Genomic DNA, 54000 nt, shown 5'->3' on the forward strand with positions numbered 1-54000 from the left:
TTTAGAGTCTGTCTCAAAATGCGCGAAGGCGCGCATTTCGGTTGCCGCACCGGCGCACACTCTTAGACAGCGATCAGGCGACGCCGTCAGTGTCCAGCGCGTAGCCCGCCGACCGCACGGTGCGGATGATGTCCATATATTGGCCGTCGGCATTGATTGCCTTGCGCAGCCGGCGAATATGCACGTCGACGGTGCGCAGTTCGATGTCGCTGTCCTGCCCCCATACGCTGTCGAGCAGGCGTTCGCGCGAAAAGACCCAGCCGGGATGCTCCAGAAAATGGCGCAGCAGGCGAAACTCTGTCGGACCAAGCGGGATCACCTGACCCGCGCGGCGCACCTTATGCCCCACTGTGTCCATCTCGACGTCCACGAATGTCAGCGTTTCCCCTGCCAGTGCCGGGCGCACGCGGCGCAGCACCGCGCCGACACGGGCGACCAGCTCGCGGGGTGAAAAGGGTTTGGTGACATAATCGTCCGCCCCGGTTTCCAGCCCACGAACGCGATCTTCCTCCTCACCGCGCGCGGTCAGCATGATGATCGGCACGTTGGCGGTGCCGCTGGCACGGCGCAGGCGGCGGCACACTTCGATGCCCGACAGGCTTTCCACCATCCAGTCGAGCAGGACGATGTCCGGCACATTTTCCTGCGCCATCAGCAACGCTTCCTCGCCATCGACCGTATGGGCGACGTCGAAATCCTCGCGCTTGAAATGCCAGATCAGCAGTTCGGCGAGCGCTGCGTCATCTTCGACCAGCAGCATTTTTGCGCGAGCCATGGTTCAGTCCTCCGCCGTTGCCGTGCTGCCACGGTCGCGTTCGGGCAGGGTTTCGCCGGTCGCGGCATAATAGACCATTTCGGCGATGTTGGTCGCCTGATCGCCGATCCGCTCGATATTCTTGGCGATGAACAGCAGGTGCGCGCATTCGCTGATCGTCTTGGGGTTTTCGACCATGAAGGTGACGAGCGTGCGGAACACGCTGTTGTAGAAATCGTCGACCACCGTGTCGCGTTCCACCACGGCGATGGCCAGATTCGGATCGCGCGCGGCAAAGGCGTTGAGCGCGTCATGCACCATTTCGCTGGCGACCTGACCCATCGATGGCAGCATGGACACAGGTTCCAGCGTGCGCTGGTTCACCATGATGAGCGGGACGCGCTTGGCGATATTCTTGGCATAATCGCCGATGCGTTCGACCACGCTGACGATCTTCAATGCCGCGATCACGTCGCGCAGGTCATTGGCCATCGGCGCGCGCAGGGCGATCACCTGCACCACCAGCTTCTCGACTTCTGCCTCAATCGCGTCGATGCGTTTGTCGTCGGCAACGACCTGCGCGGCCAGAACCTTGTCCTGCCGTTGCAACGCCACCATTGCGTTTTCGATTGCCGCTTCGGCGCGACCGCCCATTTCGGCGATCAGGCCACGCAGCCTGTCGATATCCTCATCGAACGCCTTGATCGTATGTTCTGCCATGTCCGTCTCTCCCGCGATCAGCCGTACCGACCGGTGATATAGTCTTTGGTCCGCTCCTGACGCGGATTGGTGAAGATGTCCGACGTCACGCCATATTCGACCAGGTCGCCCAGATGGAAGAAGGCGGTGCGTTGCGAAACGCGCGCGGCCTGCTGCATATTATGGGTGACGATGACGATGGCGTAACGGCCGCGCAGTTCGTGGATCAGTTCCTCGATCTTGGCGGTGGCGATGGGGTCCAGCGCTGAACAGGGTTCGTCCATCAGGATGACTTCGGGTTCGACCGCAATCGCGCGACCGATGCACAGCCGCTGCTGCTGCCCACCCGATAATGCAGTGCCGCTGTCGTGCAGCCGGTCCTTCACTTCGTCCCACAGGCCCGCGCGGCGCAGCGATTTTTCGACCACCACGTCCAGGTCCGCCTTGGCATGGGCCAGGCCATGGATGCGCGGGCCATAGGCGATATTTTCGTAGATCGACTTGGGGAAGGGATTGGGCTTCTGAAACACCATGCCGACCCGCGCGCGCAATTGCACCACGTCCATCGACGGGGCGTAGATGTCGTCGCCGTCCAGCGTGATAAGACCTTCGACCCGCGCCGACGCGACCGTGTCGTTCATGCGGTTGAGCGTGCGCAGGAAGGTCGATTTGCCGCAGCCCGACGGGCCGATGAAGGCGGTGACATTGTCCATGTCGACGTCTATCGACACGCCCTTGATCGCCTGTTTTTCCCCGTAGAAAACCTTCACGTCGCGCGCGGTGATCTTGGGGTTGGCGGGCATCAGATTTTTCTGTTCTTCGGTCATGGCGATTACCACCGTGTTTCAAACTTGTTGCGCAGGTAAATGGCGAGGCCGTTCATCGCGAGCAGGAAGGCCAGCAGCACGATGATCGCGGCGGAAGTCTTTTCGACAAAGCCCCTGGAGACTTCGTCCGACCACAGGAAGATTTGCACCGGCAGGACCGTCGCGGGATCGACGATGCCGCTGGGCGGCGTGGCGATGAAAGCGCGCATACCGATCATCAGCAGCGGCGCAGTTTCGCCCAGCGCGCGGGCCATGCCGATTATCGTCCCGGTAAGGATGCCGGGCAGGGCGAGCGGCAGGACATGGTGGAACACCACCTGCACCGGCGACGCGCCGATGCCGAGCGCGGCGTCACGGATGGACGGCGGGACCGACTTGATCGCGTTGCGCCCGGCGATGACGATGACGGGCATGGTCATCAGAGCCAGCGTCAACCCGCCGACCAGCGCGGCGGAGCGCGGCAGGTGCAGGAAGTTGAGGAAGATCGACAGGCCCAGCAGGCCGAAGATGATGGAGGGAACGGCCGCCAGATTGTTGATCGACACTTCGATGATGTCGGTGATCCAGTTCTTGGCGGCATATTCCTCCAGATAAAGGGCAGTCGCCACGCCGATCGGGAAGCTCAATGCCAGCGTCACCAGCATGGTCAGCAACGACCCCTTGAACGCGCCCCAGATGCCGACCTGCGTCGGGTCCGTGCCGTCGCTGGCGGTCAGAAAGTTCCAGTTGAAGCCGGTGGTCAGCAACCCGGCCTTGCGCAGCCGGTCGACCGCCGCTTCGGCTTCGGGAGTCGCGTCGCTCTTGGCGGCCAGGTCGATGGTGGTGGATGCAGGCACCGCGATCGTTTCGGTCCGGCTCAATATCGTCGGATCGGCCTTGATCGCGTCGCGCACGGCAATCCAGGCGGTGGGCGACAGCAGGGCGTCGGCGTCCGCGCCCAGCGCCTTTTTCGCGACTTCGCCCGTCACCATCGGCAGGTTGGCGTTGGCCAGCGCTTCGTCCGTGATCGCGGCAGGATCGAGCAGCAGCGGCGAGGCCGGAAAGTCGATCTTGAGCGCGATTTCGGTGCGGGTAAAGCCGCGCAGGCCATTGCCCATCATCGTGAACAGCAGGAAGGCGAGGAACGCAGCGGAAAGGGCTACGGCAAACAGGCCCGCAAATTTGAAGCGGCGTTCGGACGCATAGCGCGCGGCGATCCGCTTGCGCATCGCGTCCGAATTCCAGTCTGTAGGCAGCCTTTTTGGGGCAGTTTGCGTCGCGGTCATTCGTAAGCCTCGCGATATTTCTTCACGACCCGCAGGGCCACGATGTTGAGCAGCAGAGTGACGATGAACAGGACGAGGCCCAGCGCGAATGCGGCCAGCGTCTTGGCGCTGTCGAACTCCTGATCGCCGGTCAGCAACTGGACGATCTGGGTCGTCACGGTCGTCACGCTGGCAAAGGGATTGAGCGTCAAATTGGCGGACAGGCCAGCGGCCATGACCACGATCATCGTCTCACCGATCGCCCGGCTGACCGCCAGCAACACGCCGCCGACCACGCCGGGAAGCGCCGCAGGGATCAGTACGCGCTTGATCGTTTCGCTGGTGGTCGCACCCATTGCCAGGCTGCCGTCGCGCATCGACTGCGGCACGGCGGCGATGCTGTCGTCGGCCATGGACGAAACGAAGGGAATGATCATCACGCCCATGACAAGGCCAGCGGCCAGTGCGCTTTCGGAGGATGCCCCCGAAATGCCGATGAACACCGCGAAATCGCGCAGGGCAGGAGCAATGGTCAGCGCCGCGAAATAGCCATAGACGACCGTCGGCACGCCCGCGAGCATCTCCAGCGTCGGTTTCATCCATTTGCGCACGGTGGGCCGGGCATATTGGGTAAGGTAGATGGCGCTCATCAGGCCCAGCGGAATGGCGACCACCATGGCGATGATCGCGCCGATGAAGATGGTGCCCCAGAATAAAGGCACAGCACCGAACGCATCTTCATTGCCATAGCCCATGGCCGCCGATTGCGGCGACCATTTGGTGCCGAACAGGAAGTCGATGGGGTTGACCATCGAAAAGAAGCGGAAACTTTCCCACAATAGCGAGGAGACGATGCCCACCGTGGTCACGATGGCGAGCAGCGATGCGCCGAGCAACGTCCCCATCACCAACCGTTCGACCCGCGTGCGCGCCCGAAAGTCGGGACGGACGCGGGTGAAGGCATAAGCGCCGCCGGCAAAAGCCAGCACCAGCGCCAGCACGGCACCCGCCACGCCATATTTGCCGATGGCGGCGCGATAGGGTTCGACAAGTCCCTGCGACAACGGGTTGAATGCGCCTGACTGCGCCCCGCTGGCAATCGCGCGGGCTTCGCCCAGCACGGCCGACCGGGAAAAATCATCCATCGGCAGGCTCTGTGCCGCCGGATCGGCCAGCACGGATTGCGTCACCAGACCGGGCGACACCTGCGCCCAGACGACCAGGAAGATCGCAGCGGGCAGCACCGTCCACAACGCCACATACCAGCCATGATAGCCGGGCAGCGAGTGGACGGCATCGCGCCGCCCGGTTTCCCGCGCCACGCTCTGCAAACGCATCGCGCGGGCGCGGGCGCTGACCCAGGCGATCGCGCCCAGGCCCGCCAGCAGCAGGAGAATTGCGGGACCAGTCATGTCAGCCTTACTTCAGCTGCGAACCGTCGAGGACGCTGAGCGCCTTGACCGTTTCCGCGCTCGCCTTGCGCACGGCGTCGGGTGCCGCGACCATGCCGCGCTTCGTCAGCGCGCCATCGGGGTTCCAGTTGGCGGCAAAGGCGTTCAGGAAACCCTGAAGGCCGGGGATCGCCGTCATATGCGCTTTCTTGGCGTAGATGTAGAGTGGCCGCGCGCCGGGATATTGGCCGGTCGATACGGTTTCATAGGTCGCCTGAATGCCATTGATCGGCACGTCCTTCAGGCTGTCCTTATTCTCTTCAAGGAAGCTGTAGCCGAAAATGCCGACCGCGTTGGGATTGGCACCCAGCTTCTGCACGATCAGATTGTCGTTTTCACCGGAGTCGACATATTTGCCGTCTTCGCGGACGCGGGTGCAGGTCGCCTTATATTCGTCCTCATTCTTTTCCTTGAGCGCCTTCATCGCTTCGTCCGACTGGCATCCCTTTTCCAGGATCAGTTCAGCGAGCGAATCGCGCGTGCCGCTGGTGGAGGGCGGACCGAACACGGAAATGGCGATGGCGGGCAGGCTGGGGTCCACATCCTTCCAGGTCTGGGTCTTGTTCGGACCCTTGCCATAGGGATTGGCGGCCAGCGCTTCATAGACGATCTTGGGGGTCAGCTTGTAACCGGGGCCGTTCTTGGCTTCGGCAAAGGCCAGGCCATCGACGCCGATCTGCACTTCGATGATGTCCTTGACGCCATTCTTGGCGCAATCCTCAAATTCGGACTTCTTCATGCGGCGCGACGCATTGGCGATGTCGGGATGTTGCGCACCGACGCCCGCGCAGAACAGCTTCATGCCGCCGCCGGTGCCGGTGGATTCGACGATCGGCGATTTCATGCCGGCATTGCCCTGCACGAACAGTTCGGCGACCGCCGTGGCGAAGGGATATACGGTGGAGGAGCCGACCGCGCGGATCTGGTCACGGGTCTGGCCCGCGCCGCCGCCGGATTGTTCGCCGCAACCGGCGAGTGCAAGCGCGGCGATGGCCGACGCTGTAAACAGGGCGAAATGCTTCACGGGAACCTCCAGAACAATATGGCTGCGATTCGCAGGTCGCCGCCCCCCTTGTGAGGATGCGCCCTAACTACGCTTCGTCGCGCATTTGTGACAGTAAGGTTTCATTTTGATGACAGTGGCTATGAAAGGCGGAAAAGCGCGGAAATTCATTGCAGACCGTCGATGGTTCAGGCGCGTGCCTTGCCCGTCGCTTCTTCCGGCTCGGCGGGCGGCAACAGGACGGTGATGGTCGTGCCCTTGCCCAGCGTGCTGGCAATGTCGAACCGCCCGCGATGCCGCTCGACAATATGTTTGACGATGGCAAGGCCCAGGCCCGTGCCACCCATCGCCCGGCTACGTCCCGAATCGACGCGGTAGAAGCGTTCGGTCAGGCGGGGCAGATGGTCCGGGCCTATCCCTTCGCCCTCATCCGCGACCGCCAGCCGCGCCATGGCGCTTGGCCCTTCGTTCAGCGTGACGCGAATCGGCGTGCCGGGGCGGCCATATTTGACTGCATTGCCGATCAGGTTGTGCAGCAGCTGCGACAATTGCGCCCGGTCGCCCTGCACATTGGCGAGCGAGGGGGCTATGTCCATCTCGACGTCGCGACCGCGATCCCCATGGCTGGAGCGGAATATGCCGACGACTTCGGCAACCAGTTCGGACAGGTTCACCGCGCTGTCGGGCGCGCGATATTTCTCCGCCTCGATCCGGCTCAGGGATATGAGATCGTCGATCAACCGCTGCATCCGCCGCGCTTCGCCATCCATGATTTTCAGGAAGCGCTGGCGGGTTTCATCGTCCTTGCCCAATTCGGGGTCGGCCAGCGTTTCGATGAAGCCCAATATCCCGGCCAGCGGCGTGCGCAGTTCGTGGCTGGCATTGGCGACGAAATCGACCCGCATCCGTTCGGCGGCATAAGCGCCGCTGCGGTCGACCAGATGAACCAGCCGCCGCGCCTGCGCCGCATCGCCAAAGGGCGCGATCCGCATCTGCCAGCGCTGGTCGCGGGTGCCAAGGCCGACCAGTTCGATCATCGCCTGGTCCGCCATCGGCCCGACATGCGACAGGCGTTCGGCAGCGGCCGGGTGGCGAATGGCGATGCGCGCATCCTCTCCCTCTATATGCGCGCCTAACAGTCGCTGCGCCGCGCGGTTCGCGCGCAGGATGCGACCCCGGTCGACCAGCATCAGCGGATCGGAAATGGCTTCCAGCAGGTCGGGGAAATCGGGCAGGTCAACCAGATCGGGCTGTTCCAAGGTAACAGGCTGCGGGTTTGCCGCCGGGACATAACCCTGCGCGCAGATCAGCAGCACGGCGATTCCCGCCAGCACCGGCAGGGCGATGGCCAGCGCCGAAGCGCCCAGCAACAGCGCGGCGCCGGTGCCGAGCAACAGCATCGCAAGCGAAGCGGTGATTTGGGAAGTGGTCAGTCGATTCATGGTTACCGCGCTGGATTTGTCAGGCATTTGCTGCAATGACCTTGCCCAATAGCCTGCAATCTTTACGCTTTGGCAAGCGCGATAACGGATCAGGACGAATATGATCGAGCCTATCGGCGAACAGAACGGCGCGGAGCAGCGCGAAACGGGAATAGCGGCCGATGCGCCGAAGTCCGGTGTCGCGTCGCGTCGGCAATTGTTGATGGGCGGCGCTGCTGCCGCCTCCGCGATCGTGTCGATCCGCCCGGCGCTGGCGAATACGGCGGCGTCGGTGCTGAACTGCACCATCCCCGTGCCGGATCAGGGACGGGCGGGCAATATGATCGCGCCCAATGGTCAGGTGGTGCCTGCTGGAACGCCGGGTGCCTTTGCCGGCACAGGACGCCCCTTCACGGGCGAACAGGTGAAACAGGCGCTGCGCGGTCGTCCGCTGCCCGGCACCAGCTATGACCAGAATCAGGCCTATCTGAATTACATCCGCCGCCTGCAATCGGGGACGAGTGGCTTCACCTGCTTCGCTTCGCTGCAAATGCCGCGCTGAGGCGCTGGTTTTTCACGACGACTGGCCGGGTGTCACACCCGTAACGACTTGAACAGATACGGAATGTCCGCGTTGATGCCGTCGAACCCGCAAAGGTTCGATTATCACGCAAGGGCATCGCATGTTCCAGTCACGCCGACCCGCGACCCGCGCATTTTCGGTCGCGGTCTATCTGTACGAGCCGGGCGATGGCGGGCTGGACCGGGTCGCAATTCTGCTGGCCAACCATCTGTTGCGGCGCGGCGTGCCAGTGGAATTGTGGATGGCGCGCACGGACGGCCCGACCGCGCATCTGATCGACCCGGCGCTGACGGTGCGCCGGGTGCCTGCGCCACAGGGTAAGCGACGCCTGGCAATGATCGCCCAGTTTCCTGCGCTGGCCGCCATGGTGCGCCGCTATCGGCCTGATATTCTCTATTCGGCGGGCAATCAGAGCAATATGCTGGTCGCGCTCGCCGCACTGGGTAGTGCGACGCAGGCGGTGGCGCGGATTTCCAATCCGATCATACGCCCCGGACAGGCAGGAATCGGCGCATGGGCGCGATTGCGGCGGTTCCGCGCCATTGCCCGACTGTGCGCCATGACCATCGTGATGGGCGATCATGATCGCATGTTGCTGGCGAATAGTGGTGCGATCCGGCTGTTGCCCCGGCCCACGGTAACCGTTGCGATGGAGCAGGCGCGGGCCGACCGGATGCCGCGCGATCCCGCTGCGCCGTTCCAACTGCTGATGGTCGGGCGGCTGGCGCCGCAGAAGGATCAGGCATTGGCGCTCGATGCGCTGGCACGATTGCCGCACATGAACTGGCGGCTGACGATTGCGGGGCAGGGACCGTTGCTGGCCGATTTGCAGGCGCGGTGCCGGTCGTTGGGGCTGACCGACCGGGTGACTTTTGCCGGCTATGTCGGCGATCCCGACGATCTGGCGGCGCTGATGGGGCAGTCGGACCTGCTGCTTCAACCTTCGCGGTGGGAGGGGTTGTGCGCGACCCTGATCGAGGCGCTGGCCTGCGGGGCTGGCGTGGTCGCGACCGACAGCACGCCCAATATCCGCCCACTGCTGGCCGATGCCGGGCAGCATCCCGTAGTGCCGGTCGGTGATGTCGATGCCTTTGCCCGCGCGATCGATCGGGCGCTGTCCCACCCTGCGTCGCCCGCGCTGATGGCCAGCGCCGTCCGCGACCACTGCGTCGATCGCGCGCTCGACCTCTATTGCCGCAGTTTCGCCGCGCTGGCAGGACGATCGGAAATTCATCCAACGGCATCGCCAGCCTTTCGCTGATGCGTTAGGCACTTGGCTACGCCTGCGCCCTAGAGGGCGGGGTGCAACAGGGTGCCGACCATATGGAAGCAACGCAATATTATCGGGTGGATACGGGGGATGCCGTCCTGTCCTGCCCGCTCGACGACATCGTCCTGCTCTACCATATTCGGTCCGGCCAGACCCATATGGTGATCAGTCCGGTGCCGGAGATCTTGGGTCGCATGGCCGATGGCGCACCCGTTTGCGCGCGCGATATGTGCGATCGGCTGGCGCAGGATTATGATCTGGGTCCGGCGCAGGACGCACTGGCGCAGATTGGCGATCATCTCGATGCGCTGGTGGCGCTGGGGCTGGTGCGCGCGGCATGAGGCATGAACTGACCCTGCGCATCGGCCCTGCGACCTTTCGCATCGGGTCTGCATGGCGCGGGCCGATCGACCAGCTTTCGCGGCTATATGCGGTCTATCCCGACGCGGCGGGCGCCATCGCCGACTTCACCGTGCGGTTGCAGCCGACCAGTGCGATCCGCCAATGGGTCAGGCCATCCATTTTCATCACCGGCGACCATGGGTTGGCCGACGCGGCACCCATGCGCCTGTCGCACGGCCTGCTGGCAGCGGAAATGGGTATGAACCTGCAAATGGCGCTGGGCTGGCGGCGGCACCTGCTGCTCCATGCGTCGAGCGTGGAGAAGGACGGGCGGGTGCTGGTGATGACCGGCGAATCGGGTTCGGGCAAATCCACGCTGGCAGCGCTGCTGGGCGAGCGCGGCTGGCGATTGATGGGCGATGAATTTGCGCTGCTGGACATGGCAACAGGCGCGATCATGCCGTTTCCGCGCCTCGTCAGCTTGAAGAACCGGGCTATCGACGTGGTGTCGGGGCAGGTGGGCGAAGGGCGGATGGGACCGTTGCTGGCCGCCACCGCCAAGGGCGATATTCGCCACATGGTGCCGCGCGCCGACGCGGTCGCACGAATGGACGAAGGCGGGATGCCCGCCTTGTTGCTGTTCCCGCGTTTTGGCCATGATCGTGATGTGCGGCCAGTGGGGCAGGCGGAAATCTTCATGCGGTTGACGCAGGCATCGACCAACTATGTCGCGCTGGGGGAGGCCGGCTTTACCGCGCTGACCCGATTTGTGCGTGGCGTCCCCGCGCGCGCGATCGACTTTCCGACCGGGGACGATGCCATCGCCATGGTAGAGCGGCTTTGGGAGGAAATGGCGTGAGCGCGGCGCTGCTGGTGCGCGCGCTGCGCGATCCTGCGTCGGTTGCGGGGCTGGATGCGGCGGGCTGGAACGGCCTGATCGCAGCGGCGCGGGCCGAGCGGCTGATCGCCACGCTGGCCGTGCAGATTGAGGGTTTGCCGGTGCCGGATGCGGTCGAACCAATGCTGGCCGACGCCCGGCTGGACGCTGCGCGGGAAGCGCGGCAGGCCTTGTGGGAAGCGGACCGGGCGGCGCAGGCGTTACGCGCGCTCGACGTGCGGGTCGTGCTGCTCAAGGGGACGGCCTATGCCGCGGCGGGGCTGAAGGCGGGCGCAGGGCGCTTCATTGGCGACCTCGACATATTGGTGCCGCGCGACCGGCTGGACGCAGTCGAACAGGCCTTGTTCGCGGCGGGATGGGAATGGGCCAAGCCCGATCCCTATGACGACGCCTATTATCGCCAATGGATGCACGAACTCCCCCCGATGATCCACGCGACGCGCGACCGGATGATCGATGTGCATCACACGATATTGCCGCTGACCGCGCGCCCAAGGCCCGATGCAGCGACGCTGATCGCAGCGGCGGAACCCGCAGGCAACGGCTTATATATGCTGTCGGCGGAGGATCGCGTCTGCCACGCAGTCGCGCATATGCTGGCCGACGGGGATTTGCAGGGCGGATTGCGCAACCTCTGGGACATATATGGCTTGCTGGCGGAGGCGGACCCGGCAGCGCTGGATCGTCGCGTGGCGATCCATGGGCTTGCCGCGCATGTGCGGCAGGCGCGCAGACTGGCGGCGTCGCTGTATGGCGCGGGCGCGCGGTTGACGCTTTGGGATCGCGCGGTGCGGGCGCGGTTGCTGGCGCGCGATGGCTGGGGCCGCGAAACGCGCAAGGCACTGGTGTTCGCCTTCTTCGTCCGCTCGCACTGGCTGCGGATGCCGCCGCTGATGCTGGCGCGGCATTTATGGACCAAATGGCGCAAGGGGCATCGACCACAATAGACTGTGGCCGATGCCAACACCCTCACTCCTTCTTCAAAATATCCAGCGCCAGCACCGTCGTCGCTTCGCTGGCCGTGGCGATCAGCGTGTCGGCCTGTGGCGCCCAGAAGGGGCTGTGGAGCGAGGGGAGGGATGCCTGACCGGCGGCGGCCTGCGCGATTCTGTCCGCTGGAACGCCGCCGACCCAGAATATGAAGCTGTTGATCGTCTTGTCCGCGCGGTAGAAACGGCTGAAATCCTCGCCGCCCATTACGGCCGGGGTCTTGACCACCTTGCCCTGCGGGAAATGGCCCTTCAGTACGTCCGCCATTTTTTCGGCAAATTCGGGCGGGTTGAAGGTGGAGGGGGTAAATTCATCCTTCACCGTCACCACCGGCATCCGGTCGTCCGGCACGCCTGCCGCGATCGCTTCGCCGCGCGCGATGCGCTTGATCCCCTCGATCAGTTTTGCGCGGGTTTCGTCGGAATAGCTGCGGATGGTGAGCAGCAACTTGGCTTCGTCGGGAATGATATTATGCTTGGCCCCGCCCTGAAAGCTGCCGACGGTAACGACGGCGGGATCCTGCGGTTCCTGCTCGCGGCTCACCAAAGTCTGGAGCGAGGTGACGATGCGCGCGCCCAGCACGATCGGGTCTTTGGTCGTATGCGGGTAAGCACCATGGCCGCCCACGCCACGCACCAGCACATCGACGCTGTCGACATTGGCCAGCGCATAGCCGGGCGTATAGCCGATGACTCCCGCCTCCAGATTGGCCGCATCATGGAAGGCGATGGCATGGGTCGGGCGCGGGAAGCGGGTGTAAAGTCCATCCTCCAGCATCAACCGCGCGCCGCGCCCCACTTCCTCGGCGGGCTGGAGAATCATGACCAGCGTGCCTTTCCAGTCGTCCTTGCGCGCGGCCAGCAGCCTGGCGGTTTCGATGAAGGCCGTCATATGCGTGTCATGGCCGCAGGCGTGCATGACGCCGGTTTCCACGCCTTCGGGCGTCTTGGTGCGGACTTTCGATGCGAAGGGCAGGCCGGTCTGTTCCACCACGGGCAATCCGTCCATGTCTGCCCGGATCAGCAGCACAGGGCCGGACCCGTTCTTCATCACCGCAACGACGCCGGTGCCGCCGACCTTTTCGGTCACGTCGAATTTCATGGCTTTCAGGCGCTTGGCCAGTTTGGCGGCGGTATTCACTTCCTGCTCCGACAATTCGGGATTGGCGTGCAGGTCGCGATAGAGCGCCATCAATCCGTCCATATCCTTGGCGATCGCCGCGCCGATTGCGCTTTGCGCAGGCGCAGCGGCGGGCGGCGTTTCGGGCGCAGTCTGGGCCAGGGCTGTGGACGTGAAGCTGGCAGCGGCCAGCAGGACGGAAAGCGCATGGCGCATGTCAAAAAACTCCCTTGTTGGGCCGGAGCATAAGGGGATTTTGCGCGGGTTAAAGGGGGCTGTGCGCGGTTGACGGGATCGTTGGCCAAAATAATGGCCGTTTCGGCGCTCTCCTGCGCGGCCCTTGAAATTTCACCTGTTTGATCCTATATCGGGAGTGAAAGGAACGATCCGTCGCGCAACGCGACCGCATGATCGTCCGAACCCCCTGCGACATGGCCGTTTCCGGTGTTCCCTGGTGGCACCGCACACCCCCATGCCATCCTGATTCCCTATCGAAGGAGGCAACCCATGGCCCAGACATCCGAATTCTGCCTAGCACAGCAATCCATCCACAATGCCCGCGCCGAATCGTCGGTCCTGCCCAATGTCCGGCGGATCGCGCAGACGGCGGCCAATGCCTGGGGCCGCGAAGCCAGTCTGGCCGCCGGTGCGGAGCGTCGCCGCGCGACCCGTAGCGTAGAGACGGAAGACATGGCCATCGCCGCTGAATTCCGTGCCGAGGATGAAGCCGAAGCCGCTGCATTGCTCGCCGCGCATTAAGCGGTCGGGCCACCACTTAAAGGGATAATGTCATGGCCAAAAGCCAGAAGAAATCGAGCCGCGAAACGCGCAAGCCCAAGGCGGAAAAACCGCCCAAGGCCAATGCGTCCAACCCATCCACAAAGCCTGCTCCGGTCGGCATCGTGACGCTGAAAAGTTGAGCATGGACAAGGAAGATCAGGCGGCCCCCGCCGCAAACAACGGGCCGCGTCGCCGCTTCGTGCCGCATAATGCGGTGCGCCTGTCCCCTGCGGAAGCAGAGCGGCAGGGGCGCGTCACGCGCATCGCGATAGAGGCGCTGGGCGCGCAGGCGGCCATTCTGTTCCTCAACAGCACGCATGACGGCCTGCCCGATCGCCCGCTGCCGCTGGCGACGGCGAGCGAGGATGGATTGCGGTCGGTGCTGGCGTTGTTGACACCCGCTACCGCCTGAAACGGGTGGGGGCGGCGCTTATTGCGCCGTCCACCCTCCGTCGATGCTCATGTTGGCGCCCGTGATGCTGGCGGCGGCATCGCTGCACAGATATAGCGCCATGGAAGCGACCTGATCCACCGTGACGAACTGCTTGGTAGGTTGTCCGGCCAGCAGCACGTCGTTGATCACTTGCTCCCGCGTCAGGCCGCGCGCCTTCATTGTGTCGGGAATCTGGTTTTCGACCAACGGTGTCCAGACATAGCCGGGCGATATGCAGTTGGCAGTGATGCCATAAGTTGCCACTTCCAGCGCAACTGTCTTGGTAAACCCGGCCAGACCGTGTTTGGCGGTCACATAGGCGCTTTTGAACGGCGAAGCGGCCAGCGAATGGGCGCTGGCGGTCTGGATGATGCGGCCCCATTTCTTCGATTTCATATAGGGTATGGCCAGCCGCGTGGTGTGGAACGCGCTGGTCAGGTTCAGCGCGATGATCAGGTTCCACTTGTCGACCGGAAACTCCTCCACCGGGGCGACATGCTGGGTGCCGGCATTGTTGATGAGGATGTCGACGCCACCAAAGGCATCGGCGGCTTCCTTCATCATCGCTTCGATCTGGTCCGCCTTGGTCAGGTCATGGCCGCAATAGAGCGCTTTTCCGCCACTCGTTTCCTCCAGCGCGAGCCGTTCCTTCTCGATCGCGTCCGCGTCGCCAAAGCCGTTGATGACGACATTGGCGCCTTCCCCGGCCAGAATCTTGGCATAGGCCAGGCCGATGCCGGAAGTGGAACCGGTAATGAGCGCCGTCTTGCCAGCCAGAAACTTGCTCATGCCTTTTTCTCCTTGAGATGATCGGGTGCGTCGAGGTCGAACGTCGCGCTCTTGCCGTCGAGGATGTTGCGGGCGATCAGGTCGCCCTTGTGCATCACTTCCTCCACAGCGTCGCGGCCCTGCGCCCAGTGGTCCAGGATGGTCGGGCGCGAAAATTCAAAGTCCCGCGCGCCGCTTTCCCATGCGCGGCTGCGGTAGATCAGGTGGACGATGTTGACCGATCCACCGTCCAGCATGGCGCGCAATTGCTGCGCTTCTGCGTCGTCGCTCAGTTCGGGCGGCAGCTTGTCGAGCAGCGCCTTGATCGCACCATGTTCGCGGCGCAGGCGCAGATACTGGTCGGTCACCTGCCGGGTGCGGCTGCTGAACTGAATGTCTTTCTGGCGCGAATAGACGTCGGTCATCTGCCGCGGCATTGGCCCTTCGGCGGGGAAAAGGTCCACCTGAAACACCAGCATATCGTCGGTCTGGTGGTCCAGCACATGGGCGAGCGGCGTGTTGGACACGATGCCGCCGTCCCAATACCAGCGCCCGTCGATTTCGACCGGGGGCAGGCCGGGCGGCAACGCGCCGGACGCCATGATATGACGCGCGTCGATCCGCGTATTGCCGCCGGGGCCGCGCGTGTCCCAATAGGCGAAATTGCCGCTTTCGACATCGACTGCGCCGACCGACAGGCGCACCGGCCCGTCATTCAGCAAATCCCAGTCGACGCAGGCGTTCAACGTGTCGACCAGCGGCGCGCTGTCATAGAAGCTGATTGCGCCGGGCGATCCTTCGGGCATCAACGTGGCGGGCCACAGGCGCGGACGGAACATGCCCGGCACGCCGAACGTCGCGACCGTCCCGGCAGCGGCCAGATGGGCCAGCTCGCGGATATGGTCGATTTCGGGCAGCACGATATTGGGCATACCGCCCGACACGGTGTACCAGAATTTCTTGAGCCGGCTGATCCGGCGATGGGGCGGATTGCCCGCGATGATGGCCGCATTGACCGCGCCGATGGAAATGCCCGCGACCCAGCTGACATCCACCCCCAATTCGTCCAGCCGTTCGTAAACGCCCGATTGAAAGGAGCCGAGCGCGCCGCCACCCTGAAGCAGCAAGGCGACTTCGCGGGGCAGGGGAAGCGGCGTGCGCGCGCGGCGCGGGGGCTTGGCTTCTGCGGAAGGGGGAGGGGTGTTGGCCATGTCGCAGTGCAATATAGGGTTTGATGATCGCAATCCAACGCAATATCGGTGGATAAATATCGCTGCTATCGCAACCATATGGCGGCCGGGACGGTTCCATGCGGCAATCGAATCGCGTAGGCACGGGTTCAGCAGAGGGAGGACGCGATGCGGCTCGACGACGAACAGGAAAGCAGCCATTTCGAGGTTCAGGATGGCCGGGGTGGCGGCGGAGGCGGCGGCCTTGGCGGTGGCCTTGGCATGTTGTTGCCGCTGATCGGCAGCAAATTTGGCTGTGGCGGTATCGCCGTCGTGCTGGTCATCATGGTGGTGATGGGCATGAACCCCTTGAGCCTGATCGGCGGTGGTGGTGGTGGACAGCAGGTCCAGACCGAACGCCCCGCAACCACCGAACTGACCGCCATTCAGCGCACGTCGTTGCAGGTGCTGGGATCGACCGAGCGGCGCTGGGCCGACATCTTCAAGGCGCAGGGCCAGCAATATCCGCCGCCCACGCTGGTATTCTACAGCCAGAATGGCCAGTCGGGCTGCGGCGCGGCGCAATCGGCGATGGGACCATTTTATTGCCCGGCCGATCAGCGCATTTATATCGACACCGATTTCTTCACCGAAATGGAACAGCGCTTCAATGCGCCGGGCGATTTCCCGATCGGCTATATCATCGCGCATGAAGTCGGCCACCATATCCAGACCATCACCGGCACGTCGGACAAGGTGCGTCAGGCGCAGCGCCGCGCGAGCGAGGCGGAAGGCAATGCGTTACAGGTGAAGATGGAGTTGCAGGCGGATTGCTACGCCGGGGTATGGGCCGCGCGCGACACCAATTTGATGGAAGCAGGCGACCTGGAAGAAGGCATGGGCGCGGCGCAGGCGATTGGCGACGATACGCTGCAAAAGGCAGCAGGCCGTCGCCCGGTTCCCGAAAGCTTCACCCATGGCAGCAGCGCACAGCGGATGGAGTGGCTGCAAAAGGGTCTGTCCAGCGGCGACCCAGCGCAGTGCGACACGTTCAGGGGCGTTTTATAACGCTTATTCCGCGTTGGGTGACCCCGGCGGCGCGCTGCCGGGGGAAAAGGCCATGCTGCCGGAGACTGTCGGTGCGGCCTGTTGTGGCAGGCCAGCGCCGGGGCTGAGCATCGGCTGGCCAGCCTCCGCCATCGGTTGGCCAAAGGTCGGGGCAGCGGCCATCGCCGGTGCGCCGGGTGGCGCGACCGGGGGGGCGACAGGCACCGGCACAGGGGGCGGTGGCACATCGGCTATCACGTTCTGCGCATCCTGCACCACAGGTTGCGGCGCACTGGGCAGCACAGTCTGCGTGGCCATGACAATGATGGGCGCGGCGAGCAAAGTGGCGATGGCGAAATTGCGATAGAGCATGAGCGAGCTTCTTCTTGGCGACGGTTTGGCCAAACTCTACCCGATATGGGTAAAGAAAATCCTCCATCGAACCCAAGCCGCTATCAATGGCCGTCCAGCTTGCCCAGCAACGCCATCATATCGTCCGGCACGCTCTCGCGCGGGGGCGCAAAAGTGGAACGCAGCGCATTGCCCACACCCTCATAGGGTAAAGGCAGGCCGACGGTCACGAAACGGGCGGCATTGCCATCCTGTCCCGGTGCCGATCGGCTGAAAGATTTACGCTGCATGTCCATATAGTATTGAACGGTCATGGTGGACAAAAGTTTCTGGCGTTCGTCGCAAGGCCAAGCGATAGCGCGACGAAAGGAACCCTAAGCAGGGATAGGAGGCTGGGAGGTGGCATGGTGACGGACTGGTCGGACACAGCGGCACGCATACAGGCCCATTCTCCCTTTCTGGCGCGCGCCATGGTCCGTTACCCGCAGGTGGTGGATCTACTGGCGAGCGGGGACATGGACGCCGCGCTGGCGCTGGCCCAAATGCGCGATCCCGAAGACAGCGTTGCGCGGTCGTTGCGGCAGCGGCGCGGCGCGATCGCGCTGGTGACGGCGGCGGCGGACCTGTCGGGCGCATGGGGGCTGGACCGGGTGACGCGCACGCTGTCCGACTTTGCCGACCAGGCAGTGGACGAAGCACTCGCCGCTGCCATGGCCGAACGCTATCCCGATGCGGAACATCGTGGCTTCGTGGTGCTGGCGCTAGGCAAGCATGGCAGCCGCGAACTCAATTACTCGTCCGACATCGACCCTATCCTGCTGTACGACCCGGCGACCTTGCCCCGGCGGGAGCGGGAGGATGTGGCCGACGCCGCGGTGCGTATCGGGCGACGGATGAGCGAATTACTGAGCGCGCGCGATGGCGATGGCTATGTGTTTCGCGTCGACCTGCGCCTGCGCCCATCGCCCGAAGCCACCCCCATCGCGCTGCCGGTGGAGGCGGCGATCGGCTATTATGAATCCATGGCGCTGGGGTGGGAACAGGCCGCCTTCATCCGCGCGCGCCCGGCGGCGGGCGATATTGCGCTGGGCGATTATTTCCTGCGCCAGATCCGTCCCTTTGTGTGGCGGCGCAGTCTGGATTTCGGCGCGATCGATGCGATCGTGGACATCAGCCGCCGCATCCGCGACCATTATGCGCAGGGGCAGGCGTTCGGGCCGGGTTACGACCTGAAACGGGGACGCGGCGGCATCCGTGAAGTCGAATTTTTCGCGCAGGTGCATCAACTGATCCATGGCGGGCGCGACCCGGCGCTGCGGTCTGGCAACACGCGCGAGGCATTGCGGGCGCTGGCGGGGGCTGGCGTGATAGAGGCGGACGTGGCGGCGCGACTGGATGACGCTTATGTGCTGTTCCGCACGATCGAACATCGTTTGCAGATGGTCGAGGATCTCCAGACCCACGAACTGCCCAAATCGACGGACGCGCTGGATAATGTCGCACAGTTGCACGGCGTCGCGGATGGTGCGGCCCTGCTGGACCTGCTGCGCCCACAGGTCGAATGGGTCGGGCGCAATTATGACCGGCTGACCCCGGACAAGGACGACGCCACCCTGTCGCAGGATGAGGATCGGCTGAAAGTGCAGCTGATCGAGATGGGTTTTGCCGATGCGGAGACGCCGTTCGCGCGGATCGCCCATTGGCGCGGTGGCAAAGTGCGTGCGTTGCGCAGCGCGCCATCGCGTGAGGCGCTGGAGGGTTTGCTGTCCGGCCTGATGCGCGCGCTGGCCATGGCGCCCGATCCGACCCATGCGCTCAACCGGCTGGACGACATGATCGGGCGGCTGCCCAGTGCGATCAATTTCTTCAAGCTGCTCGCCGCGCGCCCGGCGCTGGTCGAATTGCTGGCGGAGATATTGAGCCATGCGCCCACGCTGGCGCAGGCATTGGGGCGGCGGGCGGAGCTGATCGACGGGCTGATCGACGCTACCGCGTTCGACCCGCCGCCTGCGGTCGATATACTGGCGGCGCAACTGGCCGCGCTGGAACCGGGGGAGGATTATCAGGCGCTGCTCGACCGGGTGCGACAGCGCGTGAATGATCGCCGTTTCGCGCTGGGCGTGCAAATCGTGCGCGGGTGCGATCCGCTGGAGGCAGGGCGCGGCTATGGCCGGGTGGCCGAAGCGGCGATCGAGGCATTGGCCGCAGGCACGGTGGCGGAGTTCCAGACTGCGCATGGCCGCGTTGAAGACAGCGAGATGGTCATAGTGGCGCTGGGTCGCATGGGCGGCGGCGTGCTGACCCATGCGTCCGATCTGGACCTTGTTTTCCTGTTTACCGGCGACTTCCGGGCGGAATCGGACGGGCCAAAACCGCTGGGCGCGACGCAATATTTCAATCGTCTGGGGCAGCGTATCACCAATGCGCTGTCGGTCCATACCGCATTCGGCCCGCTCTATGATGTGGACACGCGGTTGCGGCCATCGGGCGCGCAGGGGTTGCTGGCGGTCAGTTTCGACAGCTTCGCCCGCTATCAGCGGGAGGATGCCTGGACATGGGAGCATCTGGCGCTGACCCGCGCCCGGCCGGTATTCGGATCGCCCACGGCGCGCGCCGCGCTGGATGCTATCCTGACCGAAACCCTGCGCCGTCCGCGCGATTTCGATGAACTGGCGCGGCAGGCGGTGCAGATGCGTCGCGACATAGCCAGGCATAAACCACCGGCCAGCGAGTTGGACGTCAAGCTGGTGCCAGGTGGCCTGATCGACCTGGAATTCCTGATCCACGTCACGCAGTTTCGCCATGGCATGGCGTTCGATCCTGACGTGGGCAAGGCGCTGGGCGAACTGGTCGCGGCGGGGCATTTGCCTGCCGAACTGATCGCCGCGCATGACCTCATCACGCGCTATCTGATCGTGTCCCGGCTGGTGTCGCCCGGATCGACCGAACCGGCAGAGGCGACGCGGCCTCTGGTGGCGCGGGCGTGCGGGGCTGACCATTGGGACAGGCTGCTTGAAAGCTATGCGAAGGCGCGGCAAAGCGTGGCGCAGGCTTGGGCCGCACTCGCCGCGCCCTATCAGGAGACGACATGATGCTGGAACAAGGGCAAAGCGTGCCACCAGTGACGCTCAAGGATATGAACGGTGTGAACTTTGCGCTGGACAGCTTTTCCGGCCAGCCACTGGTCGTCTATTTCTATCCCAAGGCGGATACGCCGGGCTGCACCAATGAAGCCAAGGACTTTACCGCCCTGGCCGATGATTTCGCGGCGGCAGGCGTGCCGGTGATCGGCGTGTCGAAGGACAAGCCTGCCAAGCTCAAGAAATTCGCCGACAAATATGCACTGCGCGTCACGCTCGCTTCCGATGAGGAAGGGGCGGCTTGTGAAGCGTTTGGCACCTGGGTCGAAAAGTCGCTTTACGGGCGCAAATATATGGGGATCGAACGCGCGACCTTCCTGATCGGCGCGGACGGGATCGTACAGCGCGTTTGGCCCAAGGTGAAGGTGAAGGACCATGCCGCGCAAGTGCTGGAGGCAGTGCGCGCGCTTTGACTCTGCCCGATGATGTGACCAGCGTGGGCGTCGCCTGCGCCTATGTGATGCAGACTGCCGATCCGACCGCCAAGCTGATGACGGCGCGGGCGGTGGCGCGGGCGTGGCGGCTGGGACGACTGGCCCATCGCTTCGACATGGCCATGCCGGATCGGCCAGCCCGGCCCGATGCGCCCATTTTGCTATCGCCTGCCGAAATGCCCCGGCGCGGCAAGATGGGGTCCGAACGCGCGCGCATCGCCATGCTCCACGCGCTGGCCCATATCGAGTTCGTGGCGATCGACCTGGCGTTCGATCTGATCGGGCGTTTCGGGGATCATTTCCCCCGGCCTTCACGGACGAATGGATGCGGGTCGGCGCGGAAGAAGCGATGCACTTCACGCTGCTCGACCGGCGGTTGCGCCAGTGTGGCAGCCATTATGGCGCCCTGCCCGCGCATGACGGATTATGGCAGGCGGCGGAGGAAACGGCAGACGACGTGCTGGCGCGGCTGGCCATCGTTCCCATGGTGCTGGAGGCGCGGGCGCTGGACATCACCCCCGCCACGGTCGCGCGGTTCGAAGGGGCGGGGGATATGGTGTCGGCCCGGATGCTGCGGCGCATCATGGCGGATGAGATTCGGCATGTGGCGGCGGGGACGACATGGTTCGTGACGGCGACGAACCGATTGGGTCTATCTGCCCCGGAACATTACCAAATCCTTGTGAAACGCCATTTTCGCGGAACGGTTAAGCCGCCGTTCAACGACTCAGCGCGTCGACAGGCCGGTCTGACGCTGGAATTCTACGCCGCGCTTGCAACATGACGCGCGATTTGCAGTCTGTGCTGGCGGGGGCGATCCAGGTCGCCAATTTATACAACACGGGAAGCACCGAGGGGCATAAGCCTCCGGTAACACAGTCGGGGTCGGCATGTTTGTTCTTGATACGGTCAATGCTCGCGGTGCGCGTTTGTTCCATTCTGCCATGAAGGCAGCAAAGATTGTCGGAGGGATCGGGATCGTCGGCGCGCTCTGTGCAGCCACCCCGGCCCAGGCCAATGCCCCGGTAACGGGCAGCGATGATCCCTATGGCGACGCTTCGGAAATCAACACCAGCCCGCTGGGTCCGCAGGATGTCGGCTTCTCCAACCTGTTTTCCAGCCTGCAACGGCTGGATGGCAACGCTAAGACGGCGGCCTATATCCCGTCGGGCCGCCCGGTGGAAAAGCTGTCGCTGACGTCCAACTTCGGCGTCCGGTCCGACCCCTTCAATGGTGGCGCGCGGATGCACAAGGGCATCGACATTCCCGGCCCGATCGGCACCCCGATCCACGCAACCGCCGACGGCATCGTCAACCGCGCCGGATGGGCCAGCGGTTATGGCAACCTCGTCCAGATCTCGCACGGCAGCGGCATGGAAACGCGCTACGGCCATATGTCGAAGCTGCTGGTTCCGGCCAACTCCTATGTAAAGCGCGGCCAGATCATCGGCCTGATGGGGTCGACTGGCCGCTCGACCGGCAGCCACCTTCATTATGAAGTCCGCGTCGATGGCGCGGCGATCAACCCGCTGCCCTTCGTTGCCGGTCCCGACTATCTGGTCGCAGTGAACAGCAAGCCCCCGATCGCCATGGGCGGCCCGACCAAGGCGCAGGAAAAGAGCGTCGACTGATCGACGCTTTTATTCGACATTCGCAAAAGGCCCGGCCACCGATGGGTTGCCGGGCCTTTTGCTTGCGCCTATCTAGGTAGCCATGACCGATATTGATCTCACGCCTTCTGCTGCTGCCCGTGTCGCGGCTATTGCCGCCAAGCAGGGTAAGCCTGCGATCCTGCGGCTGGCCGTAGAGGGTGGGGGCTGTTCGGGCTTTCAATATCGTTTCGGCCTGGCCGATATGGTCGAGGCCGACGACCTGTCGGTGGAGCGCGATGGCGTGACGCTGGTGGTGGACGATGTCAGCCTGGACCTGGTGCGCGGGTCGGCGGTGGATTTCGTGTCCGACCTTGGCGGCGCAGCGTTCAAGGTGACGAACCCCAATGCGACTGCCGGTTGCGGATGCGGCACCAGCTTCTCGGTCTGATAGCCAAGGGCGGTTCTTCCCATTAGGGACGTGGACGAGGAGAATCGTCCATGCGTATCGCCACCTTCAACATCAACGGCACCAAGGCGCGCCTGCCGCGCCTGCTGGAATGGCTGGACGAAACGCGGCCGGACATTGCCTGCCTTCAGGAAATCAAGACGTCCGACGAAACCTTTCCGGTCAAGGATATAGAGGACGCTGGCTATGGCGTTATCTGGCACGGGCAGAAGGGGTTTAATGGCGTCGCGATTTTGGCGCGCGGGCAAACCCCGGTGGAAGTGCGGCGCGGCCTGGATGGCGAGCCGGAAGATGAGCATAGCCGCTATCTGGAGGCCGACGTGATGGGCGTGCGCGTCGCCAGCATCTACCTGCCCAACGGCAATCCGCAACCTGGCCCGAAATTCGATTACAAGCTGCGCTGGATGAAGCGCCTGCGCGCCCGCGCGGCGGAAATCTGGGCGGAGGAAGTGCCTGCGATCCTGGCCGGAGACTATAATGTCATTCCGCGCGATGATGATGTCTATGCGGTGAAGGCCATGGCCAGTGACGCGCTGATGCAGCCCGAAAGCCGCGCCGCCTATCGCCGGTTGCTGGCTGATGGCTGGACCGACGCGCTGCGCAGCCGCCATCCGGCGGGCGGGGTGTGGACCTATTGGGACTATCAGATGAACGCCTGGCCCCGCGACGCGGGTTTTCGTATCGACCATCTGCTGCTCAGCCCCGCCGCTGCCGACCGACTGGTCGACGCGCAGGTCGACAAGGCGTTTCGCGGCCGGGAAAAGGCCAGCGATCATGCGCCGGTGTGGGTGGAATTGCGATCGGTGTAAAATGGCTGGTGGGTCCGGCTTTCGGCAAGGACGGGGCAGGCAATCAGCTATGGTCGGGGATATTCTCGCCACGCAGCACTATGACCTGCGAGGCGAGCCGTTCCGCTTCCCGTTCGTCATGCGTGACATAGAGGATGGGAATGGCGATACTGGACAGGATGTTTTCCAGCGCCGCCATGATGTCGCCCTTGCGTGCGGGGTCGATCGATGCGAGCGGTTCGTCCATCAGCAGGAAACGGGGTGCAGACAGCAACGCCCGGCCGATCGCGACCCGCTGCGCCTCACCGCCCGACAGCGATCCGGGCCAGCGGTCGAGCAACGCGCCGATCCCCAACAGCGCGACGACATGATCGAAATCGAGCAGGCACGGCGCGCGGCGGGCGTAGGTCAGATTGTCGCGCACGCGCATGTGGGGGAATAAGCGGCGGTCCTGAAATATATACCCCGCGCCGCGCCGGGCCGCTGGTTTGTCGATCCCCGCGCCGCTGTCGAACAGCGTTTCGCCGGCGACGCGGACATGGCCATGATCGGGCCTCACGATACCCGCCACCATGTTGAGGATGCTGGTCTTGCCCGCGCCCGACGGCCCGACCAGCGCAATGAGGCCGCTGCCCGTCCGGCAGGTCAGGCTGATGTCGCGACGGCCGATCCGCCGTGTGATGTTGAGGTCAAAGGACATGGTTGGCCCTTCCTCCGCTGGCCTTTCCCCTGCTGGCGCGTCGGGCCAGCATTTCCGACGCCATCAGCGCGCCGATCGACAGCAGGATGGAAATGATCGCCAGCGATGTGGCCATCCTTTCCCCGCCGGGCATCTGCAATGCGGAATAGATGGCGATGGGCAGGGTGCGGGTTTCGCCCGGAATGTCGGACACGAAGGTGATGGTCGCGCCAAATTCGCCGATGGAGCGGGCAAAGCCCAATATCGCGGCCGCAACGATGCCCGGTACGCACAGCGGCAGCGACACGGTGAGGAACAGGCGCGTGCCGCTCGCGCCCAATGTTCTGGCCGCGTCCTCCAGCCCCATGTCGAGCGCCTCGATCGACAGCCGCATCGCGCGCACCATCAGCGGCAGCGCCATGATTGCGGCGGCCAGCGCCGCGCCGGTCCAGCGGAACAGCAGGGTGATGCCGAAATGGGTGGCCAGGAACGATCCGATCGGGCCGTTCGCCCCGAACAGCAACAGCAATGCCCATCCGGTCACCACCGGCGGGACGACCAGCGGCAGGTGGACCAGCGCATCGACCAGCAGTTTGAAGGGAAATTGCCACCGCGCCAGCATCCACGCCAGCGCGAAGGCAGGCGGCATCATGATCGCCACCGCAACCAGGCTGATCTTGAGCGACAGGCCGATAATGGCCCATATTTCTGTCGGCAGGCCGAAAAACGTCACGATGTGGGAAAGCCATGGCAAAGGAGAGGCAGGAATTTTGAAGCATGGGCCGCCGCCCGTCCAGACAATTATCAGGAAAGCGGGAAAAGCCGGGTGGGGGTGCGGGCCGGTGCGGCAGAATGTGCGTAGGCACATTCTCCAACAAACACTTTACGGCGTGGTAAAGCCGTGGCGGGCAAGGATCGCCTTGCCTGCGGGCGACAACAGGAAGCGGCGAAATCCTTCGGCTTGCCTGTGACGGCTGGTGGTCAGGCGGGCGAGGGGGTAGCGGATCGGCGGATGGCTGGATGCGGGGAAGGTGCCGACCACCACCACGCCCTGCGAAGCGCGCGCGTCGGTCGCATAGACGACACCCAGCGGCGTTGCGCCCCGTTCCACCAGCGCCAGCGCGGCACGGACATTTTCCCCGCGCGCTATCCTGCCGACAAGCTGTGGCCATACGCCAAGGGCGCTCAGCGCGGCCTGGCCATATTTGCCCGCTGGCACGCTGTCGGGATTGGCCATGGCCAGTCGCCCGTCGCCCAGCGCCCGCGCGATCGGCATGGCGCGCGCGATTCGCAAGCGGACGGGCTTGCCCGCTGGCGCGACCAGCACCAGCCGGTTGCCCGCCAGATTCGCGCGCGTTCCCCGCATGACGAAGCCTGCCTTTTGCACGTCGGTCATCCATTCCTCATCGGCTGACAGGAACAGGTCGGGCGGTGCGCCTGCGCGGATTTGACGCGCCAGTGCGGAGGAGGCAGCGAAGGAGAGGACTGGCCGGTCATGGCCGCGCGCGGTCCACGCATCGGCGGCCTGCGTCATCGCTTCCTGCATACTGGCGGCGGCAAGGACCAGCGGACCGCGATTGTCCGGGGCGGCAAAGGCGGGCGCTGAAATAGACAGCGAGATGGACAATAGCAGGCGTAAAATGATCGTCATGACCCTATGTCTGCATCGCTGTCGCCAAAGGCGCAAGATGGCCCGCTTTTGTCAGGCGCGCCAATCGGTTAGGAAGCAAGCCATGACCGAGCGAAACGGACCTGCGCGCTGACACATGCGATCATCAAAAGCCAGTGCGGCCAATGCGGCGTCGGCTGCGGCGTGCGGGCGTTCACGGGCGACGACCGGCATCTCAGGATCGAGGGGGACCGGCTGCACCCGGCCAATGGCGGCGACCTGTGCGACAGGGTTGCGGTGCTGGAGGATATGGCGGCGCTGGACGGGCGATTGCTGCTCCCGATGGTCAATGGGCGGCGGCAGGATTGGGACCGGACGATCACACGGATCGCGCGCCAATTGACGGCGGTGATGGCGCGCCATGGGCCGGGCAGCGTGGCGCTGCATGTCGGTGGCGGCCTGCTGACCGAGGATTATTATGTCGCCAACAAGCTGATGAAAGGCTTTCTGGGTTCGGCCCATATCCATGCGCCATGGTGCGGCGACGCGGGGGCGGCGCAGCGCGCGGCCTTTGGCGAGGATGTGATGCCCGCTGCCTATGAGGATATCGACCGGGCCGACATGATTCTGATGACCAGCGCGGACATGGCGCAGGCGCATCCGGTGCTGATGGAGCGGATAATCGCGGCGCGGCATGAGCGGGACGCGCGGGTGATCGTCCTGGGGGAAGGGGCGGGGATCGAAGTGGACCTGTGCCTGCCGATCATGCCGGGCAGCGCGGGATTGCTGATCGCGGGATTGCTGCTCCATTGCCATGATAGCGGCGCGACGGATGCCGCGTGGATGGCGCGGCATGTGAGCGTCCCGCCCGGTTTCTGGGACGATTTGCGACCTGGGCGCGATGTGTGGTCAGTGGCGCGCGGGTGCGGGATTGCGCCGGGCGCGATCCGCGATTTCTATGAAGCGGTGGCGGGATGCGACCGGCTGGTGACGCTGTTCGGTGAAGGGGAAGCGCTTGGGCGTGCGGTGCTGAACTTTCATCTGGCGATGGCTAGGATCGGGCGACCGGGGGCTGCGCCATTCGCGCTGACAGCGGCGGCCAACGCGATGGGCGGGCGCGAAACGGGCTGCATCGCCACCGATCTTGCCGCGCATCGCCCCTTCACCCCCGAAGCGATGGCCAGCGTTGCGCGTTTCTGGGGCGCGCGCCGACTGGCCGATGCGCCGGGGCTGGCGGGGGATGCGCTGTTGCAGGCGATGCGCGACGGGCAGGTCAAGGCGCTGTGGAGCATCGGCGGCGACAGCGACCCGTGGCTGGAAGCGGCGCGGGCCGCCGTGCCTTTGACGATCCGTTCGACCGACCGGCTGCCCGAACCGGGCGAAGCGTGGACCATATTGCTGCCATCGGCGGCATGGGTGGAAAAGGACGGGACGCTGACTGGCATGGACCGCCTGATCAGTCGCCAGCGTCGCCTGTTCGCGTTGCCCGGCGAAGCGCGGCCCGACTGGTGGATGCTGACGCGGGTGGGGCAGGCAATGGGGTGGGCGGACGCCTTTCATTATGAACATGCCGCCGATGTCTATCGCGAACATGTGCGGCTGACCGCTTATCATAATGACGGCGCGCGGTTGCTGAACCTCAAGCGCCATGCGCCGATTTCCAACCCGGCCTATGCGGAGCTGACGCCATGGCGCTGGGGCGAAACGCCGTTCGACGAGGGGCGTTTCCCGACGGAGGACGGGCGGGCGATGCTGGTGCCGATGCGGGATCAGGACGCCGCAGCGATCCCCTGAAGATGCGCGAGCAGGGCGTCGCCATTGGCCGCCCAGGTGAAACGCAGCGCGGCTTCGCGCACCTTTTCCTGCTCCGGCGGATCGTCGAGAATGGCGCGGATGGCAGCGGCGATCGCTTCGGGTTCGCGCGCGACGATCTGTCCCGCTTCCGGGCGGTCCAGCAATTCGCGCGCGCCGCCGACATCGCTGATGACGATGGGGGTGCCGCAGGCCAGCGATTCGACCCAGGCATTGGCCAGGCCTTCGGACGCGGACGGCAGCGCCATGACGTCGGCGGCGGCAAAGATGCGCGGCAATTTATGATGGGGAACGGAACCCAGAAAACCGATGCGCCGGTCCACGCCCAGTTCCTGCGCCAGACTTTCGATATTGCGGCGATATTGCCCCTGTCCCGCCAGTAGCAGCGTGACGTCGGGCAGCAGCGGCAGCGCGCGCGCGAGCAGATCCTGCCCCTTGCGCGGGATCAGCGCGCCCACGCACAGCACCACCGGGCCGTTAAAGCTCAATGCCGCCTTGGCCGCTGCGCGATCGGTGATTTCGAACGTGTCGAGATCCACCCCGGTATAATGGACACGGATCTTGTCCGCATCCATGCCCATCTTCGCCATGGAACGGCGCATCGCGCCTGACACGGCGAGCAGCCCGGCGGCCTCGTTGCCTGCCTGCCGCACCATTGCGCGGGTGCCGCGCTGCGTCCCCCAATGATGAATGTCCGCGCCGCGCGCCTTCACCGAATAGGGGATGCCCAGCGCGCGCGACAGACGCTGCGCCACCGGACCGTCGGGGAAGAAGAAGCTGGCGTCGATCACGTCGAACGGGCGCTGCGCATGGAGTTTTTTGACGAGCGGCAGGATGGCGCGTGTCATCGTCCACACGTTCGTGCGCCCGCCAACCTTGGGGATGATCGGAAAGGTCGGGCGATGGACGGTCAGTTCGCGCCAACGTTCCTTGCGCGGCAAAGCGCGCAGTTGCGCATAATGGGGGGCAAGCGACAGCGGCCATGGCGGTATGCCGAGCGGGGCAATCACCGTCACGTCGGCTTCCGCGCGGCTGGCCAGTTCGCGCGCCTGTCGTTCCACGAACACGCCGAAATTGGGACGGCTGATGTCGGGAAAGAGGGTGGATAGCATGAGGACGTTGAGCGTCATCTTGTCTCTTTCGCGCAGAAGCCTTTGATAACTGGTTAAGGAGGTGGAAGCGATATGACTAGAGCCGTCGGACGAGCTGTTCCGCGACTGCGGCCCATGGCGGATCGGTCAGCACCAGCTGGCGCGCGCCGGACCCCAGCGGCAGCAGTTGCAGCCGGTCCCCCTCTCGCCCGATCAGTCGGCCGAACAGGAAGCGGCCCGCCGGACGGGGGAGCAGGATGTCGCGGTTGAGCGCGCTGGCGAAATCGTCGGGCGCGATGCGGCGGCACCAGATCGCGTCGCCGCTACGATAATCGCCGATGCTGGCGCTGACATGCACGCCGACCATGCCGTCCGCCGCGATGGGCGCCGGGAAGGTGAGGGCGCGGGTCGGCGCGCGCGCGCCGTCCGGTCCCAGCAGCGCGGCGACCGGCACGTCGCTTTGCCCCGGCATCGCCACCAGTTCGGCGGTCGTCACCCCCAGCGCCAATGCAATCCGGTTCAGCCATTTGACCGACACGGTTCGGGTGCCGGTTTCCAGGCGGCCGATCGTCTGCGCCGTGGTGGGCGGATCGCACAGCGTGCCAACCTGTTCCAGCGTCAAGCCTCTGGCCTTGCGGACTTCGCGGATGCGCGTGATCATTGCGTCCTCATAAATAACCTATCTGGTTTTATCTTTCCTACAAATGATCCGCCATGGCAAGGGCTGATTCCCCGCTCCAGACCCAAAGGAAAGACCGGCATGTCCCATAAGCCCGCCATCAGCCCCGTCGCCAGCCCCGCCGCCAGTCATGTCGAACAGATGATCGAGGATCCGCAGGGCCGCGTGCAAAGCGTGCTGGTCAATCTGGGCGAATCGCCGCTCGCCTGGCTCCATGCGCGCGGTCATTTGAGTGAACGGCACTATCTGGCGGGGGACAGGCTGCGTGCCGATTGGGAGAAAGCGGGGCTGGGCGCGCGCGTGACGATGCGCTGGGACGCGGCACCAAGCACCGGCGGGCGCGGGGCGGCGGGGCAGGCGGTCGACCCGACGCTGACGCAAGTGTCGGCGCGCGAACGGTTCGACGGTGCGATTGGCGCGGCCGGGCCGGGGCTGGCCGACATATTATGGCGCGTCGTGTGCGCAGGCGAAGGGCTGGTCGCGGCGGAAAAGGCATTGGGCTGGCCCAGCCGCGCGGGGAAGCTGGTGCTAACGCTGGCGCTGGATCGGGTGGCGGGCTGGTATCGAGTGGGGTGAGGGAGGGGTCGCAAATGGCCAATGTGGGAGGTTGGGAGCAGGCGTCGTTCTACCCGCAACCGGACGCTTTCCCATATCGTCACCCCAGCGAAGGCTGGGGTCTCAGGCGATGGCAAGATGAGTTTTGCCAAATAGCATTATGGATTGCTTCAGGTCAGACCGTCGCGCGCCTCCGCCTGAGATGCCAGCCTTCGCTGGCATGACGGCGGGGGTAAAATCGCCATCCCCCTAAATAGCCTCTACCCCGCCATCCCGGCGCCGAGCAGAAGCAGCAGTTTGACGTCGATGGCATAGCCCTCCGCGCGCCAGATCGCGACCTGATCGGCAAGCCTGTCTATGCCCACGCGATGGACGATGATGTCTTCGCCATCCACGCCGCCGCCATCGCCGGTGCGTTCAAGATCGAAAGCGCGGAACAGAGTGAAGCTTTCCGACACCATGCCGGGCGAGCTGTAAAATTGCCCCAGCGATTCGAGCCGGGCGGGGCGGTAGCCGGTTTCCTCCTCCAGTTCGCGCGCGGCGGCGATGGTCGCGTCCTCGCCCGCGTCATGATCGCCGACTAGGCCAGCGGGCAATTCGATGCAGCGACGGCCCAGCGGCACGCGATATTGATCGACCAGCAGGATGTGGCGACCGTCCGCCGCTTCGTCGATGGCGACGATGACGGCGGCGTGGATGCCGCGCGCGCGCCCGACATATTCCCATTTGCCGCGCCGCTTGGCGGTGATGAAGCGACCTTCCCACATCACTTCTTCGGGGGCGTTCCGATCCGGGTCTGTCATAATTCGATCAGCCTGTCGGGCAATTCGTTGATGTCGTCATCGGCGCGCGGAAAGTGCGTGGCCAATATTGCGCCGACCTGCCGCACTTCTTCGGCCAGTCCTTCGCCGGGACGACCCGCGCGAATGGCGGTGATGAGCGCCGCCATCGCTTCGCCCCAGACTTGCGGGGCGACCTTGTCGTTGATCGCGCGGTCGGCGACCAGTTCGGCGCGATGTTCGTCGAGCGAGAGGTAGAGCAGCACGCCGGTGCGCCCCTGCGTGCGCGCTTCGACCGCCGAACGGAATAGCAGGATGGCGCGGCGGCGGACCCGGCGCGCCTTGGTCGCGCGCGGGGTCAGCGCCATGCGCAGCGGCGTGATCGCCAGCAGATAACGCACGATCAGGAATTTGAGGAGGAGGAAGCCGAGGACGCCGGTCAGCAGCTTCCAGTCGTCCAGCACATGCTCCCAATCGCGCAGCAGCGAGGAGAGGAGCGCGCGCAACTGCGCCGGAAAAGCCGCCATGATGGACAGGGCCAGAAAGACCGCGCCCGCCGCCCAGCTTAGCCCGACATCATTGTAGGAATCGGAACGGCGCGCGACGATCGTGACGATTTCGCCCGATGTGTGCGCTTCGGCCTGCGCCACCGCAGCGGTGACGAGGGCATGATCGGCTTCATTCAGATGGAGTTGCATTACCAGTCCCCCGAAGCGCCGCCGCCGCCGAAGCTGCCGCCGCCGCCCGAAAAGCCGCCGCCCCCGCCCCAACCGCCACCACCACCGCCGCCCCAGCCCGATCCACCACCACCGCCAAAATCGCCCGGTCCCCACAGGATGATGGGCGGGCCGCCCGATCCGCTGCGATAACGTTGGCCCTTGCCGCCGCCACCGCCGCGCCGACCCGCTGCCATCGCCACGAAGATGACGATCAGGATGATCGCCCAGATAAACAACATGCCGCCACCGCCCCCATTGCCGGAACCCTGACGCTGCGCCGCCTCCGCGGCTGCGGCGCGGGCCTTGGCTTCGTCGGGGGGCAGCAGCATCAGCTTGCCGATCTCGTCCGCGCCTGCGTCTATACCGCCGGGCATGTCGCCTGCCTTGAAGCGCGGAGTAATGGCGGTGCGAATGATCTGGGAGGACAGGGCGTCGGTCAGCACGCCTTCCATGCCGTAACCGACTTCGATCCGTATCTTGCGTTCGGCAGGCGCGACGATCAGCAGCGCGCCGTCATTCTTCGCCTTATCGCCAATGCCCCAGGCACGGCCCAGCCGATAGCCATAGTCGGCAATGTCATAGCCTTGTAAGTCGGGGATCGTCGCCACGACCAGTTGCCGCCCGCTCTGCTGTTCCAGGCCAGCGAGCTTGGCGGTCAGCGCCTGCTCCTGCGCCGGGGACAGCAGGGCAGCATCGTCCACCACCCGCCCGGCCAGTTTGGGGAAAGTCTGCCCCAGCGCTGCGGGCGCGAACGCCAGCAGCGCGAGGACAAGAAGCCAGCGGCGAATCATGCGATCAATTGCCGAAGTCGACCTTGGGCGCTTCTTCCGCGCCGGGCGTGGTTGCCTGGAACGGGGTCATAGGCTTGGCGCCGTGGATGATCTTCGCGCCGATCGCGTCGGGGAAGGTGCGGATGCGGGTGTTATAGGCCTGCACCGCGCCATTATAGTCGCGGATCGACACGGCGATGCGGTTTTCCGTCCCTTCAAGCTGCGATTGCAGCTGGAGGAAATTCTCGTTGCTCTTGAGTTCGGGATAGGCCTCCACCGACGCGAGCAGGCGGCCCAGCCCCTGGCTCAACTGCGCCTGCGCGGCCTGGAACTGCGCGACCTTGGCCGGGTCGGACAGATCCTCTGCATTGACCTGAACCGATGTCGCCTTGGCGCGGGCTTCGGTCACGCGGACCAGCGTATCCTGTTCCTGCTTGCCCGCCGCCTTCACCGTGGCGACGAGGTTGCCGACCAGATTGGAGCGGCGCTGATATTGCGCCTGGACATCGGCCCATTTGGCCTTGGCCTCTTCCTGCGCCGTCGGCACGCTGTTGATGCCACAGGCCGACAGCGCAAATGCGCCGATCAGCGGGAGCAGGGTAGGGGAAAAGCGGCGCAGAAGCGTCATGGAACATCCTCGGCTTTTTGTTTCGTCCTTGAAATAGGGCGTTGTCCCACCGCGCGCAACGGGCCATGCAGGGAATATCTTTAGGCTGAACAAGGGGTTTACCCATGGGACTGATTTCCGAATTCAAGACATTCATCAATCGCGGCAATGTGATGGACCTGGCGGTCGGCGTCATCATCGGCGGGGCATTTGCCACCATCACCAAATCGCTGACCGATGACCTGATCATGCCGGTGGTCGGCTATATTTTCGGCGGGGCCGATTTTTCGGGCTACTTCATCCGGCTGGGCGACGTGCCTGCCGACTTCAAGGGCAATCTGGCCAGCTATGCCGATCTGAAGGCAGCGGGTGTCGCGATGTTCGGTTGGGGCGCGTTCCTGACCACGATGGTCAATTTCCTGATTCTGGCCTTCATCATCTTCCTGTTGATGCGTGCCGTGAACAAGCTGACCGCTGCGCCCGCCGCCGAAGCGGCTGCCCCCGCACCCACGCCGGAGGACGTCATGCTGCTGCGTGAAATTCGCGACTCCTTGAAAAAATAACCGTTTTTGCGACGAAACGAGCGTGCGACGGGAACCATCGGGCGCGCGGCCGGTTGATCGGCGTCAGGGTTTCAGGCGGTGTTCGCTGTGTGAAGCCCTAACCAAATGATGTCTGCCCCAGGGGGCGCAACAGGAGAATACGCCGTGAAAACTTTCGTCAAGATCCTTGGCCTCGCCAGCCTTGTCGCCCTCGCCGCGTGCGATTCCGCCAAGGAAAACCAGGTCGAGAACGCTTACGAGAACAAGGCGGACGCGCTCGAAAACCAGGCCGACAATATGGAAGACATGGCTGATAACTTGACCGGCAGCGCCGAAAATGCGGCTGAAAACGCCGCCGACGCACTGGAAAACAAGGCCGACGCCACGCGCGAAGCCGGCGACAAGGCCGAGGACGCCGTCGAAAAGCAGCAGTAAGCGCTTTTTCAACGAGATTGAGGGGCGTCGTGGCATGGCCACGGCGCCCCTTTTCGTGCGCGTCGTGCGGCCTTTAACGCGGCCTTAACCACGCAACCCCATGGTGATCCGTGCGCGTATCCATGGGACCGGTGGAATGGACGATTTACTTCAGGAATTCATATCCGAGACTCAGGAAACGCTGGAGGCACTGGCGGGGGAGGTCGTGGCGTGGGAAACCGATCCGACCGACCGCGACCGGCTCGACGCGATCTTCCGCTTCTTTCACACGGTCAAGGGCAGCTGTGGCTTCCTGAACCTGCCCCGGTTCGAACGATTGAGCCACGCGGCCGAAGATGTGCTGTCGGACATTCGCGCTGGCAAGAAAGTGGCCGATCCTGCAACGGTCAGCGCGGTGCTGGGCCTGATGGACCGGATCGGCGAATTGGCCGAAGCGGTCGCTGTCGGCGCGGCATTGCCGCATGAGAATGACGATTATCTGATCGCGGCGCTGACAGCGCAGCCCGAACAGCCGGTGCAGGCCGAAGCCAGCGCCGCGCCAGTCGCTGCCCCGCGACAGGGCGGCCAGTCGGGACCGCGCACGATCCGCCTGCCCCTCAGCCTGATCGACCAGTTGATGAACGGCGTGTCGGACATGGTGCTGGCGCGCAACGAATTGTCGCGCAAATTGCGTGAGCGTTCGGTGGACGCCGAACTGGACACAGTGTTCGAGCGGCTTTCCACCTGCGTCGCGGATATGCGCGATGTCATTTCCAAGACGCGGATGCAGCGCGTCGACCGGCTGTTCGCCGCAATTCCGCGCATGGTACGCGATCTTGGCCGTGACCTCGGCAAGCAGATCGACCTGACGCTCGAAGGCGGCGACGTGGAGATGGACCGGGAAATGGTGGAGATGGTCGTCGACCCGCTCACCCATATCGTCCGCAACAGCATCGACCATGGGATTGAAACCCCCGAAGCCCGCCGGGCAGTCGGCAAGCCGGAAATCGGCAAGCTGCGGCTGGAAGCGCGCCAGTCTGGCAACCAGATCGTCATTGCGATCAGCGACGATGGCGCAGGCATCAATAGCGCGCGGCTGGTGGAAAAGGCGATCGGTGCCGGGCGGCTGACGCCTGAAGCAGCGGCGCGGATGACCGATCAGGAGAAGCTCGACCTCATCTTTCACCCCGGCCTGTCGACGGCAAATGCAGTGACGGCGATTTCCGGGCGCGGCGTGGGCATGGACGTGGTTCGCGCCAATGTGGAGCGGATCGGCGGGGTCATCGCGCTGGACAATCATCCGGGGCAGGGGCTGTGCATCACGTTGCGGGTGCCGTTGACGCTGACCATCATTCCGGGCCTGATCGTGCGTGCGGGCGGCTTGCACTTCGCCATCCCGCGTTCGGCGGTCGTGGAGATATTGCACGACAATAACGACACGCTGCGCATCAGCGCGGTCGGCGGGGCCAAGATCGCCGCCATTCGCGGGATCCGCCATTCGATGATCGATCTGGAAGATGTGCTGGGCATGGCCATGCCTGCGCAGTCGGGACCGCGCGCCATCATGGTGGTGCGGTCGGCAACCGGCGTCCCCTTTGCCATGGGCGTGTCGGCCGTGGACAATCATGAGGAACTGGTGATCCGTCCCGCGTCGCCGCTGGTGATGGCGACGGGCGTTTATGCCGGCATGACATTGCCCGACAATGGCAAGCCGATGCTGTTGCTGGATGCGGCGGGGCTGGCCAGTGCGGCCGGCCTGACCAACATCATAGACGATCGCGCAGCCAAGGCGCTGGAGGAACAAGCCGATGCGCAGAGCGGCGTCGAAATGGTCGCTGCGCTGCGGTTCGAGGAATGTTCGGGCGAACGCCGCCTGCTCAAGCTGTCGTTGATCGAACGGGTCGAGGATATCGACGTGACCCTGTTCGGCCGGTCGGGCGGTCGCGCCTTCGTGCGGCTGGACGGGCGGCTGGTGCCGGTGGCCAATGGCCTGTCGAATTTCGATGGCGCAAAGGTTTCGGCCCTGCGCCTGCGCGATGGTCAGCGCGAAGCCTGCTATCCGGTCGCCGCAGTGCTGGACATCGTCCAGATGCCGATGGTGCCGGACATGGTGGCTATGCACGGCATATTGAGCGGCGTTGCGGTCATCGATGGCGAACATCTGGAAGTCGTCAATCCTTTCGCCCTGTTCGCCGGGCTGCCTGACGATGCGATCGTGGAGCGGGCGCGCGGCCGGTGCGTGCTGGCAGATGGTGACGATGGCTGGACGCGCGAGATATTGGCGCCGTTGCTGCGGCAGGCGGGGCATGAAGTGGTGCTGGGCCTGCCCGGTGATGCAGCAGTGGATCCGGGCGACGTGGTGCTATGCACCGGCGCAGATGCCGCGCAGGCCGCCGGGATCATGGCCGATCTGGTCGGTTGCCGGGTCGTCCACCTGCGCGCGTCGCCGCGCGCCACCGGGCCGCAGGATGGCAGCATCTATCGTTACGATCAGGACGCGCTGATGGCAGCGATCGGACGGGGATAGGATCATGGACAGACTATATCTTTTCGCAACGCTGGCCGACACGCGCATCGCCGTGGAAACGGGCGAGGTGGAGGCCGTCGTGAAGCTGACCGATGTGTCGCCGGTGCCGGGCATGGGCGCGCATGTCGCGGGCCTTTCCGCCCTGCGCAGCCGGGTGCTGACCATCATCGATGTCGCGGCGTTGATCCATGGCGTGCCGACTGCGCCCGAACGGCGCGGCCTGGCGATCATCGCCAATATCAGCGGCCACAGCTATGGCCTGATGGTCGATGGCGTAACGGACATATGTCGCGTGCCGGAGGGTGAACTGCCCCTGCGCGGTCAGCTGGACGCGGTCTGGGCGCCCTATGCGCGCGCCATTGTCGAGCATGACGGCCAGCCCTGGCTGCTGGTGTCGCTCGCTGGTTTCATCGAAGGAGGCGGCCTGGCGCAGGCCGCCTGATAAATCGTCATTATCGAACAGAAAAACCGGCGCGTTTACCAATTGCTTGGCTTTGCCGGCTATGCTGATCATCCGGCCCATTGAACCGGGACGTATAAAATAAAGGGACGCTTCATGAAGAATTGCCTGGTCGTCGACGATTCGAAGGTCATCCGCAAGGTGGCTCGCCACATTCTGGAATCACTCGACCTGACCGTCAGCGAAGCGGTGGACGGGCAGGATGCCCTGACCCAGTGCGAGGCTTCCGCCCCGGACGTGGTCCTGCTCGACTGGAACATGCCGGTCATGAGCGGGATGGAGTTTCTCCAGGCGCTGTCGAGCGCGAAGATGGCGGCGCGGCCCAAGATCATTTTCTGCACCACCGAAAACGGCATCAGCCATATCAAGGCAGCGGTCGAGGCCGGGGCGGACGAATATGTGATGAAGCCGTTCGATCGTGAAACGCTGGAAAGCAAACTGGCGATCGTCGGCGTCATCTAGCCGGGCGGCCTGCCTGCCCTGTTCAAGGAGTATTCCCAGCCTTCCCTTCATCTTTCGTGCGGAAAGACCCGTGATGACCGTCAACATGCCGATCATGACCAGTGACAGGAGCGCGCGCACGCAGGTGCGCACTTTGGTTGTGGACGATTCGGTCGTCGTGCGAACCGTGATCGAGCGTATCCTGAACGCCGATCCGGCCTATGCCGTGGTCCATAAGGCCAGCAATGCCGAACAGGCGCTGGGCTATGTCGCCGACAATGATGTCGATCTGGTGCTGTTGGACATCGAATTGCCGGGGCAGAGCGGGCTGGCCGCGCTGCCCGCCATTCTGCGCGCCAACGGGCAGGTGAAGGTCGCGATCCTTTCGGGCAAGTGCGAGGAAGGCAGCGCGGCGGCGATCGAGGCGCTGGCGCTGGGCGCAAGCGACATCGTGTCGAAGCCGGGCAGCGGCAGTTTCGGCGAAAATTTCCCCCAGGCACTGATCGAACGGCTCAACCGGCTGTTTGCCGACAGGCCCGCGCCGCAGGCACCATCGCGCCCGGCGATGCCGCCGGTGGTACAGCCTGCCGCGCAACCGATCGCGTGCCTGGGCATTGGCGCATCGACGGGCGGCATTCATGCGCTGGCGCAGCTTTTTGCGGGCCTTGCCGCACCGCTGGGCGTGCCGGTGTTGCTGACCCAGCATCTGCCGGCAAGCTTCACTGTCTATTTCGCGCAACAACTGGCGCGGATGACCAGCCTGAAAGTGCATGTCGCGCAAACCGGCGATACGCTGATGCCCGATACCGTCTATGTCGCGCCGGGTGACGCCAATCTGATATTGCGGCGGGGATTGCACGGGCGGGTGACGATCATCTTAAACTCCGAACGCACGCCTGCGGGCAATTTGCCCGGTGTCGATCCGATGTTCGCCAGCATGGCCGACGTCTATGGCGCGGGTGCCGCCGGGGTCGTGCTGACCGGCATGGGGCGCGACGGGACCGTGGGAGCGCGCGACATCGTGGCCGCTGGCGGCTGGATCGTGGCGCAGGATGAAGCGAGCAGCGTGGTGTGGGGAATGCCGGGATCGGTCGCGGGGGCAGGGTTGACCTGCGCCGTGATGGAACCGCAGGCGATCATGGATTTCGTCGCAAGACGCGGGAAGGTTTTTGTTTGATGGTCATGCCGCCGCCCTCCGCTTCTGCTGCGTTTCAGGGGGCCGCGCGCGTCCTGTCGGGCCTGCTGGAAGCGCGCACCGGGCAGATATTGTCGGAAGGGCGCGCATGGCGGATGGAAACCGCGCTGCGCCCGGTCATGCGGACCCATGGCCTGACCGACATGGACGAACTGGCCGCCCGTTTGCTGCGCAAGGGGGATACGGGGCTGGAAGCCGATGTGGTCAACGCGCTGCTCAACAATGAAAGCAGCTTCTTTCGCGACCTCCAGATTTTCGACATGATTCACCGCCAGATCCTGCCCGCCATCCACGCCGATCGGCCGGATCGGACGCTGCGGATCTGGAGCGCAGGCTGTTCGACGGGGCAGGAGGCCTATTCGCTGGCGATCCGCCTGCGTAACGACGCCGCGCGCTGGAGCGGGTGGCGGATCGAGATATTGGCGACCGACATTTCCACCGCCGCGATCGAGCAGGCGCGATCGGGCATATTTTCGCAGATGGACGTACAGCGCGGCCTGGGCGTCGGCGACCTCATCAAATGGTTCGAACCTGCGGGGGAAGATTGGCGGGCCAGCCCCGAACTGCGCCGGATGATCGATTTCCGCCACGATAATCTGTTCGATGCCAAGGCGCCGAGCGGTGCCTACGACCTGCTGCTATGCCGCAACGTGCTGCTCTACTTCACGCCGGAACGGCGGCAGGCGGTGTTGCAATTGCTGGGTCGGCACAGCCATGCCCGGTCGATATTGCTGCTGGGCGCGGGCGAAACCGTGATTGGCCATGGCGATGATTTCACCGCCCATCCCGATTTCCGCGGCGGCTATGCGCGGCAGGCGGCCGTGCCGGACGGGACGATGGGCCGGGTGCGGCGCGCGGGGTAACTGCGCAACGCGCTTGATTGCCGTGCGGCTCTGCGTCATTGTCCCTGTCAACGTGGCTTCTGGTGAAGCTGGCCGTAAAGGACGCAATGCGTTGGATGCTCTGGTAACTGGCCTTTCCCGATGACCGACATGCCGATGATCGAAACGCCGTCGCCCAATTTCGATGAGCGCAGCCTGCCCATCACCATGCTGGTGCTGCACTATACCGGGATGCCGGATGCTGCGAGCGCGATCAACTGGCTGGCCAATCCCGAATCCAAAGTGTCGGCCCATTATGTCGTGACCGAAGATGGCCAGATCATCCGCATGGTCGATGAAGCCAAGCGGGCGTGGCACGCGGGCCGATCGCACTGGCGCGGGATGGACGACATCAACAGCGCCAGCATCGGCATAGAGATCGTCAATCCGGGGCATGAATGGGGCTATCGCCCTTTCCCCGAAGCGCAGATGGGGTCGTTGATCCCGCTGGTCCATGCCATCGTCCAGCGCCATGGCATCACGCGCGGCAATATCGTCGGCCACAGCGACATTGCGCCCGCGCGCAAGCAGGATCCGGGCGAGCTGTTCCCCTGGGCGCAACTGGCGCGGTTGCGGCTGGCGCTGCCGCGCCCGACCAAGAATCTGATGGACCCGCACTGGACCGACAGCGGCTTCATGCTGGCGCTGGAACGCTTTGGCTATGACATTGCCGATCCGCAGGCCGCGGTGGTCGCATTCCAGCGTCGCTTCCGTCCAGAAGTAATCGACGGGGTGATTTGTGGCGAATGTCGCGCCATCCTGCTCGCGCTGTTGCTGCCCAAGCCCAGGGGCGATGAATAAGTGGGGTGACTCATGGCCGCCAAGCCGATAGAGGCGAGCGCGCCAGAGGGCCGGGCGGCCGCGGCGTGGCGGGTAACTTCCACGGCGAGGAAAGTCCGGGCTCCACGAAATGACGGTGCCGGTTAACGACCGGCTGGAGCGATCCAAGGGACAGTGCAACAGAAAGCAGGTCGCCTCAGTCTTTTAGACTAAGCCTTCGGGCGGGCGAAATTGAAAGGGTGCGGTAAGAGCGCACCGCGTCTGCGGCAACGCAAGGCGGCACGGTAAACCCCACCGGGAGCAAGACCGAATAGGGACGGCGCGCGATGTCAAAATCGCTAGGCCAGTTTCGGCTGAGATCGTCCGGGTTGGTTGCTTGAGGAACGGAGCAATCCGTTCCCTAGAGGAATGGTCGCCTATCCTTCGACGCAGGTCGCGGGTGGACAGAACCCGGCTTACAGGCCCTCTGGCATTTATTTGAGATATTTTGCCGCACCGGCCCGCCCCCCCCCACCCGGCCACCCACAGAATATCCTGAACGGATGGCCGGGCGGGGGGGGGGCGGTGCGGACTGCAAAATCTGCTCTTTCGCGCATTTCCCAACAGGCTCTCAGCAAATATTGCAGGTGGGGTGGCTTTCCGCCCGCACCTTCCCTAATTCGGAACCATGGCACGAAACAGCCGATCCAATGACTGGGGCTTTCCCCGCTGGCGCGCCTATGGTGCATCGCGTGAGGCGCAGCGCGTCCGCATGTGCGACCGCTTTGGTTGCGACCAGCCGGGCGACTGCCCCGCGCCCAAATCCCCCAACAGCCCGGAACGCTGGTATTTCTGCCCCGATCATGCGGGCGAATATAACCGCAACTGGGACTATTTTCAGGGACTGGACCAGGAAGAGCGCGAACAGCGCGAGCGGGACGAGCGACGCGACGCGGGCGGTTATCAGGGCAGCGCCTATCATAGCTGGGGCGGGCCGGGCGACGGCAGCCGTTCGCGCGACGAAATGCACGCGCTCAAGGCGCTGGAACTGGAAGACGATGCCGATTTCGAGGCGGTCAAGAAAAGCTGGCGGCGGCTGGCCAAGGAGTTTCACCCCGACGTCAAGCCCGGCGACGCGCAGGCAGCGGTGATGTTTCAGGCGATTCAGGCAGCCTATGAAGTGTTGCGCACCGCCGAGGAACGGCGGACCTGGAAGCCGCGCGGCGCAGTCGATTGAGGATGGACTGTTGAAGGACAGGGTCCGTTCCAACTGGCAGAATGCCGTGCTGATATGCCGCAAATGCGAAAAGAAGCTGGACGGTGGCTTCGGTCCGAAAGGGAATGAGCGGCTGGCCAAGGCGCTGCGGCGGCATTTGTCGCTGGGCAAGGGGCGCAAGGCAGCGGCGGGCATCGTCGAGGTCAGCTGCCTTGGCGTATGCCCCAAAGGGGCCGTGACCATCGTCAATGGCGCGCAGAGCCGCGACTGGTTGCTGGTGCAGCCGGGCGCGGATCTGGATGCGCTGGGTCAGGCATTGGGGCTGACTGGCGACACGCCCTAAGCGGCTCAATCCACGCTGCTTTTCAACATCGTTAATCCAATACTTACCAATCTATCCTAATCGGATGGAATGTCTCGATCTTCCTCCTTTCGACGCTGGTTGCCCTTGTTGGCGCAATCTGTTTTGGTCCTTGTCGGGCTGGTCGGCCTTTATGCCGTTCCACCGGCACAAGGCCGCATGGTGCTGGTGCCGCTATCGGCGCAGGGGCGTGCGACGCTTGCCGCCGTCGCGATCGACCATGGCGCGCGGCTGGTCGCGGCAGGCCCATGGACGGGTTCCCTGCTGGTCGATGGACAGCGCGACCTGCTGGTCGGGCCATTGCTGCGCCATGGCGTCATCGCCCTGTCCAGCGCGGCGCGTGGATGCGGGGAGTCCGGTCGATGAGTGCCGAAACGAGCCTTACCCGATTGCGGCTTCAGGGATTGCGGGTGCTGCTGTTTGCCAGTTGGCTGTGGACGCTGATGCTGGGCGTTGCGACGCTGTTGCTGCCCGGCGTGCATGGCGGGCAGGCGCTGGCGCTGTCGATGCTGGTCAACATCCTGCCGACCCTTATGCTGCTCCAGCAGCGCACCGACATCGTCGCGCGGCTGGCCATGGGGACGCTGGCGGCGGTGCAGCCTGCCATCGGCCTGTTCCTGCTGTCGGGCCATGCGTGGCAGATGGACGGGCATATGTATTTCTTCGTGGCGCTGGCGGGGCTGGCGCTGCTGTATGACTGGCGGCCGATCTGGCTGGGTGCCGGGTTGGTGGCGCTGCATCATCTGGTGCTGAACTTCATCGTGCCGACTTGGGTGTTTCCCGGCGGCAGCGACCTGGAACGGGTGGCGATCCATGGTGTCGCCGTCATCCTGCAAGCGGCGGTGCTGAGCTATCTGACCGTGCGTCTGCGTGCGATGTTGCGTGCGCTCGATGGCCATATCGAACAATCATCCCGTCTGACCGAGCAGGCACAGGCAGGGCGCGGTGCGGCCGAAGCGGCGATGGTGGCGAGTCGCGATGCGGATGCGCGCGAAGCGGCGCTGCGGCGCACGCAGGAAAAGGATATGGCGCGGATGGCGGCGGACCGGCGTGACGCGACGCTGGCGCTGGTGCGCGAATTTCGCGAATCGGTGTCGGGCATCGTCGGCGCGGTCGGGGCGGCGACGCATGAACTGGAAGAATCGGCCCAGTTGCTGAACGGTCTGGCCCGGCGGGCCAGCATGGGAACAGGCGAAACGGTGGCGGCGGCCGAACAATCCTCTGCCAGCGCCGCATTGCTGGCCCGGCGGATCGAGCGTTTGTCCCAGTCGATCACGGCCATCGCGACTGCGGCCCAGCAGCAGGCGACGCTTGGCGGCGAAGCGCAGCGCGTGTCGAGCGCCGGGCATCTGGCGGTGCAGGACATGGAAGGACGCACTGCGTCGATCACCAGCTTTGCCGATTCGATCAACGATATTGCGTCCCGTACCAACTTGCTGGCGCTCAACGCCACGATCGAGGCGGCGCGGGCCGGCGATGTCGGACGCGGTTTTGCCGTGGTCGCGGGAGAGGTCAAGCAATTGGCCAGCCAGACAAGCAGCGCCACGGGCGAAATCCAGTCGCTGGCATGGTCGGCACGGCAGGGCGCGGGCGTCGCGCGCGAAGCCTTGTCCGATGTGGCGGGGGCCGTCGAACAATTGGCGGACGCGGCCGATGCTATCCAGCGCGCCGCCGCCGATCAGCGCGATGCGACGGCGGCAATCAACCAGTCGGCGCAGGATACCGCGCGCGATGCGACCGAAATGACGCGCCAGATGGAGGGCGTGGCCGATGTCGCGCGCAACACCGAAAGCCTGTCGGACCGAGTGTCGAGCGCGGCGACTGGCCTGTCGCGGACGGCGCAGAATCTGCAACGGGCGACCGATCTGTTCGTGGCCCAGCTGGAAGCGGCGTGAGCGCTGTTAGCCCGCGCGCCTGATCGGTTCGCCGGTCGAGCGCGCCCCATCTGCGAGGGGGTAGAGCCGCTTGTTTTCCCGGTCGATCCGATCGGTCAGCGCGGTCAATATGCGGGCGGTTTCCGAACAGAAACCGCTCCAGTCGCGGGCAACGCGATCATCGCTCCATGCCGACATATAAGTGGCAAAGGCGTCGGCCAGCGCGCCGGTTTCGGTCTGAAGCCGGGCAGCGGTATCGCGGACCTGAGTATCACCCGATTTTTGCAGCGCGGGGTAGAGTATGCGATCTTCGAGCGCCAGATGGGCCATCAACTGGCGTGCCAGTTGCCATCGAATCGCCCCGACCTGGGCCGGATGCGCCACATTGGCGGTCGCCTGCGTCAGCTGTTTCGCCGTCAGGCTGATATCGTCATGCTGACGGCGCAGTTCGGTCAAGTCCATCATGTGACATCTCCGTCCCTACGGAAATCATGATGGCTGGCGCGCCTTAATAAAAGATTGTGTTCCCGCCATTATGGGCGGGAAAGGCAAGACGCCCGGTCCCAATGGGAACCGGGCGTCATGTTCCTGTCAGGCCGGCTGGTCGGCGCGGCTGGCGCCTTGACCGTCCAGATTTTCCGCTGCAAAATCCCAGTTGATCGCTTCCTTCAGCAGCTTTTCGGCATAGGCGGGGCGCAGGTTGCGATAGTCGATATAATAGGCATGTTCCCATACATCGAGGATCAGCAGCGGCGCATGGTCTTCATGCGCGACGGGGGTGTCGGCGTCATGATAGCTGGTGACTTCCAGCTTGCCGTCCTTGAGGATCAGCGCAGCCCAGCCGCTGGCGAAATGGCCGACGGCCTCCGCCTTCATCTTGTCGATCAGGGCGTCGACCGAACCGAAAGCGTCCTCGATCTTGGCCAGCAGGTCGCCGGTCGGCGCGGTCTTGGTCGGCGACAACGACTTCCAGTAGAAGGTGTGGTTCCAGATCTGGCCGACCTGGTTGAACAGACCGCCCTTGGCCGTCTTGATCAGTTCGACCAGCGACTTGCCCTGAAGGCTTGCGTCGGCGGCGACCAGTTCATTGGCCTTCACGACATAGGCATTGTGATGCTTGCCATGATGGAAATCGAACGTTTCGACCGACAGGATGTCGCCGAAAGCGTCCTTGGCATAGGGCAGGTCGGGAAGAACAAAGGCCATGGCGGAACTCCTCGGTTTCGTAATGGGGACGGTCGCACAACGGCTGGCGCGGCCGATTGGTTCAATGGACCGGATCATGGTCCGGGCGGGGCGCTGGCGCGACCGCCCTTGTCCCATATGCGCACCCTGCGCCCATGAAAACCCATATGTGACTATTGCGAAACGATTGCAGAAACGGCCGGCAATTATCCCTGCGGCGGGGTGGTTTCACCCACTTCGTCGCTGTCCAGCCCGTCGCCCAGATTAAGGCCGTGGCGCATCAGCATCGGCACATTGGCAGCGGCAAAGACGACCGAAACGATGGTGACGCCCCACACCTTGACCGCCAGCCATGTGTCGAAGTCCATCGAACGGCGCATGGCTTCGTTGGCAATGGCCATGCCCACGAAGAACAAGGCCCAGTTGCGCGACAGCTTCATCCAGCCGGTGTGCGACAATCCGTCATAGGCGGCCTGAAGCAGATATTTGAGCAGCGGCTGGCCGCGCAGCAACCCGGCGAACAGCATCAGCGCAAAGAAGCTGTAGATGATCGTGGGTTTGAGCTGAATGAAGCGCTGGTCGTGGAAATAGATGGTCAGCCCGCCGAAAAACAGGATCAGCATCGCCGACAGCCACAGCATGGGCGACACCCGGCCCAGCTTCACCTTGGATATGATGACGGCAATGACGATCGCGGCCATGAAGGCGGCGGTGCCGACCGTCATCGCGGTGATCGGATTGCCCCACCCCCAGATCCAGCCGGCCCCCTTATAGGTCAGGAAGAATATCAGCAGCGGCCCGAAATCGAGCGCCAGGCTGAGCGTGCCGCCATGTTTGGGCGGCTGGGTGGGCTTGGTGGTGGTCATCAAAATCGCTCCGTCATCCCAGCGAAGGCTGGGATCCCACTTTTCTTCGCGGTGGTCAGAAGGAAGGGAGATGCCAGCCTGCGCTGGCATGACGAAAGGAGGGCATCACCGCGCATAGGCGGTCCCGGCAATGGCGCGGGCCATGTCGCCTGCATCGAACGGGCGCAGATCCTCGATCTTTTCGCCCACGCCAATGGCATGGATGGGCAGGCGATATTTCTCCGCCGCCGCGACCAGCACGCCGCCGCGCGCCGTGCCGTCCAGCTTGGTCATGACCAGGCCAGTGACTTGCGCGACTTCCTTGAAAACCTCGATCTGGTTCAATGCATTTTGTCCCGTTGTGGCATCCAGCACCAACACAACGTCGTGGGGGGCCGCCGGGTTCAACCGGCCCAGCACTCGGCGCACCTTGGCCAGCTCGTCCATCAGCTCGGTCTTGTTCTGCAAACGCCCGGCAGTGTCCACGATCAGCACGTCGATGCCGGTCGCCGTTGCCTGCTTGACCGCGTCGAACACGATGCCCGCCGCGTCGCCGCCTTCCTTGCCCGCGACGATGGGGATGCCCAGGCGATCGGCCCATATTTTAAGCTGGCCGATGGCCGCCGCGCGGAACGTGTCGCCCGCCGCCAGCATCACGCCATAATCCTGTTCCAGAAACTGGCTGGCCAGCTTGGCGATGGTCGTGGTCTTGCCCGAACCATTGACGCCGATCACCAATATCACCTGCGGCCGGGGAAAAGCTTCTATTTCCAGCGGGCGGGCGACCGGGGCCAGCACCTTCTCGATTTCCTCCGCGATGATTTCGCGCAGATAATCCTCGGTCAGTTCCTTGTTAAAACGCCCGGCGGCCAGCCGTTCGCGCACGCGCCCGGCCATGGCGGGGCCAAGGTCGGTCATGATCAGCGCTTCCTCGATCTCGTCGAGGGTCTGGTCATCGAGTGCGGCCTTGCCGAAAAGGCCGGTGAGATTTTCGCCGAGCTTGTCGGACGTGCGCTTCAATCCGCCAAAGAGGCGATCGCGCCAGCTGGTTCCTGTGTCAGTCATTGCCCGACCTCTTGCGCGATCAGGACGCCCTTCTCAAGCCCCGTGATCGTTGCGGCCACGATGGCGCCGGGCGTTTGCGGCGTGGCAAAACGGACCGGCGCGAAATTTTCGGCGTGGCCGCGCGCGCCGCTCAGTTCGACCAGCATCGATTGGCGCGTGCCGACCAGCGATGCCAGCCACGCTTCCCGTTGCCCTTCGCACGCGGCGCGCAGGCGGGCGGCGCGCGCCTTGATAATTGCGCGATCCACCTGCGGCATCCGCGCGGCGGGGGTGCCGGTGCGCGGCGAATAGGGAAAGATATGGCCGTGGACGATCTGGCAATCGGCCACCAGCGCCAGGCTGTTTTCGAACATCGCGTCATCTTCGGTCGGGAAACCGGCGATGATGTCCGCGCCAATGCTGATGTCCGGGCGCGCGCTTTTGAGCCGCTCCACGATGCGCACCGCGTCGGCCCGGCTGTGGCGGCGCTTCATGCGCTTGAGGATCATGTCGTCGCCCGCCTGCAACGACAGATGCAAATGCGGCATCATGCGCGGTTCGTGGGCGATCAGGTCGAACAGGCGTTCGTCAATTTCCACACTGTCGATGGACGACAGGCGCAGGCGGGGCAGGTCCGGCACGCCCTTCAATATCCGTTCGACCAGAGAACCCAGCGACGGGCTGCCCGGCAGGTCGGGGCCATAGCTGGTGACATCCACCCCGGTCAGCACGATTTCGCGATAGCCCGCATCCACCAGTTCGCGTGCCTTGTCCACGACTGCGCCGGCCGGAACGGAGCGGCTGTTGCCCCTGCCATAGGGGATGATGCAAAAAGTGCAGCGATGGTCGCAACCATTTTGCACCTCCAGAAAGGCGCGGGCATGATCGGCAAAGGCGCTGGCCATATGGGGCGCAGTGTCGCGCACGGCCATGATGTCGGCGACGCGGATTTTCTCCGGCATTATCCCGGCGAACGCCGGGCTTTCGCGTTCTTCACTCCGCGTCCTCTGCGCCTCTGCGCGCAAAATATTCTCTTCGCGCAGAGGCGCAGAGGACGCTGAGAAAAAAGGGTCCGGCTGTCGCCGGGATGACGGAAGATAGGCTTGCGCCTCCAGCTTTTCCCGGTTGCCCAGCACCAGATCGACTTCGGCCATTGCCCCAAAGGTTTCCGGGTCGGTCTGCGCGGCGCATCCGGTGACGATGATCCGTGCGTCGGGCTGTTCGCGCCGGGCGCGGCGGATCGCCTGCCGGGTCTGACGCACCGCCTCTGCCGTCACGGCGCAACTGTTGACGACGACCAGCCCGTCCTGCGCGCCAGCCATATCCCTTATGGCCTCGCTCTCCGCAATGTTGAGGCGGCAGCCCAGCGTGATGATGTCGGGTCCGGCCATGGCTTAAAAGCGCGACCAGTCCGCCTCGCCATCGAACACATGGGTGGCCGGACCAGTCATGCTGATAGTGCCGCCCGGCGTCCAGTCGATGATCAGGTCACCGCCCGGCAGGCTGACGGTCACGGGACCGCGCACCAGCTTGCGGCGCACGGCGGCAACGGCCGTGGCGCACGCCCCGGTGCCGCAGGCGCGGGTCAGGCCAGCGCCCCTTTCCCAAACGATCAGGCGGATATGATCGTCGCCCATAACCTGTGCGAAATTCACGTTCACGCGGGCGGGAAAGAGCGGGTCGGTTTCGATGATCGGGCCAAGCCGGGCCGTGTCCACCGCGTCCAGATCCTCCACGAAGAAGATGACATGCGGATTGCCGACATTGACGGCGGCAGGCGCAGGCAGGTCTTCCCAACTCGCGCTCATGGTCAGCGTGTCCATGGCATAGGCCAGCGGGATCGCGTCCCAATCGAAACGCGGCGCCCCCATATCGACGCGCGCGCCGCCATCGATCACCTTTGCGTCGAGCAGGCCCGCGCGCGTGCGGATCAGCACATCGCGGCCTACGAACAACGGCACGCAGCGGGTGGCGTTGCCGCACGCCTCCACTTCGCTGCCGTCGGCGTTGAATATCTGCATCGAAACATCTGCATCGTCGGCGTTGCCAATCAGGATCAACTGGTCGCACCCGATCCCGGCATGACGATCGGCAATAGCGCGCGCGCGCCCCTGCGTCATCTCCACCGCATCGACGCGCGCGTCGATCACGACAAAGTCGTTGCCCAGGCCATGCATTTTGGAAAAGCGTCCCATGATGGCCGCGCATGTAGGGTATAGCGGGTCAAAATGCCACAACCTCCGTTCGGGCTGAGCTTGTCGAAGCCTTGCCTTTCTGATTTCCTCCCGCAATGCCCTTCTGGACCTATATGCTCCATTGCAACCGTGGTGCTCTTTATGTCGGGCACACCGACAATTTGGAGCAACGTATCGCCCAGCATGAGCATGGCGCTATTCCAGGATTTACGGCAGACCGTTTGCCGGTGAAGCTGATCTGGTCTGAATATTTTTCCACCCGTATCGAAGCGCTTGAGATGGAGCGGCGAATCAAAGGCTGGAGTCGCGCCAAGAAGCTGGCGTTGGTTCGTGGTGATTGGGATCGGATCAGTCTGTTGGCGCGCAGCAAGGGGAAGGGCAAGGCTTCGACAGGCTCCGCCCGAACGGGAAAAGAGGATTGTCATGGCGATTAAGATGCACGCTTCGCTGGCGGTCCATCCCGGCGATTGGCTCAAGACCGAAATTGTCGCGGCGCATGGCCTCAAAGTCGGCGATCTGGCCGATCATCTGTGCGTCACGCTCCAGACCGTCAGCCGCCTGCTCAATCAGCGGCAGGATTTGACGGCGGACATGGCGATCCGGTTCGAAAAGCTGTTCGGCATTGACGCGGATACGCTGGTGCGGATGCAGATGCGTCACGATCTGTCACTGGCGCGGCAACATGCCGATGCGCTGGAGGTCAAACCGCTGGCGGCGTGATGTTTAGCCCGCCACCACAGCCCGCTTCTGCCCATAGAGAAAATATACCGCCAGCCCCACCGCGTTCCACGCGAAGCAGGCCATGATCGTCTGCATCGGCAGGCTGATGAACAGATAGGCGCATCCCCCGATCGCGCCCAGCCCCACGAACCACGCGGCAGGCGTGCGGAACGGACGGCGCAAGTTGGGCGAGCGGCGGCGCAGGACGAGGAGGCAGGCACCCACGGCGGTGAATGCGATCAGCGTGCCCGCATTTGCCAGCGCGGCAATCTCGTCAATCGGCAGCAGGCCCGCGATGATCGCGACCAGCACGGCCGTCACGATGGTGATCCGCACCGGCGTTCCGCGCTTGGAAATCTTGGCCAGCGATTGCGGCAAAAACCCGTCGCGCGCCATGACCAGAAATATGCGGCTCTGGCCATAGAGGAAGCCGAGCAGCACAGTGGGCAGGGCGATGACGGCGGCGATGGCGACGATCCGCGCCACGCTGCCCTGACCCATTTCGCGCAGGATGAGGGCCAGCGGTTCGGGGCTGTCGGCAAAGCGGGTGAAGGGCATCGCGCCGATCGCGGCGGCAGCGACCAGGACATAGATGATGGTGCAGACGATCAGCGACCCGACGATGCCGATGGCCAGGTCGCGGTCCGGGTTCTTGGCTTCTTCCGCCGCCGTCGAAATCGCGTCGAAACCGTAAAAGGCGAAGAAGATGATCGCGGCGGCGGCCATGACGCCGCGCTCGACCCCGTCCGGTCCCATATGTTTGGCAAAGCCGAACGGCATGAACGGCTCCAAATTCTGCGCGTCGAAGGCAGGCAGGGCGAACCAGACGAACAGGCTCAACGTCGCGATCTTGATCAGCACCAGTACGCTGTTCAGCCGCGCGCTTTCATGGGTGCCGAGCATCAGCAGGCCCGCGACTACCGCAATGATGAAGATGGCGGGCAGGTTGATGATGCCGCCCAGTTCCGGCCCCTGCGTCAGGCTGACGGGAAAACCGATGCCGGTCAGCAACGGCGCGGCATAGCCCGACCAGCCGACCGCCACCGTCGACACGACCAGCGAATATTCCAGAATGAGGCTCCACCCCACGACCCAGGCGATCCCTTCGCCCAGCGCGACATAGCTATAGCTGTAGGCGCTGCCCGCCGCGGGCATCATGGTCGACAATTCGGCATAGGCGAGGGCGGCGCAGGCGCAGATCGCGCCCGCAATGGCAAAGGAGAGCAGAACGGCAGGCCCGGCCCGGTCCGCGCCGACGCCGATCAGCGTCAATATGCCCGTGCCGACGATCGCCCCCACGCCCAGCGCCAGCAGATGCGGCCAGGACAGGGTTCGCGCCAGCCGCTGCTGGTCGCCGCTCGGCGTCATCGCCTCCATCGGCTTGCGGCGTGTCCAGCTCATGGTGCGGTTCCCTCATCATCCCTCATGCCAGCGGCGGCTGGCATCCCTGTTTTTCTGGCGACACAGTGGTGCAAAAGAAAGCGGGATGCCAGCCTTGCGTGCCATGACGGGAAAGGCGGCGGCACGACTTGCGATTATCGCATGTCTGCGCTAAGGGCGCGTCTGCAATCGGGCGGGTTTCCGTTCGGTCCCTGACAAATCCATTGAGCGCGCACCCGGAAACGGGCCTGCATCAGGCGTTCTGCATGGACGCTGGTTGGCGAGGTTTCGCCCACCGGCGATTTTGTCGTTTTGGCGGGAATGCAAAGATTTTCAGGCCTTTGGGGCCAATTGAGGTGATGATGTTCGATTCGCTGAGCGATCGTCTGAGTGGGGTATTCGACAAGCTGCGTGGGCGTGGTGCGCTTACGGAGGACGATGTCCGCGCCGCGATGCGTGAAGTGCGAATCGCGCTGCTGGAAGCCGACGTCGCGCTGCCGGTCGTGCGCCAGTTCGTCGATCAGGCGACCGAACGCGCCGTGGGCAGCGACGTGCTGCGTTCGGTCACGCCGGGGCAGATGGTCGTCAAGATCGTCTCCGACACACTCACCGAAACGCTGGGTTCCGACACGTCGGACCTGATGATCGACGTCACCCCGCCCGCCGTCATCATGATGGTCGGCTTGCAGGGTTCGGGCAAGACGACGACGACCGCCAAGATCGCCAAGCGGCTGAAGGAGCGGGACCGTAAGAAAGTGCTGATGGCGTCGCTCGACGTCCAGCGCCCCGCCGCGCAGGAACAGCTGGCGGTGCTGGGCACCCAGTGCGACGTCGCGACCCTGCCGATCGTGCCGGGGCAACAGCCGGTGGACATCGCCCGTCGCGCGCTCCAGTCGGCCAAGTTGCAGGGCTTTGACGTCGTCATGCTCGATACCGCCGGTCGCCTGCATGTCGATCAGGCGCTGATGGATGAGATGAAGGCGGTCGCCGACGTGGCGACGCCTGCCGAAATCCTGCTGGTCGTGGACTCGCTGACGGGTCAGGATGCGGTCAATGTGGCGCAGAGCTTTACGAGCCAGGTGCCGCTGACCGGCGTGGTGCTGACCCGTATGGACGGCGACGCGCGCGGTGGTGCGGCGCTGTCGATGCGGGCGGTCACTGGCCGCCCGATCAAGTTCGCCGGCACCGGGGAGAAACTCGACGCGCTGGAGGTGTTCCATCCGCAGCGAGTCGCGCAGCGTATCTTGGGCATGGGCGATGTCGTATCGCTGGTCGAGCGCGCCGCCGAAAGCATCGACGCGGACGAAGCCGACAAGCTGGCCAAGAAGATGGCCAAGGGTCAGTTCGACATGAACGACCTGCGCGCGCAACTGGGCCAGATGCGCCGCATGGGCGGGCTGGGCGCGCTGGCGGGCATGTTGCCAGGCCTGAAAAAGGCGCAGGCAGCGATGGCCAATAGCGGCGCGAACGACAAGACGCTGATCCACCTCGACGCGATGATCGGCTCCATGACGCCCAAGGAGCGGGAAAAGCCCGCCCTGATCAACGCCAAGCGCAAGATCCGCATCGCCAAGGGTGCCGGTCGCAGCGTGCAGGAAGTCAACCGTCTCCTGAAAATGCATCAGGAAATGGAAGGCGCGATGAAGAAGATCCGCAAGATGGGCGGCCTGAAAGGGCTGGCCAAGATGTTCACGGGTGGCGGCATGGGTGGCCTTGGCGGCCCGGATGGCGCAGGTGGTCCTCCCGACCTGTCGGGCCTTGGCGGCGCGCTGGGCGGATTGGGCGGCGGCAACATGCCAAAGCTTCCGCCCGGCTTTCAGAATTTCATGAAGAAATAATCAGTTCCAACATATCGGTTTGAAGTAGAAAGGTAAGTTCCATGGCAACGTCCATTCGTCTGTCGCGCGGCGGCTCCAAGAAGCGTCCCTATTATCGTATCGTCGTGGCCGACAGCCGCGCGCCGCGTGATGGCAAGTTCATCGAGCGTATCGGCAGCTATAACCCGGTCCTGCCCAAGGGCGATGAAAAGCGCGTCATTCTCGACACAGAACGCGCCAAGCATTGGGTTGCCGCCGGCGCGCAGCCGACCGACCGCGTCGCACGCTTTCTGGACGCCGCTGGCGTGAAGGAACGCCCCGCACGCAACAACCCGAACAAGGCAGTGCCGGGCCAGAAGGCCAAGGACCGCGCCGAAGATCGTGCGGCCAAGATCGCCGAAGCGCAGGAAGCTGCCGACGCTGCCCGCGCCGCAGCCGAAGAAGCCGCCAAGGCTCCTGTCGAAGCGCCTGTGGTTGAAGAAGCCGCTGCCGCTGAAGAAGCGCCCGCTGCCGAAGCGCCTGCCGAAGAAGCCGCCGCTGAAAAGACCGAGGGCTGATCCTCTTGACCGACAAGCCCGTCACGCTCGCCGCGATCATCGGGGCGCATGGGGTGGCGGGCGAAGTCCGTCTGAAACTGTTTGGCGAAGGGGCCGAAAGCCTCAAAGCCTATGGCAGTTTCGATGCGGCGGGGCGCACATTGACGTTGAAGTCGGTGCGCCCCAGCCCCAATGGCGCGGTCGCGCGTTTCGCCGAGGTGGAGACACGAAGCGCAGCCGAAGCCCTGCGCGGCACGGCGCTTACCGTCCCGCGATCCGCCCTGCCGCCTTTGGGCGAGGGCGAATATTATCATGCCGACGTGATCGGCCTGCCCTGCACGTCCAGCGAGGGCGAAGCCTTGGGCGACATCATCGCGATCGAAAATTTCGGCGCGGGCGACGTGATCGAAATCCAGCGCCCGTCCTTGGATGACAAGCCCGGCAAGCGCTTCATGGTGCCGATGCACGCAGTCACACTGTCGGACGATGCGGCTATGATTGACGCGCTGTTCGTGGAATAGTATATACTTTCTGTATATACGAAAGGCGCGATCATGGGCGAAGAATATCGGGCCAGGATTTTCAAGTCGGGCAACAGCCTGGCCTTGCGCCTGCCAAAGGCGCTGGGCTTGGCCGAAGGCGAGGAAGTCGTTCTGCTTCCCCATGAAGATGGCAGCATCTCTTTCTGGAAAGAAGATCAGGCACGACAGGTTTTCCTCGCGCTTTACGGCAGCATGTC

At 64.3% G+C, this 54000-nt stretch carries 62 protein-coding genes, 1 other RNA gene and 1 pseudogene (1 of these 64 running past the window's edge); 36 read left to right on the forward strand and 28 right to left on the reverse strand.

Annotated elements, in window-relative coordinates:
* Window positions 1–73: 73 nt before the first annotated feature.
* The 7 genes from phoB to SPBM01_RS00595 all read right to left on the reverse strand — a co-directional run bounded on the left by phoB (window position 74) and on the right by SPBM01_RS00595 (window position 7420).
* On the reverse strand, window positions 74–775 hold the full coding sequence (phoB, locus tag SPBM01_RS00565; protein WP_188063528.1) for a phosphate regulon transcriptional regulator PhoB: 702 nt from the start codon (window positions 773–775) through the stop codon (window positions 74–76).
* Window positions 776–778: 3 nt separating this feature from the next.
* A complete protein-coding gene (gene phoU, locus SPBM01_RS00570) occupies window positions 779–1474 on the reverse strand; it encodes a phosphate signaling complex protein PhoU (RefSeq protein WP_188063529.1) in 696 nt (231 codons plus the stop codon).
* A 17-nt stretch (window positions 1475–1491) separates the two neighbouring features.
* A complete protein-coding gene (gene pstB, locus SPBM01_RS00575) occupies window positions 1492–2280 on the reverse strand; it encodes a phosphate ABC transporter ATP-binding protein PstB (protein WP_188063530.1) in 789 nt (262 codons plus the stop codon).
* A gap of 5 nt (window positions 2281–2285) precedes the next feature.
* Window positions 2286–3545, reverse strand: a complete 1260-nt coding sequence (gene pstA, locus SPBM01_RS00580) for a phosphate ABC transporter permease PstA (protein WP_188063531.1) — start codon at window positions 3543–3545, stop codon at window positions 2286–2288.
* Window positions 3542–4936 carry a phosphate ABC transporter permease subunit PstC gene (gene pstC / locus SPBM01_RS00585; RefSeq protein WP_188063532.1) on the reverse strand — a complete coding sequence of 465 codons (1395 nt, stop codon included), beginning with the start codon at window positions 4934–4936 and terminating at the stop codon, window positions 3542–3544. Before pstC ends, pstA begins: the two co-directional genes overlap by 4 nt.
* Before the next feature lie 7 nt (window positions 4937–4943).
* Window positions 4944–5999: a substrate-binding domain-containing protein gene (locus tag SPBM01_RS00590; protein ID WP_188063533.1), complete on the reverse strand. Its 1056-nt coding sequence runs from the start codon at window positions 5997–5999 to the stop codon at window positions 4944–4946.
* 167 nt (window positions 6000–6166) lie between these two features.
* Window positions 6167–7420 carry an ATP-binding protein gene (locus SPBM01_RS00595; protein ID WP_188065489.1) on the reverse strand — a complete coding sequence of 418 codons (1254 nt, stop codon included), beginning with the start codon at window positions 7418–7420 and terminating at the stop codon, window positions 6167–6169.
* 100 nt (window positions 7421–7520) lie between these two features.
* Between SPBM01_RS00595 and SPBM01_RS00600 the strand changes: the two genes are divergently transcribed.
* The 5 genes from SPBM01_RS00600 to SPBM01_RS00620 all read left to right on the forward strand — a co-directional run bounded on the left by SPBM01_RS00600 (window position 7521) and on the right by SPBM01_RS00620 (window position 11439).
* Window positions 7521–7961, forward strand: coding sequence for a hypothetical protein (locus SPBM01_RS00600; RefSeq protein ID WP_188063534.1), 441 nt, complete (start codon window positions 7521–7523; stop codon window positions 7959–7961).
* Between the two features lie 121 nt (window positions 7962–8082).
* Window positions 8083–9243, forward strand: a complete 1161-nt coding sequence (locus tag SPBM01_RS00605; RefSeq protein ID WP_188063535.1) for a glycosyltransferase — start codon at window positions 8083–8085, stop codon at window positions 9241–9243.
* Window positions 9244–9305: 62 nt separating this feature from the next.
* Window positions 9306–9593 carry an HPr-rel-A system PqqD family peptide chaperone gene (locus SPBM01_RS00610; protein WP_188063536.1) on the forward strand — a complete coding sequence of 96 codons (288 nt, stop codon included), beginning with the start codon at window positions 9306–9308 and terminating at the stop codon, window positions 9591–9593.
* The gene (locus tag SPBM01_RS00615) at window positions 9590–10453 is read left to right on the forward strand and encodes an HprK-related kinase A (RefSeq protein ID WP_188063537.1); all 864 of its coding nucleotides are present in this window, start codon (window positions 9590–9592) and stop codon (window positions 10451–10453) included. The genes SPBM01_RS00610 and SPBM01_RS00615 overlap by 4 nt, the downstream gene beginning before the upstream one ends.
* Entirely contained in the window at window positions 10450–11439 is a 990-nt protein-coding gene (locus SPBM01_RS00620; protein ID WP_188063538.1) for a nucleotidyltransferase family protein, read from the forward strand. Before SPBM01_RS00615 ends, SPBM01_RS00620 begins: the two co-directional genes overlap by 4 nt.
* 22 nt (window positions 11440–11461) lie before the next feature.
* Here SPBM01_RS00620 and SPBM01_RS00625 read toward each other — a convergent pair whose 3' ends face one another.
* Window positions 11462–12817 carry an amidohydrolase gene (locus SPBM01_RS00625; protein ID WP_188063539.1) on the reverse strand — a complete coding sequence of 452 codons (1356 nt, stop codon included), beginning with the start codon at window positions 12815–12817 and terminating at the stop codon, window positions 11462–11464.
* Window positions 12818–13108: 291 nt separating this feature from the next.
* Here SPBM01_RS00625 and SPBM01_RS00630 point away from each other — a divergent pair, with 291 nt between their 5' ends.
* From SPBM01_RS00630 to SPBM01_RS00635, 3 genes are read left to right on the forward strand one after another with little or no spacing between them, the layout of a single operon-like run.
* Window positions 13109–13360, forward strand: coding sequence for a hypothetical protein (locus SPBM01_RS00630; protein ID WP_262504289.1), 252 nt, complete (start codon window positions 13109–13111; stop codon window positions 13358–13360).
* A 32-nt stretch (window positions 13361–13392) separates the two neighbouring features.
* A complete protein-coding gene (locus SPBM01_RS21810; RefSeq protein WP_262504290.1) occupies window positions 13393–13521 on the forward strand; it encodes a hypothetical protein in 129 nt (42 codons plus the stop codon).
* Window positions 13522–13523: 2 nt separating this feature from the next.
* Complete coding sequence (locus SPBM01_RS00635; RefSeq protein ID WP_262504291.1) at window positions 13524–13793, forward strand: hypothetical protein; 270 nt, start codon at window positions 13524–13526, stop codon at window positions 13791–13793.
* Window positions 13794–13811: 18 nt separating this feature from the next.
* Here the strand turns inward: SPBM01_RS00635 and SPBM01_RS00640 are convergent, their stop codons facing one another.
* Both SPBM01_RS00640 and SPBM01_RS00645 read right to left on the reverse strand, forming a co-directional pair.
* The gene (locus tag SPBM01_RS00640) at window positions 13812–14603 is read right to left on the reverse strand and encodes a 3-hydroxybutyrate dehydrogenase (protein ID WP_188063541.1); all 792 of its coding nucleotides are present in this window, start codon (window positions 14601–14603) and stop codon (window positions 13812–13814) included.
* Window positions 14600–15793, reverse strand: a complete 1194-nt coding sequence (locus SPBM01_RS00645) for a DUF3734 domain-containing protein (RefSeq protein ID WP_188063542.1) — start codon at window positions 15791–15793, stop codon at window positions 14600–14602. Before SPBM01_RS00645 ends, SPBM01_RS00640 begins: the two co-directional genes overlap by 4 nt.
* Before the next feature lie 147 nt (window positions 15794–15940).
* Between SPBM01_RS00645 and SPBM01_RS00650 the strand changes: the two genes are divergently transcribed.
* A complete protein-coding gene (locus SPBM01_RS00650) occupies window positions 15941–16819 on the forward strand; it encodes a neutral zinc metallopeptidase (RefSeq protein WP_188063543.1) in 879 nt (292 codons plus the stop codon).
* A gap of 3 nt (window positions 16820–16822) precedes the next feature.
* Here SPBM01_RS00650 and SPBM01_RS00655 read toward each other — a convergent pair whose 3' ends face one another.
* Both SPBM01_RS00655 and SPBM01_RS00660 read right to left on the reverse strand, forming a co-directional pair.
* Entirely contained in the window at window positions 16823–17170 is a 348-nt protein-coding gene (locus SPBM01_RS00655) for a hypothetical protein (protein WP_188063544.1), read from the reverse strand.
* 83 nt (window positions 17171–17253) lie between these two features.
* Window positions 17254–17445: a hypothetical protein gene (locus SPBM01_RS00660; RefSeq protein WP_188065490.1), complete on the reverse strand. Its 192-nt coding sequence runs from the start codon at window positions 17443–17445 to the stop codon at window positions 17254–17256.
* 108 nt (window positions 17446–17553) lie between these two features.
* On the opposite strand from SPBM01_RS00660, the gene SPBM01_RS00665 reads away from it, so the two are divergent.
* The 6 genes and pseudogenes from SPBM01_RS00665 (at window position 17554) to xth (ending at window position 23590) form a co-directional block, all read left to right on the forward strand.
* Window positions 17554–20241: a bifunctional [glutamine synthetase] adenylyltransferase/[glutamine synthetase]-adenylyl-L-tyrosine phosphorylase gene (locus SPBM01_RS00665; protein ID WP_188063545.1), complete on the forward strand. Its 2688-nt coding sequence runs from the start codon at window positions 17554–17556 to the stop codon at window positions 20239–20241.
* Window positions 20241–20702, forward strand: a complete 462-nt coding sequence (gene bcp, locus SPBM01_RS00670; protein WP_188065491.1) for a thioredoxin-dependent thiol peroxidase — start codon at window positions 20241–20243, stop codon at window positions 20700–20702. Before SPBM01_RS00665 ends, bcp begins: the two co-directional genes overlap by 1 nt.
* Window positions 20699–21507 (forward strand): annotated as a pseudogene (locus SPBM01_RS00675) (ferritin-like domain-containing protein). The gene bcp and the pseudogene SPBM01_RS00675 overlap by 4 nt, the downstream one beginning before the upstream one ends.
* Before the next feature lie 106 nt (window positions 21508–21613).
* Complete coding sequence (locus tag SPBM01_RS00680; protein WP_188063546.1) at window positions 21614–22354, forward strand: M23 family metallopeptidase; 741 nt, start codon at window positions 21614–21616, stop codon at window positions 22352–22354.
* Between the two features lie 82 nt (window positions 22355–22436).
* Complete coding sequence (gene erpA, locus SPBM01_RS00685) at window positions 22437–22763, forward strand: iron-sulfur cluster insertion protein ErpA (protein WP_188063547.1); 327 nt, start codon at window positions 22437–22439, stop codon at window positions 22761–22763.
* Window positions 22764–22813: 50 nt separating this feature from the next.
* Complete coding sequence (xth, locus tag SPBM01_RS00690) at window positions 22814–23590, forward strand: exodeoxyribonuclease III (protein ID WP_188063548.1); 777 nt, start codon at window positions 22814–22816, stop codon at window positions 23588–23590.
* Window positions 23591–23633: 43 nt separating this feature from the next.
* On the opposite strand, the gene SPBM01_RS00695 is transcribed toward xth, so the two are convergent.
* The 3 genes from SPBM01_RS00695 to modA form a co-directional block, all read right to left on the reverse strand.
* Complete coding sequence (locus SPBM01_RS00695) at window positions 23634–24269, reverse strand: ATP-binding cassette domain-containing protein (protein WP_188063549.1); 636 nt, start codon at window positions 24267–24269, stop codon at window positions 23634–23636.
* A complete protein-coding gene (gene modB, locus SPBM01_RS00700) occupies window positions 24259–24981 on the reverse strand; it encodes a molybdate ABC transporter permease subunit (protein WP_262504292.1) in 723 nt (240 codons plus the stop codon). The genes SPBM01_RS00695 and modB overlap by 11 nt, the downstream gene beginning before the upstream one ends.
* Window positions 24982–25131: 150 nt before the next feature.
* Window positions 25132–25899, reverse strand: coding sequence for a molybdate ABC transporter substrate-binding protein (modA, locus tag SPBM01_RS00705; protein ID WP_188063551.1), 768 nt, complete (start codon window positions 25897–25899; stop codon window positions 25132–25134).
* A gap of 162 nt (window positions 25900–26061) precedes the next feature.
* Here modA and SPBM01_RS00710 point away from each other — a divergent pair, with 162 nt between their 5' ends.
* Window positions 26062–27651: a molybdopterin oxidoreductase family protein gene (locus tag SPBM01_RS00710; protein WP_262504293.1), complete on the forward strand. Its 1590-nt coding sequence runs from the start codon at window positions 26062–26064 to the stop codon at window positions 27649–27651.
* On the opposite strand, the gene SPBM01_RS00715 is transcribed toward SPBM01_RS00710, so the two are convergent.
* Window positions 27627–28799 (reverse strand): glycosyltransferase, encoded by a 1173-nt coding sequence (locus tag SPBM01_RS00715; RefSeq protein ID WP_188063552.1) that lies wholly within the window; start codon window positions 28797–28799, stop codon window positions 27627–27629. The genes SPBM01_RS00710 and SPBM01_RS00715 overlap by 25 nt on opposite strands.
* 58 nt (window positions 28800–28857) lie before the next feature.
* Window positions 28858–29421, reverse strand: coding sequence for a helix-turn-helix domain-containing protein (locus SPBM01_RS00720; RefSeq protein WP_188063553.1), 564 nt, complete (start codon window positions 29419–29421; stop codon window positions 28858–28860).
* A gap of 99 nt (window positions 29422–29520) precedes the next feature.
* Here SPBM01_RS00720 and SPBM01_RS00725 point away from each other — a divergent pair, with 99 nt between their 5' ends.
* Window positions 29521–30015, forward strand: coding sequence for a DUF6456 domain-containing protein (locus SPBM01_RS00725; RefSeq protein WP_188063554.1), 495 nt, complete (start codon window positions 29521–29523; stop codon window positions 30013–30015).
* 239 nt (window positions 30016–30254) lie between these two features.
* Here SPBM01_RS00725 and SPBM01_RS00730 read toward each other — a convergent pair whose 3' ends face one another.
* From SPBM01_RS00730 to SPBM01_RS00745, 4 genes are read right to left on the reverse strand one after another with little or no spacing between them, the layout of a single operon-like run.
* Window positions 30255–30797 carry an NUDIX hydrolase gene (locus SPBM01_RS00730; protein WP_188063555.1) on the reverse strand — a complete coding sequence of 181 codons (543 nt, stop codon included), beginning with the start codon at window positions 30795–30797 and terminating at the stop codon, window positions 30255–30257.
* Window positions 30794–31471 (reverse strand): TPM domain-containing protein, encoded by a 678-nt coding sequence (locus SPBM01_RS00735; protein WP_188063556.1) that lies wholly within the window; start codon window positions 31469–31471, stop codon window positions 30794–30796. The genes SPBM01_RS00730 and SPBM01_RS00735 overlap by 4 nt, the downstream gene beginning before the upstream one ends.
* The gene (locus tag SPBM01_RS00740) at window positions 31471–32283 is read right to left on the reverse strand and encodes a TPM domain-containing protein (RefSeq protein WP_188063557.1); all 813 of its coding nucleotides are present in this window, start codon (window positions 32281–32283) and stop codon (window positions 31471–31473) included. Before SPBM01_RS00740 ends, SPBM01_RS00735 begins: the two co-directional genes overlap by 1 nt.
* 4 nt (window positions 32284–32287) lie before the next feature.
* A complete protein-coding gene (locus SPBM01_RS00745) occupies window positions 32288–32890 on the reverse strand; it encodes a LemA family protein (RefSeq protein WP_188063558.1) in 603 nt (200 codons plus the stop codon).
* Between the two features lie 104 nt (window positions 32891–32994).
* Between SPBM01_RS00745 and mscL the strand changes: the two genes are divergently transcribed.
* The 13 genes from mscL to SPBM01_RS00810 all read left to right on the forward strand — a co-directional run bounded on the left by mscL (window position 32995) and on the right by SPBM01_RS00810 (window position 43560).
* The gene (gene mscL, locus SPBM01_RS00750; RefSeq protein WP_188063559.1) at window positions 32995–33432 is read left to right on the forward strand and encodes a large conductance mechanosensitive channel protein MscL; all 438 of its coding nucleotides are present in this window, start codon (window positions 32995–32997) and stop codon (window positions 33430–33432) included.
* A gap of 144 nt (window positions 33433–33576) precedes the next feature.
* Complete coding sequence (locus SPBM01_RS00755; RefSeq protein ID WP_188065493.1) at window positions 33577–33846, forward strand: hypothetical protein; 270 nt, start codon at window positions 33577–33579, stop codon at window positions 33844–33846.
* Window positions 33847–33982: 136 nt separating this feature from the next.
* Window positions 33983–36352 (forward strand): chemotaxis protein CheA, encoded by a 2370-nt coding sequence (locus SPBM01_RS00760; RefSeq protein ID WP_188063560.1) that lies wholly within the window; start codon window positions 33983–33985, stop codon window positions 36350–36352.
* 4 nt (window positions 36353–36356) lie between these two features.
* Entirely contained in the window at window positions 36357–36794 is a 438-nt protein-coding gene (locus SPBM01_RS00765; protein ID WP_188063561.1) for a chemotaxis protein CheW, read from the forward strand.
* Window positions 36795–36908: 114 nt separating this feature from the next.
* Window positions 36909–37274, forward strand: a complete 366-nt coding sequence (locus SPBM01_RS00770; protein WP_188063562.1) for a response regulator — start codon at window positions 36909–36911, stop codon at window positions 37272–37274.
* A 73-nt stretch (window positions 37275–37347) separates the two neighbouring features.
* Window positions 37348–38430, forward strand: coding sequence for a chemotaxis protein CheB (locus SPBM01_RS00775; RefSeq protein ID WP_188063563.1), 1083 nt, complete (start codon window positions 37348–37350; stop codon window positions 38428–38430).
* Window positions 38430–39311 (forward strand): CheR family methyltransferase, encoded by an 882-nt coding sequence (locus tag SPBM01_RS00780; protein ID WP_188063564.1) that lies wholly within the window; start codon window positions 38430–38432, stop codon window positions 39309–39311. The genes SPBM01_RS00775 and SPBM01_RS00780 overlap by 1 nt, the downstream gene beginning before the upstream one ends.
* A gap of 120 nt (window positions 39312–39431) precedes the next feature.
* Window positions 39432–40130, forward strand: a complete 699-nt coding sequence (locus SPBM01_RS00785; protein WP_188063565.1) for an N-acetylmuramoyl-L-alanine amidase — start codon at window positions 39432–39434, stop codon at window positions 40128–40130.
* A 42-nt stretch (window positions 40131–40172) separates the two neighbouring features.
* Window positions 40173–40583, forward strand: an RNA gene (gene rnpB, locus SPBM01_RS00790) — RNase P RNA component class A.
* Window positions 40584–40776: 193 nt separating this feature from the next.
* Entirely contained in the window at window positions 40777–41325 is a 549-nt protein-coding gene (locus SPBM01_RS00795; protein WP_188063566.1) for a J domain-containing protein, read from the forward strand.
* A gap of 10 nt (window positions 41326–41335) precedes the next feature.
* Window positions 41336–41647 carry a (2Fe-2S) ferredoxin domain-containing protein gene (locus SPBM01_RS00800; protein WP_188063567.1) on the forward strand — a complete coding sequence of 104 codons (312 nt, stop codon included), beginning with the start codon at window positions 41336–41338 and terminating at the stop codon, window positions 41645–41647.
* A gap of 108 nt (window positions 41648–41755) precedes the next feature.
* Window positions 41756–42031, forward strand: a complete 276-nt coding sequence (locus SPBM01_RS00805; protein WP_262504294.1) for a hypothetical protein — start codon at window positions 41756–41758, stop codon at window positions 42029–42031.
* Window positions 42028–43560 carry a methyl-accepting chemotaxis protein gene (locus SPBM01_RS00810; protein WP_188063569.1) on the forward strand — a complete coding sequence of 511 codons (1533 nt, stop codon included), beginning with the start codon at window positions 42028–42030 and terminating at the stop codon, window positions 43558–43560. Before SPBM01_RS00805 ends, SPBM01_RS00810 begins: the two co-directional genes overlap by 4 nt.
* 6 nt (window positions 43561–43566) lie before the next feature.
* Here the strand turns inward: SPBM01_RS00810 and SPBM01_RS00815 are convergent, their stop codons facing one another.
* The 6 genes from SPBM01_RS00815 to dapF all read right to left on the reverse strand — a co-directional run bounded on the left by SPBM01_RS00815 (window position 43567) and on the right by dapF (window position 48808).
* A complete protein-coding gene (locus SPBM01_RS00815) occupies window positions 43567–44004 on the reverse strand; it encodes a hemerythrin domain-containing protein (protein WP_262504295.1) in 438 nt (145 codons plus the stop codon).
* A gap of 126 nt (window positions 44005–44130) precedes the next feature.
* Complete coding sequence (locus SPBM01_RS00820; protein ID WP_188063570.1) at window positions 44131–44745, reverse strand: superoxide dismutase; 615 nt, start codon at window positions 44743–44745, stop codon at window positions 44131–44133.
* Between the two features lie 185 nt (window positions 44746–44930).
* The gene (ispZ, locus tag SPBM01_RS00825) at window positions 44931–45590 is read right to left on the reverse strand and encodes a septation protein IspZ (RefSeq protein ID WP_188063571.1); all 660 of its coding nucleotides are present in this window, start codon (window positions 45588–45590) and stop codon (window positions 44931–44933) included.
* Window positions 45591–45695: 105 nt separating this feature from the next.
* Window positions 45696–46634 (reverse strand): signal recognition particle-docking protein FtsY, encoded by a 939-nt coding sequence (ftsY, locus tag SPBM01_RS00830; RefSeq protein ID WP_188063572.1) that lies wholly within the window; start codon window positions 46632–46634, stop codon window positions 45696–45698.
* Window positions 46631–48004, reverse strand: a complete 1374-nt coding sequence (mtaB, locus tag SPBM01_RS00835) for a tRNA (N(6)-L-threonylcarbamoyladenosine(37)-C(2))-methylthiotransferase MtaB (RefSeq protein ID WP_188063573.1) — start codon at window positions 48002–48004, stop codon at window positions 46631–46633. Before mtaB ends, ftsY begins: the two co-directional genes overlap by 4 nt.
* Window positions 48005–48007: 3 nt before the next feature.
* Window positions 48008–48808, reverse strand: coding sequence for a diaminopimelate epimerase (gene dapF, locus SPBM01_RS00840; RefSeq protein ID WP_188063574.1), 801 nt, complete (start codon window positions 48806–48808; stop codon window positions 48008–48010).
* 113 nt (window positions 48809–48921) lie between these two features.
* Between dapF and SPBM01_RS00845 the strand changes: the two genes are divergently transcribed.
* Together SPBM01_RS00845 and SPBM01_RS00850 are read left to right on the forward strand one after the other, a co-directional pair.
* Window positions 48922–49242 carry a GIY-YIG nuclease family protein gene (locus SPBM01_RS00845; RefSeq protein WP_262504296.1) on the forward strand — a complete coding sequence of 107 codons (321 nt, stop codon included), beginning with the start codon at window positions 48922–48924 and terminating at the stop codon, window positions 49240–49242.
* Window positions 49232–49528 carry a HigA family addiction module antitoxin gene (locus tag SPBM01_RS00850; protein WP_188063576.1) on the forward strand — a complete coding sequence of 99 codons (297 nt, stop codon included), beginning with the start codon at window positions 49232–49234 and terminating at the stop codon, window positions 49526–49528. Before SPBM01_RS00845 ends, SPBM01_RS00850 begins: the two co-directional genes overlap by 11 nt.
* 3 nt (window positions 49529–49531) lie before the next feature.
* On the opposite strand, the gene SPBM01_RS00855 is transcribed toward SPBM01_RS00850, so the two are convergent.
* A complete protein-coding gene (locus tag SPBM01_RS00855) occupies window positions 49532–50929 on the reverse strand; it encodes an amino acid permease (RefSeq protein WP_188063577.1) in 1398 nt (465 codons plus the stop codon).
* A gap of 338 nt (window positions 50930–51267) precedes the next feature.
* Here SPBM01_RS00855 and ffh point away from each other — a divergent pair, with 338 nt between their 5' ends.
* The 4 genes in view from ffh to SPBM01_RS00875 are tightly spaced (at most 41 nt apart) and all read left to right on the forward strand, a layout consistent with a single transcriptional unit that may run on beyond the window.
* Window positions 51268–52746 (forward strand): signal recognition particle protein, encoded by a 1479-nt coding sequence (gene ffh / locus SPBM01_RS00860; RefSeq protein WP_188063578.1) that lies wholly within the window; start codon window positions 51268–51270, stop codon window positions 52744–52746.
* 41 nt (window positions 52747–52787) lie between these two features.
* Window positions 52788–53282, forward strand: a complete 495-nt coding sequence (rpsP, locus tag SPBM01_RS00865; protein ID WP_188063579.1) for a 30S ribosomal protein S16 — start codon at window positions 52788–52790, stop codon at window positions 53280–53282.
* Window positions 53283–53287: 5 nt separating this feature from the next.
* A complete protein-coding gene (gene rimM / locus SPBM01_RS00870) occupies window positions 53288–53782 on the forward strand; it encodes a ribosome maturation factor RimM (RefSeq protein ID WP_188063580.1) in 495 nt (164 codons plus the stop codon).
* 33 nt (window positions 53783–53815) lie between these two features.
* Window positions 53816–54000, forward strand: the 5' portion of a protein-coding gene (locus tag SPBM01_RS00875) for an antitoxin (protein ID WP_188063581.1). It continues 82 nt past the right edge of the window; only the first 185 of its 267 coding nucleotides appear in the window; the start codon lies at window positions 53816–53818; the stop codon falls past the right edge of the window.

The sequence above is a fragment of the Sphingobium sp. KCTC 72723 genome (assembly GCF_014280435.1).
In the GTDB taxonomy this organism is placed as follows: Bacteria; Pseudomonadota; Alphaproteobacteria; order Sphingomonadales; family Sphingomonadaceae; genus Sphingobium.

Coding starts and splice junctions, on each gene's coding strand:
- phoB (WP_188063528.1), bottom strand. CDS start 775: ATGGCTCGCGCAAAAATGCTGCTGGTCGAAGATGACGCAGCGCTCGCC.
- phoU (WP_188063529.1), bottom strand. CDS start 1,474: ATGGCAGAACATACGATCAAGGCGTTCGATGAGGATATCGACAGGCTG.
- pstB (WP_188063530.1), bottom strand. CDS start 2,280: ATGACCGAAGAACAGAAAAATCTGATGCCCGCCAACCCCAAGATCACC.
- pstA (WP_188063531.1), bottom strand. CDS start 3,545: ATGACCGCGACGCAAACTGCCCCAAAAAGGCTGCCTACAGACTGGAAT.
- pstC (WP_188063532.1), bottom strand. CDS start 4,936: ATGACTGGTCCCGCAATTCTCCTGCTGCTGGCGGGCCTGGGCGCGATC.
- SPBM01_RS00595 (WP_188065489.1), bottom strand. CDS start 7,420: ATGAATCGACTGACCACTTCCCAAATCACCGCTTCGCTTGCGATGCTG.
- SPBM01_RS00600 (WP_188063534.1), top strand. CDS start 7,521: ATGATCGAGCCTATCGGCGAACAGAACGGCGCGGAGCAGCGCGAAACG.
- SPBM01_RS00605 (WP_188063535.1), top strand. CDS start 8,083: ATGTTCCAGTCACGCCGACCCGCGACCCGCGCATTTTCGGTCGCGGTC.
- SPBM01_RS00610 (WP_188063536.1), top strand. CDS start 9,306: ATGGAAGCAACGCAATATTATCGGGTGGATACGGGGGATGCCGTCCTG.
- SPBM01_RS00615 (WP_188063537.1), top strand. CDS start 9,590: ATGAGGCATGAACTGACCCTGCGCATCGGCCCTGCGACCTTTCGCATC.
- SPBM01_RS00625 (WP_188063539.1), bottom strand. CDS start 12,817: ATGCGCCATGCGCTTTCCGTCCTGCTGGCCGCTGCCAGCTTCACGTCC.
- SPBM01_RS00630 (WP_262504289.1), top strand. CDS start 13,109: ATGGCCCAGACATCCGAATTCTGCCTAGCACAGCAATCCATCCACAAT.
- SPBM01_RS21810 (WP_262504290.1), top strand. CDS start 13,393: ATGGCCAAAAGCCAGAAGAAATCGAGCCGCGAAACGCGCAAGCCCAAG.
- SPBM01_RS00635 (WP_262504291.1), top strand. CDS start 13,524: ATGGACAAGGAAGATCAGGCGGCCCCCGCCGCAAACAACGGGCCGCGT.
- SPBM01_RS00640 (WP_188063541.1), bottom strand. CDS start 14,603: ATGAGCAAGTTTCTGGCTGGCAAGACGGCGCTCATTACCGGTTCCACT.
- SPBM01_RS00645 (WP_188063542.1), bottom strand. CDS start 15,793: ATGGCCAACACCCCTCCCCCTTCCGCAGAAGCCAAGCCCCCGCGCCGC.
- SPBM01_RS00650 (WP_188063543.1), top strand. CDS start 15,941: ATGCGGCTCGACGACGAACAGGAAAGCAGCCATTTCGAGGTTCAGGAT.
- SPBM01_RS00655 (WP_188063544.1), bottom strand. CDS start 17,170: ATGCTCTATCGCAATTTCGCCATCGCCACTTTGCTCGCCGCGCCCATC.
- SPBM01_RS00660 (WP_188065490.1), bottom strand. CDS start 17,445: ATGGACATGCAGCGTAAATCTTTCAGCCGATCGGCACCGGGACAGGAT.
- SPBM01_RS00665 (WP_188063545.1), top strand. CDS start 17,554: ATGGTGACGGACTGGTCGGACACAGCGGCACGCATACAGGCCCATTCT.
- bcp (WP_188065491.1), top strand. CDS start 20,241: ATGCTGGAACAAGGGCAAAGCGTGCCACCAGTGACGCTCAAGGATATG.
- SPBM01_RS00680 (WP_188063546.1), top strand. CDS start 21,614: ATGTTTGTTCTTGATACGGTCAATGCTCGCGGTGCGCGTTTGTTCCAT.
- erpA (WP_188063547.1), top strand. CDS start 22,437: ATGACCGATATTGATCTCACGCCTTCTGCTGCTGCCCGTGTCGCGGCT.
- xth (WP_188063548.1), top strand. CDS start 22,814: ATGCGTATCGCCACCTTCAACATCAACGGCACCAAGGCGCGCCTGCCG.
- SPBM01_RS00695 (WP_188063549.1), bottom strand. CDS start 24,269: ATGTCCTTTGACCTCAACATCACACGGCGGATCGGCCGTCGCGACATC.
- modA (WP_188063551.1), bottom strand. CDS start 25,899: ATGACGATCATTTTACGCCTGCTATTGTCCATCTCGCTGTCTATTTCA.
- SPBM01_RS00715 (WP_188063552.1), bottom strand. CDS start 28,799: ATGACGCTCAACGTCCTCATGCTATCCACCCTCTTTCCCGACATCAGC.
- SPBM01_RS00720 (WP_188063553.1), bottom strand. CDS start 29,421: ATGATCACGCGCATCCGCGAAGTCCGCAAGGCCAGAGGCTTGACGCTG.
- SPBM01_RS00725 (WP_188063554.1), top strand. CDS start 29,521: ATGTCCCATAAGCCCGCCATCAGCCCCGTCGCCAGCCCCGCCGCCAGT.
- SPBM01_RS00730 (WP_188063555.1), bottom strand. CDS start 30,797: ATGACAGACCCGGATCGGAACGCCCCCGAAGAAGTGATGTGGGAAGGT.
- SPBM01_RS00735 (WP_188063556.1), bottom strand. CDS start 31,471: ATGCAACTCCATCTGAATGAAGCCGATCATGCCCTCGTCACCGCTGCG.
- SPBM01_RS00740 (WP_188063557.1), bottom strand. CDS start 32,283: ATGATTCGCCGCTGGCTTCTTGTCCTCGCGCTGCTGGCGTTCGCGCCC.
- SPBM01_RS00745 (WP_188063558.1), bottom strand. CDS start 32,890: ATGACGCTTCTGCGCCGCTTTTCCCCTACCCTGCTCCCGCTGATCGGC.
- mscL (WP_188063559.1), top strand. CDS start 32,995: ATGGGACTGATTTCCGAATTCAAGACATTCATCAATCGCGGCAATGTG.
- SPBM01_RS00760 (WP_188063560.1), top strand. CDS start 33,983: ATGGACGATTTACTTCAGGAATTCATATCCGAGACTCAGGAAACGCTG.
- SPBM01_RS00765 (WP_188063561.1), top strand. CDS start 36,357: ATGGACAGACTATATCTTTTCGCAACGCTGGCCGACACGCGCATCGCC.
- SPBM01_RS00770 (WP_188063562.1), top strand. CDS start 36,909: ATGAAGAATTGCCTGGTCGTCGACGATTCGAAGGTCATCCGCAAGGTG.
- SPBM01_RS00775 (WP_188063563.1), top strand. CDS start 37,348: ATGACCGTCAACATGCCGATCATGACCAGTGACAGGAGCGCGCGCACG.
- SPBM01_RS00780 (WP_188063564.1), top strand. CDS start 38,430: ATGGTCATGCCGCCGCCCTCCGCTTCTGCTGCGTTTCAGGGGGCCGCG.
- SPBM01_RS00785 (WP_188063565.1), top strand. CDS start 39,432: ATGACCGACATGCCGATGATCGAAACGCCGTCGCCCAATTTCGATGAG.
- SPBM01_RS00795 (WP_188063566.1), top strand. CDS start 40,777: ATGGCACGAAACAGCCGATCCAATGACTGGGGCTTTCCCCGCTGGCGC.
- SPBM01_RS00810 (WP_188063569.1), top strand. CDS start 42,028: ATGAGTGCCGAAACGAGCCTTACCCGATTGCGGCTTCAGGGATTGCGG.
- SPBM01_RS00815 (WP_262504295.1), bottom strand. CDS start 44,004: ATGATGGACTTGACCGAACTGCGCCGTCAGCATGACGATATCAGCCTG.
- SPBM01_RS00820 (WP_188063570.1), bottom strand. CDS start 44,745: ATGGCCTTTGTTCTTCCCGACCTGCCCTATGCCAAGGACGCTTTCGGC.
- ispZ (WP_188063571.1), bottom strand. CDS start 45,590: ATGACCACCACCAAGCCCACCCAGCCGCCCAAACATGGCGGCACGCTC.
- ftsY (WP_188063572.1), bottom strand. CDS start 46,634: ATGACTGACACAGGAACCAGCTGGCGCGATCGCCTCTTTGGCGGATTG.
- mtaB (WP_188063573.1), bottom strand. CDS start 48,004: ATGGCCGGACCCGACATCATCACGCTGGGCTGCCGCCTCAACATTGCG.
- dapF (WP_188063574.1), bottom strand. CDS start 48,808: ATGGGACGCTTTTCCAAAATGCATGGCCTGGGCAACGACTTTGTCGTG.
- SPBM01_RS00845 (WP_262504296.1), top strand. CDS start 48,922: ATGCTCCATTGCAACCGTGGTGCTCTTTATGTCGGGCACACCGACAAT.
- SPBM01_RS00850 (WP_188063576.1), top strand. CDS start 49,232: ATGGCGATTAAGATGCACGCTTCGCTGGCGGTCCATCCCGGCGATTGG.
- SPBM01_RS00855 (WP_188063577.1), bottom strand. CDS start 50,929: ATGAGCTGGACACGCCGCAAGCCGATGGAGGCGATGACGCCGAGCGGC.
- ffh (WP_188063578.1), top strand. CDS start 51,268: ATGATGTTCGATTCGCTGAGCGATCGTCTGAGTGGGGTATTCGACAAG.
- rpsP (WP_188063579.1), top strand. CDS start 52,788: ATGGCAACGTCCATTCGTCTGTCGCGCGGCGGCTCCAAGAAGCGTCCC.